The organism is Pseudomonas sp. GW458-11-26-14-LB4, assembly GCF_059423925.1.
The window spans coordinates 1-55,798 of the sequence record NZ_JBWKYU010000028.1 but is presented as its reverse complement, the minus strand read 5'-3'; the positions used below and the strand labels follow the sequence as shown (position 1 = coordinate 55,798).

The following is a 55,798-nucleotide window of genomic DNA, read 5'->3' as shown; positions in this document are numbered from 1 at the left end:
CGTTGGAAAAGAATGCGTGATCCAGTACTCACAACTGTCAACTCATACGGGACAGTATTTCAATTTTCATCTACTTATTGCATCGCGGGGTAACCAGTAACCTTCTCCTCACTCGGACGAATCAACGTCCTGAAAGGAGATTTCATCATGCTGACCCTTCGTAAAGCTTCCGACCGTGGTCTGGCCAATCATGGCTGGTTGAAGTCGTTCCACACCTTTTCTTTCGCCAGCTACCGTGACCCGCGTGAACAGGGTTTCTCCGACCTGCTGGTAATCAACGATGACCGCGTTGCCGCCGGCAAGGGCTTCGGCCAGCACCCGCACCGTGACATGGAGATTTTCTCCTATGTGCTCGAAGGTGCGCTGGAACACAAGGACACCCTCGGCACCGGTTCGGTAATCCGCCCCGGCGATGTGCAACTGATGAGCGCCGGCAGCGGCGTGGCCCACAGTGAGTTCAACCATTCGGCGACCAAGCCTGTGCACTTCCTGCAGATCTGGATCGTACCGGACGTCAGCGGCGCGAAACCGCGTTACCAGCAAGAGCACTTCAGCGAACAGAAAAAACGCGGTCGCCTGCAACTGATCATTTCGCCCGAAGGCAGCCACGGCTCGCTGAAAGTGCGCCAGGATGCACGGGTGTATGCCGGGCTGTTCGATGGCGAGGAAAGCGCCACCCTCAAGCTGCCTGCCAACCGCTATGCCTATGTGCACGTCGCTCGCGGTAGTGTTGAACTGAACGGCGTGCAGTTGAAGGAAGGCGACGGCGTGCGGGTTCGTGAAGAACAGGCACTGACCCTGAGCAATGGCCAGGATGCCGAAGTCCTGGTGTTTGATCTGCGCCCGCAGGAATTGCCGGAAATGCCATAAGCCCGTGGTTTTCATCGCTCGAAAAAAACGGCCTTCGTTGAAGGCCGTTTTTCATTCTGCTGGCAAGCTCATCAGCACTGTCGGCGCAGGGTTTCCAGCCTCTTTCACCGATTGAATCATGGCCAGGGTGGTCTGCATCGTGACGAGCACGTTTGCCTGATTGGCGTAGTAAGAACCCGCGAGTATGGCAACCATTCCGAGAAAATGTACGGCCGTTGCCGCCCAGTAATTCGCCTTGATCGTCGAGACCTGCCTGACGGCTTCGTCAATTCGCTCCAGAGACCTGTCAATGCGAGCCGAGACGATCGCGTAACGCTGGTCGCGCTCCAGATGAGCCTTTTCTTGTTCCAGTCTGACCTTTTCGTAGACTTTCTCTCGCTCGACCCGGGCGGTCTCCCGCTCCTGTCGGGCCGTCTCCAAGACCTTTTCATGCCCCACCCGAGCCTTCAAACGCTCCTGCCGCAGGTTTTCGAGATTCTTCTCGTGCGCCAGCTGGATTCTTTCCTGAGCCTGCTCCCGCTCAAGGCGCACTTTCTCCTGGGCCTCTTCCCGCTCAAGGCGCGACTTTTCCTGAGACTTCTCCCACTCCCGCCGTGCTGCCTCCTGCTCTCGTTTCTGCTCCAGGCGCGCCGCGTCTTGGGACCGCTCACGCTCCACCCGAGCCGCCTCCTGAGATCGCTCCCACTCGAACCGTGCCTCCTCCATAGAGCGTTTTTGCTCCAGCCGGCCCTGCTCCTGACTTTTTTCGAGCTCCAACCGTGCCTGATCCCGCTCAGCCTGTTGGGTCAGAAAGCCATCGATCTTGGCGGACATGGACTCGATCCGTGCATCGATTCTAGTCTCGATGACTTCGATCCTGGCGCTGAATTCGTCTCGCGTTATGTAGTTCATACACTCACTACTATCCGTTTGCCCGGCCATGTCGCTTGCTTGAAATTGGCTGAATTCCCTTGCAATCAATTCCGCACCTCTGACGTTTATCAATACTTCCCTGGATTGATCACCGCGGAGCGTTGCACCTGCTCACTCCGGGTGTGAGAAACGATAGGGCCCGGCCAAAAAACTCACAAGCCAGCGGATTCTGGCGCTGTTGTAGGCAAGATCGTCAGCTGATGTAGCCGTCCTACACGGCATCAAGGACTACTCATTCTCCAGCGCAAACGCTTCGACAATCTGCTCGATCACCGCCCTGACCCGCGCGGTATGGCGCAGATCCGCGTGGGTCACCAGCCACACTTCATAAGGCAACGGCCGCGTACGCTCCGGCCACAGCCTGACCAGACCGTCGCGCTCGCCCATGTAGACCGGGATTTCTCCTACACCCAGCCCGGCGGCAATCGAGCGGCGTACCAGCAGGCTGGAGCTCAGACCGGCGACGATCCGCCCGCGAGTCACGGGTTCAGTCACCAGGGTCAGGTCCTTGTTGCCTTGCAGATACGGCTGGTACACCACCAGATCATGGCCCTCGAACGTACTGCCCGGCGTCGGCACGCCATGGCTGTCGACGTAGGCCTGCGAGGCAAACAGCCCCACCGGCCAACGCGCGATGCGCCGGGCGATCAGGTCCGGATTGTCCGGGCGGGTGTTGCGCACGGCGATGTCCGCTTCACGCTTGGCCAGGCTGAGGATCTGCGTGGAGGCGTCCAGTTGCACGCGCACGTCCGGATGCCGTTCGTGCAACTGCGCAATGGCCGGGATCAGGAAATCGATGGCCAGCGAATCGGTGGTGCTGACCCGCACACTGCCGGTCAGGCGATCGTCCAGGCCTTGGATACGCCGTTCCAGCTCCAGCGCCGAATGCTCCATTTTTTCTACCGACTTGAGCGCCGCTTCGCCGACGGCCGTCAGTGCATAGCCCTCGGAGGTGCGCAGAAACAAGGTCGCGCCCAGCGACTTTTCCAGCGCCGTGATGCGTCGCCCTACTGTCGCCTGATCCACGCCCAGCACGCGCGCGGCACCGCGCAATGTCGACTCGCGACAGACCGCAAGAAACACCCGTGCATCATCCCAGTTCATATCGTTCTCCATTGATGCATAAACGCATCACTATCACGCAAACTCGCTGCATTAACGCAGCAACGATAGCCGATATGCTGGGCGCCATAAACCTTTCAAAGGATTGCCGTCATGCACACTTCAACTGCTTCGCCCGAACGTCCGGACACAAGTGTCTGGCTGGCGATCTTCGCCGGACTTTGCGCCAGCCTGGTCAGCATCGGTCTGGCGCGTTTCGCCTACACGCCGCTGATCCCTTCGCTGATTCAGGCGCAATGGTTTTCCGCCCATGATGTGGTCTATCTGGGTGCGGCCAACCTGGTCGGTTACCTGATCGGCGCCCTCCTTGGCCGACCGCTGGCACGCCGGCTCACCCAGAGAAATGCCTTGCGACTGATGATGCTGGCGGTGACCGTGGCGTTCTTTGCCTGTGCGTATCCCGTGTCGGTGAGCTGGTATTTCGGCTGGCGCCTGCTGTCCGGGATCGCGGGCGGCGCGATCATGGTGCTGGTGGCCGCGACCGTGCTGCCCCATGTACCGGCCGCGCGCAAGGGCCTGGCCAGCGGCGCGATTTTCCTCGGCATCGGTCTGGGCATCGCCGGATCGGGCACGATTGTTCCGCTGCTGTTGAGCCTTGGCCTGCAAGCGACGTGGCTGGGATTGGGCGTTTTGTCACTGGCACTGACGGCATTGAGCTGGTTCGGCTGGCCTTCGGAGCTGCCCCATGCAATCACCACCACCGCTGAAGTGGAACCGGTCGCTCCGACACCGCCTGCTGTTTATCTGTTGTTTGCCCAGTACGCATTCATGGCCGCCGGGCTGGTACCGGCCATGGTCTTCCTGGTGGATTACGTCGCCCGGGGGCTGGGCGCCGGGTCGCACGTCGGCGCTCTGATCTGGGTCATGTACGGTCTGGGCGCCATCGTCGGCCCGGTGAGTTATGGCTTCCTCGCCGATCATCTTGGCGCGCGCACCGGCATTCGTCTGGTGCTGGTGGTGCAGGCGATCACCCTGGGTTTGCTGGCGGTTTCGCATTCGTTCCTGGCGTTGGCGCTGCTGGCGGTGGTCCTTGGTTCATTTCCGCCGGGTATTGTGCCGCTGGCATTGGCCCGGGTGCATGAGCTGGTGCCGGATCATCATCGCCAACAGGTGGCGTGGAGCCGGGCCACGGTGTCGTTCGCCACGTTTCAGGCGCTGGCGGGCTTCGCCTATTCGGCGCTGTTCAACGCCACGGGCGGACAACATGCGCTGCTCTTCGTGATTGCCGGCGGTGCCATCGTGATCGCGCTGATACTTGAGCACGCCATGAAACTGCTGCCCTCCTCCGTCGAACAACGCTGCTGCGCCGAATGACGGGAATCATTGCGCCCTGACTGCGTTCCCATCTACTGATCACTTTTTCAAGAGGAATCGAAAATGACGTTGCCCAATGAAATGACCCGAATCGAAATCACCGAACCGGGCGGGCCCGAGGTTCTGCAATCCCGGCGCGTCCCGCTGCCGGTCGCCGCAGAAGGCGAAATACTGATCCGCGTGCGTGCCGCCGGCATCAATCGCCCGGACGCCCTGCAACGTGCCGGCAAATACCCGATGAAGCCCGGCATGAACCCGATTCCTGGCCTTGAAGTAGCCGGCGAAGTCGTGGCGATTGGCAACGGCGTCAGCACATTCGCGGTCGGTGACCGGGTCTGCGCGCTGACCAATGGCGGAGGTTACGCCGAATACTGCACGGTCCCGGCCGGCCAGGCCCTGCCGATTCCCGATGGGCTGGACTGGATTCAGGCAGCTGCAATTCCGGAAACCTTTTTCACGGTGTGGGCCAATCTGTTCGGCCTCGGCGGCGCCAGCCGTGGCCAGCGCGCCTTGATCCACGGCGGCACCAGCGGCATCGGCACCACCGCGTTGATGCTGTGCCGCGAGTTTGGCATCGAGGCCTTTGCCACCGCCGGAAGCGCCGATAAATGCGCAGCGATCCACAATCTGGGCGGCGAAGCGATCAACTACCGGGAACAGGATTTCGCCGCTGTCATCGCTGAAAAAACCGCCGGCCAGGGCGTGAACGTGATCCTCGACATCATGGGCGGCTCGTACCTCAACGGAAACATCAGCGCCTTGGGGATGGATGGGCGGTTGGTGATGCTCGGTTTCCTCGGTGGCGCGCGGGCCAATGACATCGATCTGCTGGCGATCCTCGGCAAACGTGCGGTGGTTACCGGCTCCCTGCTTCGCGCCCGTACCTCGGCGGAAAAAGCCGCCATCGCCGATCAACTGCGCGAACACGTCTGGCCGGTGCTCGCCGCCGGGCGCTGCCTGCCGATGATCGACAAAGTCTATCCGCTCACCGACGCAGCCAAGGCCCATGCCCACATGGAAGCGGGCGACCACATCGGCAAGATCGTGCTGAAGATCGACTGAGTCGTTGCAGCATTTTGTAATCGTTGCAGGCGTGCGGTGGTCGAAAATGTCACGCGCGGGTCAAGGCATCTGGTAAAAAGCGTTCTTTGCCCGCGCTCTGGTGAAACGTTTAATGTTCTTTGCCTTCATGACCCGACTTCGACGCCGCCGTCTGGCGTTCGCCTGCATGGCCGCCCTGATCATCGGCGTGCCGGCGAGTTGTGCCGTGCTGGAACACACCGAACGCAAGCTGTTGTTCCGCATCGAACCGGGCACCGCCGGCTGGTATCACGGATTGCCCGGCAGCGTGCAGGAACTCGATCTGCAACCGAAGAGCTTCAAGGCCGGGCAAAACATTCACGCCTGGTGGTGGCCGGCGGAGCGCGCCAATGCTCCGGCCATCCTTTATCTGCATGGCGTGCGCTGGAACCTCACCGGGCAACTGTTTCGTATCGAACAATTGCGCGCGGCAGGTTATTCGGTATTGGCCATCGACTATCGCGGTTTCGGCCAGAGCCGTGGCGATCTGCCGTCGGAAAGCACGGTGTACGAAGATGCCCGGGTAGCCTGGGAACGCTTCCAGCTGTTGCAACCCGATCCGAACAAACGCCTGATCTACGGGCATTCATTGGGTGGCGCGGTCGCCATCGATCTGGCTGCCGAACTCGGTCGCGACGCCACCAGAAACCACACCCCACTGCCGGTTCGCGGACTGGTTATCGAATCCACCTTCACTTCATTGGCGGATGTTGCGGCAGCCGTGGCCAACACCTCCCTTCCAGTCCGCTGGTTGCTGTCGCAGAAATTCGATTCCATCGACAAGATCGCCGAGATCCACATGCCGTTGCTGGTGGTACACGGCCTGGCCGACGCCTTCGTGCCGTCGCGCTTCAGCGAGCAACTGTTCGCCGCCGCCCGGCAACCGAAACGCCTGCTGCTGGTGCCCGGCGCAACGCACAACAACAGCATGGCGCTGGGCGGACAGAACTATCGCAAGGCGATCGATGCGCTGATGCAAACCCGACCTGCCGCCCGAGTGGCGGGCGCTGCGGTACAGAAGAACCCGCGCGATTCCTGACGCCTCTTCCCCGCAGACCATCGGTCACCCCGAAAGGAAACTCTTGCAGCATCGGTTGGCAATCCGGCGTTCTAACGTTTTGCTGGATAGAGTCAATCCATGACGCTGCTTCGGCACACCCGGCCGCGCTGCGTTCCACTGCCTATTCGGGAGCACCCCCATGAAAATCAACCCGTACCTGATCTTCAACGGCGACTGCCGCGAAGCCTTCACGTTTTACGAGCAATGCCTGCAAGGCAAGCTCGAAGCGATGATGACCTTCGGCGAAACGCCAGCCGCCGAACATGTCCCCAAAGAGCACCACAACCTGATCATCCACACCTGCCTGAAAGTCGGGGATCAGATGCTCATGGCTTCGGACACCACACCCGACCGCCCCACCCAAGGCATGAGCGGTTGCTCGATTTCCCTGAATGTCGACAGCATCGCCGAGGCCGAACGGGTGTTTAATGCCGTGGCCAAGGATGGTCGCGTCGACATGCCGCTGGAAGCCACCTTCTGGGCCGCGCGTTTCGGCATGCTGGTGGATCGTTTTGGCGTGTCGTGGATGGTCAATTGCGAAAGTGACAAGTGACGCTGTCATTGCACCGGACATGAACAAGCCCGACCTATTCAGGTCGGGCTTTTGCGTTCAACGCTGTGCAAGCTCATGCCGAACGCACTGTTCGTAGTACGTCTGCTTGACGGCCGCCGGCTTCAGCCGCGACGCGCTGTCGTAGGTCTGCTCAGTGATGCCCATGGCGGTCATGCGCATCCACGGTTGCTGGAACTTGCGCGCCTGCAGGCGCTTGCGCGCGCCATACAGGGAAATCCCTGACAGCTTCGACTGTTGCGCACCGGCGGCGATGTCCGAACCCCAGGTACACGCAAAACGATGGCTCTTGCTCAGTTCCCTGGCCTGGGCCTCCACCGCGAGCAGAGCGAGGGAAAGCGTTGCTACAGTGATGACAATCGTCCGCATATAGCCCACCTAACCTTTTGAAAAAAGGCGAGTTTGCCGGGACTTGAAACATTCGGGGGCCAGCAATTTGCCGCCTTTTTTCAGCCAAGCTCGGCCGAAGGATGGCCATAAAGATGCGCAGCTCCACCGCCACCCGTCTCCCACCTCTCCCGCCCGTCAGCCGCCCGGCACTTTGCTTCGCCTCTGATTTTCCAAGATACATCCACCCGACGCGGAAGCCCTACGATGAACAGAACCATTGCAGCCCTCATGCTTGGAAGTCTTTTATCCGCCACCGCACCGCTGGCGATGGCGGGAAGCAGCGTCCCCCCTACCGGCATTCCCGGAGTCAATCAGGGAGGCACCGAATCCAAAGAAGACAAGGCCGACAAAAAGGGTGAAGAAGCCTCGGGGTCGAACTCCGGTGCAGAGTCCCACGAGACAGAGAAGGATGCGCAAACATCCAGTGGCTCAAAGGATGGGATGGAAGAAAAGAAACCCTGAACCACTTAGCCAGTTTTCGCAGGCATAAAAAAGCCGATCTCTCCGATCGGCTTTTGTATATGACGCTGATCCCGCCTTGGCAGGCCAGGACGATTAATTTCAGCGCTTGAGCTTGCGCTTGTTGCGGTACTGGTCGATCACCACCGCGACCACGATGATTAGTCCTTTGATGATGTCCTGTATGTAAGCATCGACCCCGACAAACGTGAACCCGCTGGCCATCACCCCAAGGATCAAAGCGCCAATTACCGTGCCGGTGATGCGCCCCACTCCACCCGCCAGACTGGTACCACCGATAACTGCCGCGGCAATCGCGTCCAGCTCATAGGACATGCCCATCCCGGCCTGCCCGGTAGCGGCGCGGGCCGAAGCCACTACGCCGGCCAGCCCCGCCAGCAGTCCGGCGATGCTGTAGACGATGACCAGATGGCGTTTGACGTTGATGCCTGAGGTGCGCGCCGCCTGCATGTTGCCGCCGATGGCGTAGGTGTATTTGCCGTACTTGGTGTAGCGCAGCGCGATGTGGAAGATCACCGCCACCACCAGAAAAATGATCACCGGCATCGCGCCGTGGCCGATGGCCGTGTAGGAGTCCGAGAGCATGCTCACTGGCTGGCCTTCGGTGTAGTAACGCGCCAGGCCACGGGCCGAAACCATCATGCCCAGTGTGGCAATGAACGGCGGAATCCCGGTGATGGCGATGATGCTGCCGTTGATCGCCCCCGCCAGCAGCCCGACACCGAGCCCGGCAATCACCGGAATCCAGACCGGCAAATCGGTCAGTGACGGGAACACCGCCCGGGCGAAATCCGAGGTCTGCGCCAGACTGGCCGCGATCATCGCCGACAACGCGAGCACCGAGCCCGACGACAGGTCGATACCGGTGGTGATGATCACCTGGGTCACGCCAATCGCCAGCAGGCCGATGATCGACACTTGCAGGATCATCAACACCAGCCGCTGGGAGTTCATCAGGAAGCTCTGGTCGCGCACGATCCAGCCGAACAGTTCGAACACCAGGCCGATGCCGATCAGCACCAGGAAAATGCTCAGTTCCGTCGGAAAGCGCCGGCGACTCTTGACTGGTGCCGTGGCCGGTTTGTTTTCCAGTATCGCGTTCATAACCACTCACCTTTCTATCGCATCATCGACGGCGGCCTCGGCCACCAGCGGTATCCATTAATGAACCGAGGACAGGCCCGAGGCCAGTTGCATCACCCGCTCCTGAGTCGCCTCGCTGCGGTCGAGGGTGCCCATCAGGTCGCCCTCGTGCATGACCATCACCCGGTCACTCATGCCGAGCACTTCCGGCAGTTCCGAAGAAATCATGATCACCGCCATGCCTTCGCTGGCGAGGTAGGCGATGAGCCGGTAGATCTCGGCCTTGGCGCCTACATCGATGCCACGGGTCGGCTCGTCGAGAATCAGGATGCGCGGGTTGGTCATCAGCCAGCGGGCCAGCAAGGCCTTCTGCTGATTGCCACCCGACAGTGTGTCGATGCATTGCTCCAGCGACGGGGTTTTCACCCGCAGCTTCTTGCACATGTCTTCGCACAAGGCGCGCAAGGCTTTTTGCTGGATGAACCCGTGGCCGGCGTAGTGCGGCAGGACGGCCATTTCCATGTTTTCCAGCACCGAGAGGCACGGGAACAGACCGCTGAGTTTGCGATCCTCGGTCAACAGCGCGAAGCCCTTCTCGATCGCCATGTGCGGATCGCTGATGCGCACCACTTCGCCATCGAGACGGATCTCGCCACCGTCGCTGGGCGTGATGCCGAAGATCGCTTCGGCCACGTTGGTCCGGCCGGAGCCCATCAAACCGGCGATGCCGAGGATTTCCCCGGCATGCAGGTCGAAGGAGACGCCCTTGAAAATGCCATCGAGCTTGAGGTCGCGCACCGACAGCAACAGATCGCCGATCGGCTTTTCGCGCACCGGAAACAACTGGCTCAATTCGCGACCGACCATCATCGAGATCAGGCTGTCGCTGTCCATGGAATCGGCCCGCTGCAGGCCGATGTAGGCGCCGTCGCGGAACACCGCCACTTCATCGGCAATCGCGAACACTTCGTTCATTTTGTGGGTGATGTAGATGATGCCTTTGCCCTGGTTTTTCAGGTCGGCAATGATCGAGAACAGATGGGCGACTTCCTTGTCGGTGATGGCCGATGTCGGTTCGTCCATGATCAGGATGTCGGAGTCGTAAGACACGGCTTTGGCGATCTCGACCATCTGCCGCTCGGCGATACTCAGATTGCCGACCTGCTCTTCGGGATCAAGGTTGATCCGCAGGCGCTCCAGCAGTTTCGCCGTGCAGCGGTGCATTTCCCGATGGTCGATCATGTGAAAGCCGTTGAGCTGCTCGCGACCGATCCAGATGTTTTCGGCGATGCTCATGTGCGGCATCAGGTTGAGTTCCTGGTGGATCATCGCGATCCCGGCCTGAAGCGCTGCCAGTGGCGTTTCGAACACCACCGGTTTGCCCCGCAGGCGCAGCTCGCCGGCGTCTGGCTGGTAGATGCCGGCGATGATTTTCATCAGGGTGGATTTGCCCGCGCCATTCTCGCCCATGAGCGCCAGCACGGAACCGGGGCGTACCCGCAGTTGCACATCGGACAACGCCACCACACCGGGGAAACCCTTGCTGACGTTGAGGATCTCCAGCAGGTACGGCTCTTCGACAGGTATTGCAGTGGGCGGGCTCCCCGTCAAAGGGGTGCTCGAAGCAGTCGCTGAAGCGAACATGATCAGGTACTCCATCAGCAAGGTCGCGATCGCCACCTTGCGGGCTTATTGTTGTTATTGAACGGACGGACTATTTGAACTGGTCAACGTTTTGCGGCGTGATCAGGCGGAATGGCACCCAGACCGCCGGCTCGACCGGCTCATTCTTCGCCATTCTCACCGCGGTATCGATGGAGCCGTCGGCCTGACCCTTGGCGTCCTGGAACACGGAAGCGGCCAGCGAACCCTTCTTCACGGCGTTCAAGCCGTCCGGCGTACCGTCGACTCCCGCAATCAGCACGCTGCCTTTGGCGACGCCGGCCTGTTGCAGGGCCATGGCGGCACCGATGGCCATTTCGTCATTGTTGGAGACCACCGCGTCGAACTTGCGGCCCTGGGTCAGCCAGTCGTTGACCAGGGTCATGCCCTTGTCCCGTAGCCATACGCCGCTCTGCTCCTGCTCGACCTTGATGTCCGGGTATTTGGCCAGCACCTCTTTAACGCCCTTGGTGCGGTTGGTGGTGGAGTTGTTCGCCAGGTCCCCCAGCAGAATCACGATATCGCCCTTGCCGCCCATCTTGTCGGCCAGGTACTGCATCTGCATCTCGCCGGCCTCCAGGTCGTTGGAAGCAACGGTTACCACGCCTTTGGGCAGGTTCAGGTCATCGGGGCGGCGGTTGACGTAGACCAGCGGAATGCCGGCCTTCACTGCCGCTTCAGTAATCTTTTTGGTGGCGGCGGTATCCACCGGATTGACCACGATGGCGTCGACTTTCTGGCTGATGAAGCTCTCGACCTGGCTCAGTTGCTTGACCACATCGCTGCGGGCGTCTTCGAACTGCAGCTTGACGCCGTCGGGATAGGACTTGGCTTTCTTGTCCATGGATTCGCGCAGGTAGGTCAGCCAGGTGTCATCGAACTGGGACATGCTGACGCCGATCTTCATATCGGCCAGCGCAGCGCCGCTGGCGAACATCAGGGACAAGGCCAGTGAGGCAAAACGGGTCTTGGTCTTCATGAAAAGTCTTTCTCCACATTCTTGTTGGTTTTATGGATGAGGCATGACGATTTCAGTAAGCGGACAAGCAGTCGAAGCGTTGGAACGTATCCCGAGACAGTGAATCTGGAATCGACTTTATTGGAAAATATTTTCCATATCAACCTGTTTTAGAATTTTATTATGATTTTATTCCATGGCTTGCAAACTCACTCAGTTCCACTACCTGACGACGTTTGAAACTCAGGCGCGCAGCGTCTAGCACGCGGGTTGTCGCCAGTGCATCACGGGCGTCCACGGGCAGTGGGCCACCGTTTTGCAACGCGATTTGTAGCTGCAAATAGAACTGACTCCAGCAGCCGCGCTCAGACGGAACCCGCTCACGCTCGTCTCCGTGTTCGAACCAGCCCCAACGGCGGTGCTCTTCGACGCCCCAGCGCTCGCCTTCGGTTTTCGGCGAGAGCCCGGCCAGTGCCTGGGCCTCTTGCCCGTCCAGACCCTCGACGCTGTAACAGCCCAGCGTGCCGCTCACCCGAAAGCGCGGGCCAGGGCTGTTTTGCAGGCAACTGCCACCCAGATGCGAGGTCACGCCGTCGACGTGGGTCAGGGACATGAAGAAGCCGTGATCGAAGGCCTGGTCTTTTTCCAGGTAGTCCAGTTCCGCGTAGACCCGTGTCACCGGACCGAACAGCAACAGCGCCTGATCGACCAGATGACTGCCAAGGTCGCGCAGGAAACCACCGCCGCTGCCGTTGTGAACCGACGACGGCGAGTAACGCTCGATACGCGACTCGAACCGGCTGACCTGGCCCAACGCGCCGGATTCGATGAGTTTGCGCACGGTTAAAAAGTCCGAATCCCAGCGCCGGTTCTGATAGACGCTGAGCGGTACATTCTGGCGCTCGGCCATGGTGATCAGGGTTTGCGCCTGCTGCCAGTCGGCGGCGAACGGCTTGTCGCTGACCACCGCCACGCCGTGTTCGATGCCGTCGAGCACCAGTGCCGGCCGGCCCTTGAGGGGCGTCGATACCACCAGCACATCAATCCCGGCTTCCACCAACTGGCCGATGCTGTCGAAGGCCGGCACACCCGGATGCTCCGCCGCCAGCAACTGTCGGCGCTCCGCTGAACGGGTGACCACGCCGACGAACGTCGCCGCCGGCAGACTGCTGATCAGCGGAGCATGAAAAAACCGGCCGCCATGGCCGTAACCGACAAGTCCGATGCGCATACAAGTATTTCCCTGAATAAAACGCGGACCCTGTGGGAGCGGGCTTGCCCGCGATGGCGGCGGCACATTCCACATTGATGTGCCCTGATAGACCGCAATCGCGAGCAAGCTCGGTCCCACAGAGATTTGCGTCAGCTGTAGAAATGGGGACGGTCCGGCAGTGCAACGTTGACGATCGCCCCGCTGTTCTGCGCTTCGATGCACGCATCGGCGGCAACCGCGGCGGCGAAGCCATCCCACGCCGACGGTCCACCCACCTGCCCCGCCCGCACGCCATCGATGAACGCCTGCAACTCGACGTCATAGGCCGCGATGAAGCGATCCTTCCAGTCCATCAGAATCGCGTTGGACAGCTTGGCCCCGCTGCGCAATTGAACCTGGGACGGCTCCGGCAATTTGGCGATGCCGGTCTCCCCCACCACTTCGCACTGGATGTCGTAGCCGTACTGGCAATTGACGAAGACTTCCACGTCGATGCGCGTGCCCTTGGCGGTTTCCAGCAGCACGATCTGCGGATCTTTCAAATGCGCGAGGGCTTTGCTGCTCTTGCGCGGGAACACCACCTGCACCGAGACGTAATCGTCATCGAGCAACCAGCGCAGTACGTCCAGCTCATGGATCAACGTGTCGGTGATCGCCATGTCGGTCTTGTAGTTTTCACCCACGCTCGGGTTGCGGTGCGCGCAATGCAGCATCAACGGTTCGCCGATCTGGCCGCTGTCGATCACCGACTTCAACGCGCGATAACCTTCATCGTACGGACGCATGAAACCGACCTGCACCAGCCGTTTGCCGTGGGCGACTTCGGCCTCGACGATCTTGCGGCAGCCTTCGGCGGTGACCGCCAGTGGTTTCTCGCAGAACACCGGTTTGCCCGCCGCAATCGCGGCCAGCACGAACTCTTCGTGGCTCGGGCCCCAGGAGGTGACGAGGATCGCCTCGACGTCCGGCGCCTGGATCAGCGCATGGCCGTCGGGATAAACCTCGGCGGTCAGCTTCAGGTCAGCGACGACCTTGGCCGCCTGCTGCAGATTGATGTCGGTGACCGCCACGACCTGGCTGTTGAGCAAGGTCTGGCTGCAACGACGGATGTGGTCCTGGCCGATGGCCCCGGTGCCGATGACGCCTAGCCGCAACGCTTGGGAAAGCAATGACATGAAAGGATTCCTTGTGGTTGTTCGATTCAGGGCAATCAGTACTGACGGGCCTTGGCCAGTCGTTCGTTCAGGGTTTTGGCTACCGCGTCGGTGCGGGCGCTGGTGGAGACTTGCGCCACGCCGACCCGCCACCACGACAGATAACCGTGAATCATGGTCTTGGGCAGAACCTTGATGTCGATCAGGGTCGAGACCGTCTGCAAGCGCGCATCGGCCAGCGCCGCCTGCAGTTCTCCAACGGTGTTCACCTTGTAGGTCTTGCAGCCGTAGGCCGCCGCGCTCATGGCGAAATCCACCGGCACGAAAGCACCGTCGAGCTTGCCGCTCTGCGGGTTGCGGAAGCGGAACTCGGTGGCAAAGCTGTCCATGCCGTTGCCCATCTGCAGGTTGTTGATGCAACCGAAGGTCATGTTGTCGAACAGCACCACGTTGATCTTGCGTCGCTCCTGGATCGAGGTGGCGAGCTCCGAGTGCAGCATCATGTAAGAGCCGTCGCCCACCAGCGCATAAACCTCGCGCTCAGGCTCGGCGAGCTTCACGCCCAGCGCCGCGTTCACCTCATAGCCCATGCACGAATATCCGTATTCGACGTGATAGGTGTTCACCCCTTTGCTGCGCCAGCTGCGCTGCAAGTCGCCGGGCAGGCTGCCGGCGGCGGCGACGATGACCGCGTCATCGGCGAGGGTTTCATTGAGCACGCCTAGCACGCGGCTCTGGGTCAGGCAGGAACCGGTCAGCTCGATGAATTCGCGCAACACCGCCGGATCGAGGTGGTCGTTGATTTCCGGGATGAAATCCCGCGCCTGATAGTCAATCTGATGCAGGCGATCCACTTCCTCATCCAGTTGCGCCCGGGCCTGACGGGGTTGATCGCCCCAAGCGGAACGGTAGTCGCCCAGCGCTTCGGCCAGCGTCGACAAACCCGTCCGTGCATCCGCCAACAGTTGCACACCGTCGAGTTTCAGCGCGTCGCACGGGCTGATATTGAGGTTGAGAAATTGCACGTCAGGGTGCTGGAACAAGGATTTCGACGCGGTGGTGAAATCGCTGTAGCGGGTGCCGACCCCGATGATCAGATCCGCTTCCCTGGCCAGCAGGTTTGCCGCCAGGCAACCGGTTTCGCCAATGCCGCCGACGTTCAGCGGATGGCTGGACACCAGCGCGCTTTTGCCGGCCTGGGTTTCGGCGAAGGGAATATCGAAGCGCTCGGCAAACGCCTGCAACGCCGCATTGGCGCCCGAGTATTTGACGCCGCCACCACAGATGATCAGCGGTTTGCGCTTGCCTTTGAACAGTGCCACGGCATCGCCGAGCATCGCTTCAGTGGCCGGACGACGCTCGATGCGATGCACGCGTTTTTGCAGGAAATAATCGGGATAGTCGTAGGCCTCGGCCTGCACGTCCTGCGGCAGGGCCAGGGTCACGGCGCCGGTTTCGGCGGGATCCGTGAGCACACGCATGGCGTGGATTGCTGCGGTCATCAATTGTTCGGGACGGTTGATGCGATCCCAGTATTTGCTCACGGCCTTGAACGCATCGTTGGTGCTGATGCTCAGGTCGTGGAACTGCTCGATCTGTTGCAACACCGGGTCCGGTTGACGGCAGGCATAGACATCACCCGGCAACAGCAGCAAGGGAATCCGGTTGGCAGTCGCGGTCGCGGCAGCGGTCAGCATGTTCGCCGCGCCCGGCCCCACGGACGAGGTACAGGCGTAGATCTTGCGCCGCAGATGCTGCTTGGCGAAACCGATCGCCGCATGGGCCATGCCTTGTTCGTTGCGGCCCTGATGGACGATCAGGTCACCGCTGTCCTGCTCCAGCGCCTGCCCCAGACCCAGCACGTTGCCGTGGCCGAAAATGGTAAAGATCCCGGCGACGAACTTGCTCTGAACGCCATCGACCTCGATGTACTGGTTGTCGAGGAATTTCACCAGGGCCTGGGCCATGGTCAGTTTTGTTGTGGTCATAACCGCACCTTTCAAATTCAGATCCGATCCCTGCGAGGGGCACTGTCAACCCAGGGATTTGCTCAGGTGTTCCATGCTCGCGCCGATCGCCGTCTGGATATCCGCCAGGCCATGGACGCTGTCTGCAAACGGTTCAAACGACAGGTAGCCGCTGTAGCCGCCAGCAAGCAGGCTGTTGATTTGTGCCGCGTTACCGAGAATGTCGTCCGCGCCCACCAGCACCCGGTGACCATCGCCAAGGGTCGCCAGCGGCGCCTCGGTTTCCTCGACACCGGAGATGTGCACCAGCCCGGTCAGCTCAGGGAAAAACTCCTGCTCACCGGCCAAATGGTGATGAAAGGTGTCGTGAACCAGACGGAACACATCCAGCCCGCCGACTGCCTTGATCGCCTCCACCGCCGTGCGTTTGCGGCGCAGCGAGCAGGCTTTGAAACCCAGCGGCTCGATGTATCCCAGCAGGCCGTGATCGCGCAGGATCGGCGCCAGCTCACTCAACGCGGTGCGCAGGCCCGACGCTCGTTCGGCGACGCTGCGCGGATCGGCGCGGTCGTTCAACGGGCACATCACCAGCCCCCGCGCACCGCAATCGCGGGCATAGGCCGCCAGTTTCAAGGCCTGCGCGCGGCGCTCGTCATTCCACACGTCAAACGGATACAACGCGTTGATCGACAGCACGCTGATGCCATGTGCCGTGCACAACTCACGCACGTGTCCGGGCGCGGTGCCGTCCTCGATCTCGATGCCTTTGAGGTCGTTGCGGATCTCGATGGCGTCGGCCTTGAGGGTCACCGCCAATTCGATGAACGCCGGCAGGGACAAGCGAGGAGCGACCATTCGGTTCAGGGCAAAACGCAGTGGAGTACTCATTCTTGTTGTTCTCCGCGCAGATGATTTATTTGGCCGTCGGCATGCTGAATTCAGGGCCCTTGGCAATGCTGTCGGGCCAGCGCTGCATCACGCTTTTGTAGCGACTGTAGAAACGAATGCCTTCTTCTCCGTAGGCGTGGTGATCGCCGAACAGCGAGCGCTTCCAGCCACCGAACGAATGCCAGGCCATGGGCACCGGAATCGGCACGTTGATGCCGACCATCCCGACCTTGATGCTGCGGGCGAAGGCGCGGGCGATCCCGCCATCGCTGGTGAAACACGACACGCCATTGCCGAATTCGTGGGCGTTGATCAGCGCCACGGCACTGGCGAAATCCGGCACGCGCACGACGCCCAGCACCGGGCCGAAGATTTCCTGCTGATAAATGCTCATGTCGGTGGTGACGTGATCGAACAGCGTCGCGCCGACGAAAAAGCCCGCCTCGGCGCCCGGCACCTTGAAGTGGCGGCCGTCGACAATCAGCTGCGCACCCTGAGCCACGCCCTGATCGATAAAACCCTCCACCCTGGCCTTGTGTTCGGCGGTGACCAGCGGGCCCATGTCGTTGTCGCCTTGCAGACCGTTGCCGACTTTCAACTGATCGATCCGCGGCAGCAGTTTGGCGATCAGTTGATCGCCGACTTCGCCGACCGCGACCGCAATCGAAATCGCCATGCAGCGCTCACCGGCCGATCCGTAAGCGGCGCCGATCAAGGCATCCGCGGCTTGATCCAGATCCGCGTCGGGCATGACGATCATGTGATTCTTCGCGCCGCCCAGCGCCTGCACCCGCTTGCCGCGCGCGGTGGCCTGCTGGTGGATGTACTCGGCAATCGGCGTCGATCCGACAAACGAAATCGCCTCGATGTCCGGGTGCTGCAGCAAGGCGTCGACCGCCGTCTTGTCGCCCTGAACCACATTGAACACGCCGTCCGGCAGACCGGCTTCGGTCAACAGGCGAGCCATCAGCAAACTGGCGGACGGATCGCGCTCGGACGGTTTGAGGATGAAGCAGTTGCCGGTGACCAGCGCCAGCGGAATCATCCACAGCGGCACCATCACCGGGAAGTTGAACGGCGTGACCCCGGCGCAGACGCCGAGTGGCTGACGCAGGTTCCAGTTGTCGATGCCGCCGCCGATGTTGTCGCTGAACTCGGTCTTCAACAGACTCGGCGCACCGCAGGCGTACTCGACGATTTCAATGCCTCGGGTGACTTCGCCCCTGGCGTCGGAAAACACCTTGCCGTGTTCGCGGCTGATGATTTCGGCCAGTTCGTCGTGATGACGATCGAGCAACTCCTTGAACTTGAACATCACCCGCGAACGGCGCAGGGACGATTGCTCGGACCAGGCCGGGAATGCCTTGAGCGCCGAAGCGACAGCAGCGTCCACGGTCTTCTGACTGGCCAGCCCGACTCGCGCCTGAACGGCACCGGTGGCCGGATTGAAGACATCGCTGAATCGTTCGCTACCGCTGTCCTGCACCTGACCATCGATGTAGTGGCCTATGACCGGGGCGTCGCTCATTGTTCTTGTTCTCCGTGCGAAAGTTGGAATTCAGAGATCCAGCAGCCAGCTGTGCTGCGGGTCGTTATGGAACTGCCAGACGCGTTTCGGCCCGGCCATCACGTTCAAGTAATAGGACTCGTAGCCATACGGCACGCTGACCGGGTGATAGCCCTTGGGCACGACCACGAGGTCGCTGTTCTCCACGGCCATGGCCTGATCGATGCTGCGGTCGTCGGTGTAGACCCGCTGGAACACGAAGCCCTGGGGCGGGTTAATCTGGTGGTAGTAGGTTTCTTCGAGAAAGCTCTGGTGCGGCAGGTCGTCGGTGTCGTGCTTGTGCGGCGGGTAGCTCGAGGAATGCCCCGACGGCGTACGCACTTCCACCACCAGCAGCGAATGGGCCGGCTCGCTGTCCGGCAGGATGTCGCAGACATAGCGAGTATTGGCACCCTTGCCGCGCACGCTGCGCTTCATGGTTTCAGGCCTGATCAGGCGCGGGCCGAGGCCCGTGGTGGTCGAACCGGGAGCGGCGCAAACCGCCACTTGCGCATCACTCAATGCCACCACCTGCGCCTGACTGCCGGGTGGCAGGTACGCGGCGAACGGGGATTTGTCTTCGAACACCGACTGGCGATCACCGAGGTTGTCCCAGTTGAAGGCGCCCCGCCCCGGCGCTTCGCCGTGGATGCCGACCCGACCGCTGAGCAGCACCAGGCATAGCTCCTTGTCGCCTGCTGCGACAGGCAAGGTTTCACCCAGGCTCAAGCGATAGGCGGCGAATCCCACGTATTGCAGTTCACCTTCAGCCAGCTCGACCATGGTCCGGCCACGGGCATTGCTTTTGACCAGCAGGCTCATCGCGCAGTCCTCTCGCCGAGCAATGCACGCAAGGTGTCGAAGCCTTTTTTCGCGTAGACATAACTCGGCGCCACCGCCGGGTCCTGCTCGGCCTCGACCACCAGCCAACCGTGGTAATCGGCCGCCAGCAGCACGTCCAGCAACTCGGCGAAGTCGATGTCACCATCCCCTGGCACGGTGAAGGTGCCGTTGATGATGCAGTCGGGGAAGCTCCACAGGTTGTTGCGCGCCAGTTGTACCACCGGTTTGCGCACGTCCTTGAAATGCACGTGGCAGATGCGCGACAGGTGTTTGCGCAGCACCTGCAAGGGTTCGCCGCCGCCCATGTAGCAATGGCCCGAATCGAACAGCAGCCCGACTTCATTACCGGTCAACGCCATCAGGGTGTCGATGTCCGACGGCGATTCGACGTAGGCACCCATATGGTGGTGATACGCCAGACGCACGCCCTGGGACAGGGTGAAGCGCGCCAGCTCGGTCAGCTTGTCGGCGTATTGTTGCCACGCCTGTTCGGTATGAAAACGCGGGCGCTCGACCAGCGGAATTCGTTGGCCCTGAATGGAGTCGGCCACTTCACCGTAAACCAGCACGTTCGCGCCGTTCTTCGCCAGCAACTCGACATGGCTGGCAATCGCGTCGATTTCCTCGGCCACCGAACGCCGCGCCAGACGACTGGAATACCAGCCGGACACCAGCGCCAGGTCATACGGACGCAGCACGTCGCCAACACCTTTGGCGTCCTTGGGAAACCTGCCGTTGAGTTCGAAGCCTTCATAACCGATGGCCTTGCCTTCGCTGAGGGCGGTGCTCAGCGGGGTTTCACCGCCGAGGGACGGCAGGTCGTCGTTGCTCCAGGAAATCGGGTTGATGCCAATTCGGATAGCGGGCATGGCTGCACCTTTTATTGTTATTTCTAGAATGTTCAACCGCGGCTCAGGCCCGGGCCGTACGCCAGGCATCGATCAGCTCGACGAAGGTGCCCTGCACCTGACGGATCAGCGTCTCGTCGTCGATTTCGCCGGCCAGCCAGGCGCGGCTCGGTTCCTGGAAAATCGTCCGGCCCACGGCGAACCCGCGGCAGGTCTGGCTCTGACTGGCCTGCTGGAAGCCTTCGGCCAATGCGGATGCCGGGGCATTCAGGCCCAGCAGCACCACGCCTCGGCAATAGGGATCGCGCGCCTGGATCAGTTCGTCGAGCTGTTGCCATTCCTTGGCGCTTTGCGCTTCGATCTTCCACCACGCCGGGTAGATGCCCAGGTTGTAGAGGCGTTTGAGCGCGCGATACAACACGTCGGGATGCGGTGAGGGGTGATCCTTGGGCGGGATGATTTCCAGCAGCAGTTCATGACCGCTGACTTGCGATGCCTGATACAACGCCTTGATTTGCGCTTCCTGCTCCAGCCGCAGCATCGGTTCGTCATCCGGGTGGAATTGCACCAGGCATTTGATGATTTGTTCTTGCGGCCAGGCGATCAGGTTGCTGCCGATCGAGCGCCCGTGCTCGAAGGCCAGCGGCCGCGAGCCCTGCACCTCGACCGGCCGCGCCACCCACCAGCCTCGACCGGTGGCGGCGTTCAGCGAGTCCTGGCCGAAACGCTGATCCGCCAGCAGCCCGACATCGGCTTCGATGCCCTGCTCGCGCAAATCGCTTTCGACCCGCTCCACGGCCTTGATGAACAGTTGCTTGAGTTCGCCGATGGCGCCGAGATCGCGTCCACCCTTCTGGGCCAGTTCCACCAGTTGTCCGCGATGGTCGAAGGCAAAGATGAACAGTTGCTTCCACTGCTTGCGCGGCACACTGACCTGATGCAGGCGTTGCAGGGTGACGTCCTGATCCGGCCGGGTAATCGGTACCGGGCTGCTGAACAGGTAATCGAGTTCGGCACGGGTCGGCATCGCCGGCGCGCAGGCATGGCGCGACACCACCAGACCACCGCAGGCATTGGCCAACTGGCAGCAACGCTCGTCGCTGGCATCCTCCAGCCAACCGCTGAGGAAGCCCGACATGAACGCATCGCCGGCGCCCAGTACGTTCAGCACCTCGACCCGCACGCCGGGATAAATCGCGTCGTCTTCAAGACGTTGTGGAATCTCCCCGTGGATCACCGTGCAACCTTGCGGACCGAGCTTGACCACCAAGGTCGCTGCGCTCAAGCGCCGGACATTGCGCAGGGCGGTGAGCAAATCCTCGGAACCGCCGGCCAGCAGAAACTCTTCTTCCGTCCCGACCACAAGGTCGAAGCGCGGGAGGATTTGTTGCACATGTTGAGTGACGTTCTGATCGGCAACGAAACGGGTTTCGCCGTCCGCCTTGCCGGCGAGTCCCCACAGGACCGGGCGGTAGTCGATGTCCAGCACCCGTTTGACGTTGTGCTTTTCGGCGTAGTCCAGCGCCTGGATGCTCGCCTTGTAGACGCCATCGGTGGAGAAATGAGTGCCGGTGATCAGCAAGGCTTTGCTGGAGGCGATAAAGGCTTCGCTGATGTCTTCGGCCCGCAGCGCCATGTCGGCGCAATTCTCACGGTAGAAGACCAGGGGAAAGGTTTCCCGATCCTTGAGACCCAGCAGCACCATGGCGGTCAGACGCTGCGGATCGACCTTTATGCCGCTGACATCGCAGCCTTCACGGGCCAGCGACTCGATCAGGAAACGCCCCATATGATCGTCGCCGGTCCGGCTCAGCATCGCCGATCTGAGCCCCAGCCGGGCGGTGCCGAACGCGATGTTGGCGGACGAGCCGCCGAGGTATTTGGCGAAGCTGCTCACATCCTCCAGCCGTGCCCCGACTTGCTGCGCATAGAGGTCGACGCCGAGGCGTCCGAGGCAAATCAGATCCAATTGACGTCCACTGGCAAAACGAGTCTGGCCCATGCTGGCTCCTGTTATTTTTATCAGCCTGTGCCCAACGCGGTGACCGCGCCGGACACTCTTGGTGGATGCAGACTAAAACGAGCCGGATCTAACAATCAATAAATATTCCAATTATTTTTCACGTGGAATATTTTTTCCAATAAGCTTCAGTGCGGGCGCTCCAGACGCAGTGCATCGTTTCAGCAGGCATCCCGCTGGCGCAAGCCCAAGATTTTGTCCGGGCCGAGCCTGTAGACTGCGCACAGCCAAACTATTGTCAGGGGACGAGACGTAATCGTCCCTATAAGAACAAGCCAAAAGGATTATTTATGTCCAGCACCGATCAGCCGGCTACCGCCGAGAGCACGCCCGAGAGCGATCTTGCCAGCCCCCCGATCAATGCCGAGCGTCTGCTGCAGCTCATCACCACTGAATACGAAAGCCTTCCGCGCCAGCTCAAACGCATCGCCAGTTACATGAGCCAGCAAAGCGACCGGATCATGGTCGACCGTATCAGCGACATCGCCCGCGAGTGCGAAGTGCACCCGTCGGCCATCGTGCGGTTTTCCCAGCGTTTCGGTTTCAGCGGATTCAGTGAAATGCAGGCGCTGTTCCGCGAGGCGTATACCCACAAAGCCACGCCGGTACAGAACTACCAGCAGCGCATTCGCAGCATGATCGCCAACAAGTCGCAGAAAGCCAGCGGCGGCGACCTGGCCCGAGAGTGCATCGACGCCACCCTTTCGGGCATCGAACGCCTGGGCCAGGAACTGGATGACCAGGCCTTTGAAAAGGCCGTGGATCTTGTGGTCAATGCCGACAATATCTACGTGGTCGGCGTGCGTCGCTCGTTCGCCGTGGCCGACTATCTGGTCTACAACCTGCAACACACCAACAAGCGCATTCACCTGGTCTCGGGCCTCGGCGGCAGCTATCGCGAGCAGATGCGCAGCGTGCGCGCCAATGACCTGGTGATCGCCATCAGCTTTACGCCGTATGGTAAGGAAACCCAGCACTGCCTGCGCATCGCCCAGCACCATCAGGCGAAAACCCTGATCATCACTGACAGCAATCTCTCGCCCCTGGCCAAGCGCGCCAACACCCTGCTGCTGGTCAATGAAGGTAGCTCGTTTGCGTTCCGATCCTTGAGTGCGACTTTGTGCCTTTGCCAGGCGCTGTTTATCGCCGTGGCCTATCGACTGGAGTTGAAGGTGGACGAGATTCACGAGCAGGTCGGGTTCGAGGACTGATCGGAGCACCGTCATCTCAACGAATGTGGTAATTCAAAATATTTATTCCATTATTTGAACACAAGGAATATTTATTCTATAAACAGGATCTCTGAAAACAAAAACTCAAAGGATCCTGTCATGCGTGAACTCGGAATCGGCCTGATCGGCACGGGCTTCATGGGGCGCGCCCACGCCCTGGCCTTTCGCAACGTCAGCGGGGCATTCGAACTGCCCTTCACCCTTCGCCTGGCCGGCCTGGCTGACGCCGATCCCGCACGCGCACAAGCCTGCGCCACCGCCTGGGGCTTCGATCAGGCCCATGGCGACTGGCAGCGATTGATCCACGACCCCAAGGTCAACCTGATCGCCATCACCACTCCCAATCACCTGCACTACCCGATGGCCATGGCCGCTCTCGCCGCCGGTAAGCCGGTTTACTGCGAAAAGCCGCTGGCGGTGAATCTTGAGCAAGCTCATGCCATGCACGTGGCGGCGAAGCATGCCGGCGTCGTCACCCGGGTCGGCTACAACTATCAGCACAACCCGATCATCGGCCTGGCACGCGAGCTGATCCTGAGTGGCGAACTCGGCGAGATCATCAGCTTTCAAGGTGAGTTCAGCGAAGATTTCATGGCCGATCCGGCCTCCCCCTGGTCGTGGCGCTGCGAACCGGAACATGCCGGTGGAGCATTGGCGGATCTGGGCAGCCACCTGCTCGCCATGGCGCGCTACCTGCTGGGCGATGTCGAAGCGGTGTGCGCCGACTCCCAGACAGTCCATGGCCAACGCCCGACCACAACCGGCAGCCAGGAACGACGTCGCATTGCGGTCGACGATCAAGCCCATGCCTTGCTGCGTTTCGCCAGTGGCGCGCGGGGTACCTTCAGCAGCAGCTGGCTCAAGCATGGCTACAAGAATCATCTGAGCTTCGAAATCAGCGGCACCCGAGGCACCCTGGCGTTTGATCAGGAGCGCTTGAACGAGATACGCCTGTGTCGCGCCGGCGAAGGTGGCTTCCAGCGTTTACTCGCCGGACCGGACTCGCCCGGCTACGCCGCGTTCAGCCCGGCGCCGGGGCATCAGCTGGGCTACAACGAGCTGAAGACACTGGAAGTGCATGAGCTGATCATGGCGTTGGCCGGGAGCGGGCAAACCGGGACTGATTTTGAAGAAGCATTTGAAGTTGAGAGGCTGGCGACGGCGATTCGGGTCGCGGCTGAGGAACGACGCTGGGTGTCTGTCAGTGAAATCACTGGGTAGTTTTGTGCGGGCACAAAAAAGCCGATCTAGGTGATCGGCTTGAGTGTCGGACTTTGATGAGGAAGTAAACTGGATCCCCTGTAAAAGTCCCTGCGCATGAAAAAGCCCAACTCGCTAAAGTTGGGCTAAGTCATTGAATTATATGGTCGGGACGGAGTGATTCGAACACTCGACCCCTAGCACCCCATGCTAGTGCGCTACCGGACTGCGCTACGCCCCGACTAGGTTTGAAACTCGTTCTCCATCTCGAAGAACGCTCAAGAATATATCGCAAGCTTTTGAAAACTGGAAGTATTTAAAAGCACGAAATTATTTCTTGAGAACCACCAGAACATCTTCGAGCTCGGCGATCATCTGGCGGATCATTTGCTTGTATTGGGTGGTGTCGTCTTTGGCTTCATCGCCGGAAAGACGCAGTCGTGCGCCGCCGATGGTAAACCCCTGATCGTAAAGGAGCGCGCGGATCTGCCGGATCATCAGCACGTCCTGGCGCTGATAATACCGGCGGTTTCCGCGGCGTTTGACGGGGTTGAGCTGAGGAAACTCCTGCTCCCAGTAGCGCAGCACGTGCGGTTTTACCGCACACAGCTCGCTGACTTCACCGATGGTGAAGTAGCGTTTGCCCGGGATGACGGGGAGTTCGTCGTTATGACTTGGTTCCAGCATAAGCCTCAACTCGGGCCTTCAACTTCTGCCCTGGACGAAAGGTGACCACACGGCGAGCCGTGATCGGGATTTCTTCCCCCGTTTTCGGGTTGCGGCCAGGCCGCTGGCGTTTGTCCCGAAGGTCGAAATTGCCGAAACCCGACAATTTGACCTGCTCGTTGTCTTCAAGAGCGTGCCTGATTTCCTCGAAAAACAGTTCAACCAATTCCTTGGCTTCCCGCTTGTTCAGGCCCAGCTCTTCATACAGACGTTCCGCCATCTCAGCTTTCGTCAAAGCCCCCATACGTCACTTCCTTAACGTGGCGTTCAACCTTTGTTCGAGCGAGGTGAGGATATTTTGCGTCGTCGAATTCACCTCATCGTCATTAAGAGTGCGCGATGGATGCTGCCAGGTCAAGCCGACTGCGAGGCTTTTTCTATCAGGATCAATGCCTTTACCCTGATATACGTCAAATAGCCTGAGGTCTGTCAGCCATTCGCCTGCATTTTCACGAATTACGTCCAGTACAGCCGAGGCTGCAACGTCTTTGTGCGCAATCAGTGCCAGGTCACGACGCACTTCAGGAAAGCGCGACAACTCGTGGAATTTCGGCATTTTACCCAGAGCGACTTCAGCCAGAACCAGCTCGAAGACGAAGACCGGACGGTCGAGACCCAGGGACTTCGACAGTTCAGGGTGAATCGCGCCGATAAAGCCGACTTCACGCCCTTCCCGCTCGATGCGTGCGGTCTGGCCCGGATGCAGCGCAGGGTGTTTGCCCGGTGCAAAAGTGAACTGATCCAGCGCACCGGCAAAGCCCAGCACTGCTTCTACGTCAGCCTTGACGTCGAAGAAGTCCACGGTATCGCGACCTTGCGCCCAGCCTTCCGGCAGACGGCTGCCGCATACCACACCGGCGATCATCGGCTCTTGCTTCAGACCTTCCAGCTGACCGACAAAGCGCAGACCGCTCTCGAACAGACGAACACGATCCTGCTGACGGTTGAGGTTGTGCTGCAACGCCTTGACCAGACCCGGCCACAGCGACGAACGCATGGCGGCCATGTCATTGGAGATCGGGTTCGCCAACAGCAGCGGCTCCACGCCCGGGTTGAACAGCTCGAACTGCTTCGGATCGATGAAGCTGTAGGTGATCGCTTCCTGGTAGCCACGGGCAACCAGCAGACGACGCAGCTCCGGCAGATCGCTGCGCGCTTCGGCCTTGGCTTGCGGCGCCAGGCGAGCTTGCGGGTAACGAACCGGCAGGCGGTTGTAACCGTACAGACGAGCCAGCTCTTCGATCAGATCGACTTCCAGGCTGATGTCGAAGCGATGGCTTGGCACTTCTACGCGCCACTGCCCTGCTCCGTCGGCGGAAACCTTCAGACCCAAAGCATTGAGCAGACGCTCGACTTCGGCCGAATCCATTTCCATGCCCAGCATCTGGGTGATGCGCTGAGCGCGCAGGGTGATCGGCGCGATCGACGGCAAGTGCTGCTCGCTGACGGTCTCGATGATCGGGCCGGCTTCACCACCGGTGATTTCCAGCAGCAGGCCGGTGGCGCGCTCCATGGCTTCACGGGCCAGTTGCCAGTCCACACCGCGCTCATAGCGGTGCGAAGCGTCAGTGTGCAGACCATACGAACGAGCCTTGCCCGCGACAGCGATCTGGTCGAAGAACGCACTTTCAAGGAACACGTCGCGAGTGGTCGCGGAAACGCCACTGTGCTCGCCACCCATCACGCCGGCAATCGCCAGAGCGCGAGTGTGGTCGGCGATCACCAGCGTATCGCTGCGCAGGCTGACTTCCTGACCGTCGAGCAGAACGAGCTTCTCGCCCTCTTCCGCCATGCGCACACGGATGCCGCCATTGATTTCGGCGAGATCGAAGGCGTGCAGAGGCTGGCCCAGCTCGAGCATCACGTAGTTAGTGATGTCGACGGCGGCGTCGATGCTGCGGACTTCGGCGCGACGCAGACGCTCAACCATCCACAGCGGCGTCGGCCTGGACAGGTCAACGTTACGGATGACACGGCCCAGGTAACGCGGGCAGGCAGCAGGTGCCAGGACTTCTACCGAGCGCACTTCATCGTGCACAGCCGGAACGGTCATCACCACCGGGCGAGTGACCGGAGCGTCGTACAGCGCGCCGACTTCACGGGCCAGACCGGCCAGGGACAGGCAGTCGCCACGGTTCGGAGTCAGATCGACTTCGATGCTGGCGTCTTCCAGGTCCAGATAAACACGGAAATCTTCGCCCACCGGCGCATCGGCCGGCAGCTCCATCAGACCGTCATTGCCTTCACCGACCTGCAGCTCGGATTGCGAGCACAGCATGCCGTTGGACTCGACACCGCGCAGCTTGGCCTTCTTGATCTTGAAGTCGCCCGGCAGCTCGGCACCGATCATCGCGAACGGAATCTTCAGGCCTGGACGCACGTTTGGCGCACCGCACACGACCTGGAAAGTTTCCGCGCCATTGCTGACCTGGCACACGCGCAATTTGTCGGCATCGGGGTGCTGCTCGGTGCTCAGCACCTCACCCACCACCACGCCACTGAAAACACCGGCGGCCGGCGTAACGCTATCGACCTCAAGACCGGCCATCGACAGACGGGCAACCAGCGCGTCGCGATCTACCTGCGGGCTGACCCAGCCACGCAGCCATTGTTCACTGAATTTCATCCTGCTCTCCTAAGAATTCGTTACGACTAGCGAAATTGCGCGAGGAACCGCAAGTCGTTGTCGAAGAACAGACGCAAGTCGTTCACGCCGTAACGCAGCATGGCCAGACGCTCAACGCCCATGCCGAAGGCAAAGCCCGAGAACTCTTCCGGATCGATCCCGGACATGCGCAACACGTTCGGGTGAACCATGCCGCAGCCCATCACTTCCAGCCAGCCAGTCTGTTTGCAAACGCGGCAGCCTTTACCGCTGCACATCACGCATTCCATGTCGACTTCGGCGGAAGGCTCGGTGAACGGGAAGTACGAAGGACGGAAACGCACCGCCAGCTCTTTCTCGAAGAACACCCGCAGGAACTCTTCGATCGTGCCTTTGAGGTCGGCGAAGTTGATATCGCGATCGACCAGCAGGCCTTCGACCTGGTGGAACATCGGCGAATGGGTGATATCGGAGTCGCTGCGGTACACACGGCCTGGGCAGACAATGCGGATCGGCGGCTTTTTCGATTCCATGGTGCGGACCTGTACCGGCGAGGTATGGGTGCGCAGCAACATGTTGGCGTTGAAATAGAAGGTGTCATGCATCGACCGGGCCGGGTGGTGACCTGGGATGTTGAGCGCCTCGAAGTTGTGATAGTCGTCTTCAACCTCAGGGCCTTCGGCAATGCCGTAGCCGATATGGGTGAAGAACTGTTCGATACGTTCCAGAGTCCGGGTTACCGGATGCAGACCACCGGAGGTCTGACCGCGGCCCGGCAGGGTCACGTCAATCGATTCGGCAGACAGTTTGGCAGCCAGTTCGGCTTCTTCAAACAGAGCCATGCGCGCATTGAGAACGCCTGTAACACGTTCCTTGGCAACGTTGATCAGGGCGCCGACCTGCGGACGCTCTTCTGCCGGCAAATTCCCCAGGGTCTTCATCACCTGAGTCAATTCACCCTTTTTGCCAAGGTATTGAACCCGGATTTGCTCCAGGGCATTGATATCTTCAGCGCTTTGCACAGCCTCTAGTGCTTGAGAGACCAGCGCATCCAGGTTTTCCATGTACAGACTCCAGATACAAAATAGGGGAAGAGCTTGAAGGCTCTTCCCCTATTTATGACGTTTAACACCTGGCCCCACAGAGGTGGGGCCAGGTGACTGTCGGGGGTACTTAAGCCAAGGTGGCTTTAGCTTTCTCGACAATCGCAGCAAACGCCGCTTTTTCGTTCACTGCCAGATCAGCCAGAACCTTACGGTCGATCTCGATGGACGCTTTTTTCAGGCCAGCGATGAAACGGCTGTAGGACAGACCGTTAACACGAGCACCAGCGTTGATACGAGCGATCCACAGAGCGCGGAACTGACGTTTTTTCTGACGACGGTCACGGTAGGCGTATTGGCCTGCCTTGATTACCGCTTGCTTGGCAACACGGAATACGCGGGAGCGTGCGCCGTAGTAGCCTTTAGCAAGTTTCAGAATTTTTTTGTGACGTTTACGGGCAATGACGCCACGCTTTACACGAGCCATGAGTTACTTCCTCTATTCTTGATCCAAAAATTAACGAAGGCGCAGCATGCGCTCGACTTTTGCCACGTCAGACGGATGCAGCAAGCTGCTACCGCGCAGTTGACGCTTACGCTTGGTCGACATTTTGGTCAGGATGTGGCTCTTGAAAGCGTGCTTGTGCTTGATACCGTTAGCAGTTTTCAGAAACCGCTTAGCAGCACCACTTTTGGTTTTCATCTTTGGCATGTTCGGATACTCCGCATTCAGTTGATAAACATAATCAGAAGGCCTGCCGTGCCCTGTTGATTACTTCTTCTTTTTCGGGGCGATGACCATGATCAGCTGGCGTCCTTCCATCTTAGGATGCTGTTCGACCGAACCGTACTCGAGCAGGTCTTGTTCAACCCGCTTGAGGAGTTCCATCCCCAGCTCCTGGTGGGCCATCTCACGGCCGCGGAATCGCAAGGATACCTTGGCCCTGTCCCCGTCACTCAGGAAACGTACCAGGTTGCGCAGTTTTACCTGGTAATCCCCTTCCTCCGTCCCTGGACGAAACTTGATTTCTTTTACCTGAATCTGCTTCTGGTTCTTCTTCGCCGCAGCAATCTGCTTCTTCTTTTCGAAGATCGATTTGCCGTAGTCCATCACCCGGCAAACCGGCGGGACTGCGTCGGCAGAGATTTCTACCAGATCAAGCTTTGCTTCTTCAGCAATACGAAGCGCTTCATCAATCGAGACGATGCCAATCTGCTCGCCATCAGCGCCAATTAACCGAACCTCGCGTGCCGAGATATTCTCGTTGATCGGGGCTTTCGGTGCAGCTCGTTTATCTTGTCTCATTTCACGCTTAATAATAATTACTCCGAATCTGGGCGACCACGCCGGGAAACCGCTTGCGCGAGAAACTCAGCGAACTGGGCGACGGGCATCGAGCCCAGGTCAGCACCTTCACGAGTACGCACAGCGACAGTCTGCATCTCGACTTCCTTATCCCCAATAACCAAGAGATATGGAACCTTGAGCAAAGTATGCTCGCGGATTTTAAAGCCGATCTTTTCATTTCTCAAGTCGGACTTGGCACGAAACCCGCTTTCGTTGAGAGTTTTTTCGACCTGAGCGACGAAATCTGCCTGTTTATCAGTGATATTCATGATCACTGCCTGGGTTGGCGCCAGCCACGCAGGGAATGCACCTTCGTAGTGCTCGATCAGAATCCCGACGAAACGCTCGAACGAACCGAGGATCGCACGGTGCAACATCACCGGATGCTTGCGGCTGTTGTCTTCGGAGACGTATTCGGCTCCCAGACGCACCGGCAGGTTGAAATCGAGCTGCAAGGTACCACACTGCCACACGCGACCGAGGCAATCTTTCAGCGAGAATTCAATCTTCGGACCGTAGAAAGCGCCCTCACCCGGCTGCAGATCGTACGGCAGACCAGCGCTATCAAGCGCTGCAGCCAGGGCCGCTTCGGCGCGATCCCACAGCTCGTCGGAACCGACGCGTTTTTCCGGACGAGTGGACAGCTTCATCTCGATGTCTTTAAAGCCGAAGTCGGCATAAACATCCATGGTCAGCTTGATGAACGCTGCCGATTCAGCCTGCATCTGTTCTTCGGTGCAGAAGATGTGGGCATCGTCCTGAGTGAACGCGCGCACACGCATGATGCCGTGCAGCGCACCCGACGGCTCGTTGCGATGGCAGGCACCGAACTCGGCCAAGCGCATCGGCAGCTCGCGGTAGCTCTTCAGACCCTGGTTGAACACCTGCACGTGGCAAGGGCAGTTCATCGGCTTGATGGCGTAGTCGCGGCTTTCCGACTCGGTGGTGAACATGTTGTCGGCGTAGTTGGCCCAGTGCCCGGATTTCTCCCACAGGCTGCGGTCAACGACTTGCGGCGTCTTGATCTCGAGATAGCCGTTGTCGCGCTGCACTTTGCGCATGTACTGCTCGAGAACCTGGTAAAGCGTCCAGCCATTCGGGTGCCAGAACACCATGCCCGGCGCTTCTTCCTGGGTATGAAACAGGCCTAGGCGCTTGCCGATCTTGCGGTGATCGCGCTTTTCAGCTTCTTCGATACGCTGGATGTAAGCAGCCAGTTGCTTCTTGTCAGCCCACGCGGTGCCGTAAACGCGCTGCAATTGCTCGTTCTTGGCATCACCGCGCCAGTAGGCGCCGGACAGCTTGGTCAGCTTGAAGGATTTCAGGAAGCGAGTGTTCGGCACGTGCGGACCGCGGCACATGTCGACGTATTCTTCGTGATAGTACAGGCCCATGGCCTGCTCGTTCGGCATGTCCTCGACCAGACGCAGCTTGTAATCTTCGCCACGAGCCTTGAACACTTCGATCACTTCGGCACGCGGGGTGACTTTCTTGATGACGTCGTATTCGGTGTCGATCAGCTGTTGCATGCGCTGTTCGATGGCCGCCATGTCGTCCGGCGTAAAAGGACGCTCGAAGGCGATGTCGTAATAGAAGCCTTCATCAATGACCGGACCGATGACCATTTTGGCCGTCGGGTACAACTGCTTGACCGCGTGGCCAACCAGGTGGGCGCAAGAGTGGCGAATGATCTCCAGCCCCTCTTCATCCTTTGGCGTGATGATTTGCAGCGTTGCGTCGCTGTCGATGATGTCGCTGGCGTCAACCAGCTTGCCGTTCACCTTGCCGGCCAGGGTGGCCTTGGCCAGGCCTGCACCGATGGATGCGGCGACCTCGGCTACGGAAACCGGGTGATCGAATGAACGTTGACTGCCATCGGGAAGAGTAATAGTTGGCATGGCGCCTCCTCTCCTAGTGGTGACCCCTACGAAAGGTCACGTGGGTTGGGATGAGCCAGTACAAGATCCGATCCAGGCCATTCAATGACGAACGCCTGCCTTACAGCGGCAGGAGCCTTGCGGCCAACCGGAAAACCGAACCAGAGTGACTGGGATTCAAATCAGAAAATTCGTACGCTGCCGCTGCCAGGACTGAAGGTCATCCGGAGCTTGCGAACGCCCGAGCCAGGCATGCTAGCACAGATGAACGGTCACCGATGCACTCTGGTTTTACCGGGAGGCAAATCGTCCGTTTTATGCCAGAGTGCTGAACTTGATCGGCCTTAGGCCCCTCAGATAACAAGACATTGACCCACAAGGAGCATCCTCGCATGCGTCTTAACACCCTGCTTGCTGCAGTCGCCCCCCTCGTTTTGCTGCTGCCGTTGAGCGCCCACGCCGACTGGCCGAAGGGCGAGCGTGAGAAATACATGGCTCAGTGCACCCAGGCGGCCACTCCGCAAATCGGTGCCGCTGCCGCAAAGTCCCACTGCGCGTGCGGTGCCGATGCGATCAAGTCCTACCCGGCCAGCGACATTCAGGCACTGATGGACAACAAGGCCAGCCAGGAACTGCAGCAGAAAGCCCTGGGGCAAATTGCCAAATGCAAGGCCAATACCCCGGCGAAAAAATGATGGAACAGGCCTTTTCACTGCCCCCAGCACCGCTGAAAAGCATCTGATTCAGGCCTTTTCGTACGATTTATGCAGGTTTTACAGGTTTTTTTATTGTCTTTATTTTTCGCCAGAAGCCTTTTAAACCGGGGCCTCCAGCCGAAAAAGGCAGTAAAGAAAACACGACTGATTGGCAAACAGCACGTCCGGGGGGCTACCAAAGCGAACATTTCGACTATGATACCCCAGTGTGCCCAGTTGGCCTGAGCAGCACAGTACTACTGAAAATATATGTTTCTTGGAGATACACCATGTCTAATCGCCAAACCGGCACCGTTAAATGGTTCAACGATGAAAAAGGCTTCGGCTTCATCACTCCTCAAGGTGGCGGTGACGACCTGTTCGTACACTTCAAAGCTATCGAATCCGACGGTTTCAAAAGCCTGAAAGAAGGCCAGACCGTTTCCTTCGTGGCTGAGAAAGGCCAAAAGGGTATGCAAGCTGCACAAGTTCGCCCAGAGTAATTTCCCGGCGCACTAAAAAAACCCCGTCCATGTGACGGGGTTTTTTATGGGTGAAACAACCGCCCGAAAGGCTCAGCCGCAGTTGACGCGGGTGACTACCAGGTTCTGATCGGTATTCAGGTTGAGGCGATCGGAGCGGTACTCCAAAGTAATCATGTCATTCGGCTTGAGGAATCGGGCGTTCTGCGCACCGGCTTTCTTGCGCGCTTGCTCCAATAGTTCCGGCGAAGCTTTCTTGCCGAGAGCGAACTCCGCAGCCGATGCTTCACAACGACCATGTCCGGCCTCAGTCGCCACGGGATCCTTCTGCGACTCGCTGGAGGTCGTAGAGCAACCAGCCAACAGAGCAACGGCCATCAGTGCACCCAGTGACGCGAACTTCCAAGGCATTGAAGCCTCCTTATTTCAATTTTGAGCAGAGATCGTGCGACCGCCAATACGGCGTTTGGTTTCACGGTGAGTGCTATCACCCTGCCCCACAATCGGAAAAACACTGAGTGTGCCTGAGCAACGTCTGAAGCTTCACCCCGTAAAGCGTCACTGAATATTAATGACGCTCAGTAGACATCTATGTAATCGAAGGGAGGATTTGGCCAGTTGTCCTTGAGCGCGTTGAAGATCTGCATGACCCAGACTTCGTCGTTGGCCGCGACATTTCCCACGTATCCCGAGCCTTTTGCCCAAGTCTCCAGACGAAACAGCAGGCCATCGATGTCCTGGCCGCCAGTGACACCCGAAGAGATATAGGCAATGCCACCCTTGGTCACGCGCAGTTGAGTGTGTTCGTCATCACTGGCTGACGCCAGCATCCGGCGGACAGCATCAAGGGTCAGGCCGTCGGGGCTATTCAAATCGATCTGCACAGCGCAATCCTTGTTTTTTTGCGGAAACGACCAAGTGTCGCATAGCCCTGCGCTCATGCCTAAGTCGCAGTGCCAAACGCTCGGCAAAGTGGTTAACTCAAAACTCCGATCCCGCGACCGAGCCTTGCCATGACCACCGTAAGCATTACCGCCGACATCAAGGCCGCCTGGCCGCAAGGGCACAGCTCTTACAGTCCGGGCAGTCCGGAGGAATTGGCATTGATCAGCATTGACTTGCTGGTGAAGGCGCTGGGAACGCAAGGCGCGCAGTCGTTCATCGCCCAGTTGTTCGAAAAGTATCCCGATGACTTCAAAGGCACATCGGACACCGAGAGGGAGTAAAAGCCCGCAAGCTGGCACCTGCGGGCGTATCGCTTACTTCAGACGTTTCAGACGCTCGGTCAGCAGATCGAAAAAGCCTTGGGCGTCACCGTTCTCCACCCAGAAGGCGTTCTTCGGCGCCTTGAGGCCGTCATACCAGTCGACAATAGTCTGGCCGAAGGTCGGGCCTTCACGGCTGTCGACCACCACATTCACCGACCGGCCAGTGAACAGCTCAGGCTTGAGCAGATAAGCCACGACGGTGGCGTCATGCACAGGACCACCCGGAATGCCGTAGTGCTCCATATCGCCTTTGATGTACTCGTTGAGGATGTCGCCGACAATCTTGCTCGCATTGTTGTTCAGCGCCGCGATCTGCTTCAGGCGCGCATCGCTGGTCAGGATCTTGTGGGTCACATCCAGTGGCAGGTAAGTCAGTTTCACCCCGCTTTTAAGCACCACTTCCGCTGCTTGCGGGTCGGCGTACAGGTTGAACTCGGCCACCGGCGTGATGTTGCCGCCATTGAAGTGGGCGCCACCCATGATCACCACTTCCTTGATCCCCTGAACAATCTCCGGCTCCTGGATCAGCGCCAGGGCCAGGTTGGTCTGCGGGCCGAGCATCGCGATGGTGATGCTGTGCGGCTTGGCTTTTTTCAGGGTGTCGATCAGGTAGTTGACCGCATTGCCTTCGGCCAGGCCTTTTTTCGGTTCGTGCACGGTGACACCCGACAGGCCTTCCTTGCCATGGATGTTTTCGGCGTAGATCGGCGTGCGCATCAACGGTTTTGGCGCGCCGGCGTACACCGGAATCTCTTCCCGCTCTGCCCACTCACGGGCCAACCGCGCATTGCGCGAAGTCTTGTCCAGACGCACGTTGCCGGCCACGGTGGTGAACGCGCGAATGTTCAGCTCCTCCGGTGAGGCCATGGCTAACAACAGGGCGACCACGTCGTCGGCGCCCGGATCGGTGTCGATGATCAGGTCGATCTTTTCCGCCGCTTGGGCGCCGGTCGCGGTTATCACGGACAAAAGCAGCAGACTCCGAATCAATTGATGCATTTTTTGAGCATAGCGGTGCATGGCGCATTCCTTGTGCAGATGAAATCAAAAGGGGCGAACCCTGTTTAGAACGTAACTCCAGACACCAGCACGATGTTGCAGTACGGCTGGCATTCGCCCGTACGAACGATCGCTCGTGCCTGTCGGCTGAGTACTTTGAATTGCTCGTGACTGAGCAGGTCACGCCGCCCCAGCGAGCCTTCGTCATTCAGCTCGTCCAGCGTGGACAGCGCAGTCGGTTGCTTGTCGAAAATCTCCTTGGCCAGCGCGTGGCTTTCCACCTGCATCTCGCTGAGCACGACTTTCAGGGTGCTGACGAAATCCGGCACGCCATGCGTCAACGCCAGGTCGATCAGTTCGACACCCGGCGGCACCGGCAGGCCGGCATCGCCGATCACGACCATGTCGCCGTGGCCGAGGGAAGCAATCAGCCGCGACAGGGCGACATTGAGCAAAGGAGTCTTTTTCATGCGGGTTTGAATGCCTGTACGTCGGAGGTGGTGGGAATGGACGGCTGGGCACCTGCCCGGGTAACCGACAGGGCCGCAGCGACCTGCCCGAAACGAATGGCCTCGTCCTCGGTTCTGCCGGCCGCCAGTGCCGCCGAAAATCCGCCGACAAACGTATCCCCGGCGGCGGTGGTATCGACCGCCTTCACTTTGGGTGCAGGAAAATGCTGGTAACCCGTGCCGTTGACGAACAACGAGCCTTGAGCCCCCAGCGTGATGATGACCTTGCCGGCGCCCAGTGACATCAGGTGCGCAGCGGCTTTTTCAGCGGTCGCCAGCGAGTCCACCGGCAAACCGCTGAGGGCGGCGGCCTCGCTCTCGTTGGGAATCAGGTAATCGATGGCGGCAAACCAGTCTGCCGGCAGCGGGCGACTGGCCGGCGCAGGGTTGAGGATGACCGTCTTGCCCAGTTCACGTCCACGTTTCAGCGCATGGCCTACCGTGGCGTCGGGGATTTCCAATTGGCAGATGATCACGTCGGCCGCTTGCAGCACGGCGTCGAACCGGTCGATGACCGCCGGGGTCATCGAACCATTGGCGCCGGCCACGATGACAATCGCGTTCTGACTGTTGTCATCGACCACGATCAGCGCCACGCCACTGGAATCCTCCACTACGCTGACCGCCTGACAATCGATCTGCTCGGCCAGCAACGCGTGGCGCAATTGCACGCCATAGTCATCGTTGCCGACACAGCCGACCATCGACACCTGCGCACCCAGCCGTGCAGCGGCTACCGCCTGATTGGCGCCCTTGCCGCCGGACACAGTCGCGAAAGAATGGCCGATCAGCGTCTCACCGCCCCGGGGCAAGCGCGGCGCCCGAGTGACCAGGTCCATGTTCAGGCTGCCTATTACCACTACATTTGCGGACATACATCATTACTCATCAATTCGGTTTCAGCGGTATTCGGTGAACACCCCGGACAGCGGTGCAGTCGATTCGCGCAGGACAATACTCGGGGTCACGATCCGCTGATCCGTCGCCAGATCCGGGGTGGCAATTCTTCGCAACAACACTTCCGCGGCCATCTCGCCCAGTTGCAGGATCGACTGGCCCACGGTCGTCAGCGCTGGATACACGTAACGACTCATCTGGATATCGTCGAAGCCGATCACCGACAGCTCGGCGGGCACGCGCACGTTACGTTCCGCCGCCGCTCGCAACACGCCAATGCCGATCATGTCGTTACCGGCAAAGATCGCGCTCGGCGGGTTGTGCTCAAGCAGAACCGAAGCCGCGTTGTAACCGCCGGTGCTGGTGAAGTCGCTTTCCAGCATGCGCGACGGGGCCACTTCAACACCCGCCTCTTTCAGCGCTCGAGCAAAACCGGCCTGACGCATTTGCGCGACGCTGGTACTCGTCGGACCACCGATCGTGGCGATATCGCGATGACCGAGCTCAAGCAAATGCCGCGTCGCGAGGTACGCGCCATATTCGTGATCGATGCGCACCAGGTCGGCGTCCACGCCTTCGAGTCCACGGTCGACGATCACCATCGGCGTCTTTACGCCCGCCAGTCCTTGCGCCAGACCACTGTCGCCACCCGCAGAGGCGACGATCAAGCCGTCGATGCGCTTTTCCAACAGGACCCGCAGGTAGCTGCGCTGCTTGTCCGGGTTGTCGTCGGAGTTGCAGAGAATCACGCAGTAGCCGTTACGCTCGCAATAATCCTCGATCCCGCGCGCCAGTTCGGCGAAGTACGGGTTGAGGCTGTTGGGCACCAGCAAACCAATGGTGGCGGTGGTTTTCGCTTTCAGCGAACGGGCCACCGCGCTCGGCACATAGTCGAGACTCTTGATGGCCGCCTCGACCTTGAGCCGCACTTCTTCGCTCACCGGTCGGGTCTTGTTTACTACGTGGGACACGGTCGTGTAGGAAATTCCTGCAAGTGCCGCCACATCCTTGATCGTTGCCATTTATCAGCCCCGTCGGCTTGCGCGTTGACTGCGATAGGTGTCGAGCACCACGGCGATCACGATCACCGCACCGGTGATGATGCGCTTGGTCGGCTCGGTCGCGCCAATCTGCGCCAGACCGGCCGCCAGGACGGAGATGATCAACACACCGAAAAAGGTGCTGATCACCGAACCACGTCCGCCCATCAGGCTGGTGCCGCCGATCACCACGGCAGCGATGACTTGCAGCTCAAGGCCGGAACCAGCGTTCGGGTCGGCCGCTTCCAGCCGGGAAATCTGGAACAGCGCCGCAATGCCGGCGAGCAGCCCCATCAGGCTGAACACCAGAATTTTGTAGGGCTTGGGATTGATCCCCGCCAGACGCACCGCTTCTTCGTTGGTGCCAATGCCGATCAGATAGCGGCCGAACACGGTACGGGTCAGAACGGCCTGGGCAACGAAAATGACCAGCAAGGCGATGATGAACGACGGCGAAATGCCGAAGGCGATCGGGTTCGACAGCCAGGCGAAGGAATCACCGATATAGGCCGTGCGCGAACCGGTCATCTGATAAGCCAGGCCACGGGCCATTTCCAGAACACCGAGCGACACAATGAATGACGGAATTCGCCACGCCACGGTAATCGAGCCGGTCACCGTGCCGGCCAACGCCGCGACGGCCATCCCCAACAAGGCAGCCGGCAATACGCTCCAGCCCCAGCCAAGAATCGCCACGCTGACGGTAGATGCCGCGAGCGCCAGTACCGAGCCTACCGACAGGTCGATCCCGCCGATGATCAGGACGAACGTCATGCCCACCGCCAGAACCATCAGGTCGGGAATCTGGTTGGCCAGGGTGCTGAAGGTGTTGTACGACAGGAAATGGCTGCTCATGACCGAGAACAGCGCAATCATTGCCAGCAACGCGCCGGCCAGGCCCAGGTAAGTGCCGAGGCCGTAGAAGTTGCCACTGGATTTGCCGGCGGAAGATGCAGTTTTCATGGGAGATCCCTAGGCGCTGCTTCGTTGAGCAACGCATCACGTTTCTGGTAGCCGGCGAACGCGGCGGCAAGCAAGTCATCCTGGGTCCAGCTGTCGCGCTCGAACGTGTCGATCAGGCGCCCCGCCGACAACACTCCGATGCGGTCGCAGATCAGCATCAGCTCGCGCAAATCGCTGGACACCACGACCAGCGCCTTGCCCTGCCGAGTCAGTTCGCCGAGCAGGGCATAAATATCGAACTTGGCGCCGACATCGATACCGCGAGTCGGCTCGTCGAACAGCAGCACCGAACAGTCGCGCTCGAGCCAGCGACCGATCACCACCTTTTGCTGATTACCGCCGGACAGCTCGGACACCAGTTGCGTCGGGCTGGAACTGCGGATGCGCATGGCGTCGATCTGCCGCTGCGCGAGCTTCGTTTCATCGCCGTTGTTGACGAACCCGCCGCTGGAAATCTCCGGCATGTTGCCCAAAGCGATGTTGGCGCTGATCGACTGGCTCAGCAGCAGGCCTTCGCCCTTGCGATCCTCGGTGATCAAGGCGATGCCGTTGCGCACTGCATCGACTGGCGAGCGAATGCTCACCACCTGGGCCGGAGATCCGAGCGCCACCGTGCCGCTGTCCGCGACATCGGCGCCGAAGATCAGCCGCAAAAGCTCGGTGCGCCCTGCTCCGATCAGCCCCGAAATGCCGAAAATCTCACCGGCGCGAACCTCAAAGGACACGTCACGCACCTTGTCGGAGCGGGTCAGACCTTTGACCGTCAGGGCCGGCGCGCCGATGTTGCGAGCCCCCAGATCGATATGCTCGCCCAGCTCGCGACCGACCATCAGGGTGACCAGTTGCTCGCTGTTGTAATTTGCCATCGGCTCGACACAGACCAGGTTTCCGTCGCGCAACACGGCAATGCGCTGTGCTACCCGGGCCAGCTCTTCGAGGCGATGCGAGATGTAGATGATCGAGACGCCGCGCGCCTGCAGCCGAGTGATCTGCTCAAAGAGCATCTCGACTTCGCGTGCGGTCAGCATCGCGGTGGGTTCGTCGAGGATCAGCACGTGACAATCGCCGATCAGGTTACGGGCGATCTCGACCATTTGCTGGTGACCGATGCCCAGCTCGCCGACCAGTGTGTCCGGGTCGATGGCATCGAGGCCGACTTGAGCCATGGCTTCGATGGCGGCCTTGCGCAGCTGCTTGCGACTGATCCAGCCACCGTTACTTGGCAGGTTGTCGAGGAACAGGTTCTCCGCCACCGAAAGCGTCGGCAGCAGATTGAGCTCTTGCATGACCATGCGCACACCCAGCTCTTCAGCCTGCGTGCGACTGCCGGGGCGATAGTCCTTGCCCTGGAACTGCATCTGGCCGGTGGTAGGTGTGACCAGCCCGCCGATGATCTTCGACAGGGTGCTTTTGCCGGCACCGTTCTCACCGGTCAGCGCCAGCACTTCACCGCGCATCAACGTCAGGTCGATGCCGGTCAGAACCGGTTGCGCATAGGTCTTGCCGATACCGCTGACCGAGAGGACAGCGTTCGGAGCGGAAACTGACATAAAAATCTCCATGCGCTCGCCCGGACGGACGAGCGCCGTTGTGTCGCCAGAGGACTTATTTGGTGACCAGCTCGACTGGTGTCTCAATCACACCATTCGCACCACTGTCGACTTTCTCGCCCTTGATGATTTTCAGCGCAGTCTCGATGCCAAATACCGCTTGCTTCGCAGCGTACTGGTCGGCAGTCGCCAGAACGCGGCCGTCCTTCAGCATGGGCTTGATGGCATTGATGTTGTCGTAACCGACAACCTGCACCTGACCGGCCTTGCCGGCAGCGCGCACGGCGGAAACGGCACCCACGGCCATGCTGTCGTTACCGGCCAGCAGCGCCTTGACGTCCGGGTACTCGCTGAGAATCGAAGCGGCCACCTTGTTGCCCTTGTCGATTTCCCAATCGCCGGACTGCAGGGAAACAACCTTGATCTGCGCAGCCTCCATCGCATCCTTGAAGCCAGCGGTACGCTGCTGGGCGTTGGTCGTCGTGGAGACGCCTTCAATGATGCCGACTTCGTCACCGGCCTTCAGTTGCTTGGCCAGGTACTCGCCCACCAGACGCGCGCCCTTGCGGTTGTCCGGGCCTACGAACGGAACGCTGATGTTCTTGCTTTTGATCACAGCCGGATCGAGCTGGTTGTCGATGTTGATCACAGTGATACCGGCATCGACGGCTTTCTTGATCACCGGCACCATCGCCTTGGAATCAGACGGTGCGATGACCAGCGCGTTGACCTTTGCCAGAATCATCTGCTCGACGATGCGCGTCTGCCCCGCCGTGTCGGTTTCGTCCTTGATGCCGTTGGAGATCAGGTCGAAATCGGCGGAGTGTTCTTTCTGGTAGGCCTTGGCGCCGTCTTCCATGGTCAGGAAGAATTCGTTGGCCAGGGATTTCATGACCAGGGCGACTTTGGGTTTTTCAGGGGATTCGGCGAAAGCCGAAGAGACAGGCAGTGCGGCGGATGCGGCAGCCAGCATGGCGACAGCAAGAAGACGTCCAGCGAATGGCAGCTTCATGGGTTCACTCCGATCTTATGATTATTGTGAGCAACGCTTGCGCTGGCGTAAGCTCGCTGCACCCCACGACAATTCAATCCATCGCGAAGGCCGCGCAAACGTTTGCGTAGACCGAACTATGCGAATCACGCCGACATTTGTCAACAATCAGAAATCGGTATCTCATCGCAGGGCGAATCCACGGATTCGCCCTTGAGTGTTCAAGCCGTAGTGTTGACCACATTACCGGCAGAAGAACCCTTCGACATTTCCTTGACCAGTGCAGCCGAGACTTCCAGCAGGGCACCGCTGGTTTGAGCGATCTGCCCCTGGATGGACATCACCGCTTGCGACTTGGCTTCGGGGGTTGGATAACTCGCAGCCTGCGCGGCGGCCAGTTGTTGCTGCTGCTCCTGAAGCTGCTTCTGCAGTTCCTGCATCCGTTTGAGCAGCGTCTTGATAGTGATGCTCAGATTGTCACCGCCTTGAGCCTCGCTCGCGCTTGCTTCCTGGGCAGGACCACCGGTTCTGACCTGATTGGTTTCAACCTTCTCGGTACCCAGTGCCTCGGCTGACGCATCGGCTTCAGCTTCACTCATTGCATTGATCGTCGCAGCAGTTTTACCGCCGATCGTGACCGAACCGGGATTTGAAAAACCGATAGTCAATGACATTTGAACTCCTGAAAAATTGAATCCCTGTCAAGGCGCATCGGCCAGCGCGCCGTTTTCTTTAGCAGAGATCTGGAAAGCAGCCAGTTCAGTCTGAGGACGAGGCTCGTAGTCCTTTTCGGTGAGCCGAACGAGAAAACATCCCGCGTTCGGAAACCCGGATGAGCTAGGCAAGCTCACAACCACTCTTCAAATAAATCTTGATTCAAATCATAAGGTTAAACATTTCTCTCAAGCACAGTACGACTGGTACAGATCCTGCTCCCTCCCTGCACCCCTGGCATTCAGATCGGCCCGGGGCGCATCTAGATGAACCTGCATCAGCACCGTCTCACTACTAGAGAGAAAAATAATGACATCTGCTTTGAAGAGTTTCGTTCCGGGCGCTTTGGCCCTCCTCCTGCTCCTGCCAACTGCCCTCCAGGCAAAAGAAGCTGAAACCCAGGCCAAGCTGGCCAATGTAGTGGTCTTGGCCACCGGCGGCACCATTGCCGGCGCGGGCGCCAGCGCTGCCAACAGCGCGACTTATCAGGCCGCGAAAGTGGGCATCGAACAATTGATCGCCGGCATTCCCGAACTGAGCACGCTGGCCAATGTGCGTGGCGAACAGGTCATGCAAATCGCCTCGGAAAGCATCACCAACGAAAACCTCCTGCAACTGGGACGTCGCGTTTCCGAACTGGCCGACAGCAAAGACGTCGATGGCATCGTCATCACCCACGGCACCGATACCCTGGAAGAGACCGCGTACTTCCTGAACCTGGTGGAAAAAACCGACAAGCCGATCATCGTCGTCGGCTCCATGCGCCCGGGCACCGCCATGTCGGCGGACGGCATGCTAAACCTGTACAACGCCGTGGCCGTCGCCAGCAGCAAAGAAGCGCGCGGCAAAGGCGTACTGGTGACCCTGAACGATGAAATCCAGTCAGGTCGCGATGTCAGTAAGATGATCAACATCAAAACCGAAGCGTTCAAAAGCGCCTGGGGTCCGCTCGGCATGGTGGTAGAAGGCAAATCCTACTGGTTCCGCCTGCCAGCCAAGCGCCACACCATGGATTCGGAATTCGACATCAAAAACATCAAGAGCCTTCCTGATGTAGAAATCGCCTATTCCTACGGCAATGTCAGCGACACAGCCTACAAGGCCCTCGCCCAGTCCGGCGCCAAGGCGATCATCCATGCCGGTACCGGCAACGGCTCGGTTTCCTCGCGCGTGGTTCCGACCCTGCAGGCGCTGCGCAAGGACGGCGTGCAGATCATTCGCTCGTCTCACGTCAATGCCGGTGGTTTCGTCCTGCGCAACGCCGAACAGCCTGACGACAAATACGACTGGGTGGTTGCTCACGACCTGAACCCACAGAAAGCCCGCATCCTGGCCATGGTCGCGCTGACCAAGACCAACGACAGCAAAGAGCTGCAACGGATGTTCTGGGAATACTGATTCATCCTCGCCTGATCCTTTCCTGATCGGGCACTGACTTCACCCTTCGTCAACTTGACGGAGGGTGAAGCTTGCGCCTCCTCCAAAGATAAATTTCACCTGAGTGACATCAAACCCGGAAAACCGCTGTCAGAGGATTTTCTTGAATTTTAAGCAGTTGCGAAAATGCCTACAGTTAAATACTGTATGCACGTACAGCTTAATAAGGATAACCTCGTGGCCACTTCCCCTGATGCTCCTGACGCTTACGAACGCATGGGCATGCGCGTTCAAAAAATCATCAATTCCCCCACCGCACAAAAAGCCAAAGCCGCACTGATCTTCCGCCTTCCGGACGAGCCGGTGGATGACTGGGAGCGCTTGCTGGAAGAGATCGACGAGAACGACAACGTCACCCTCGCCTACCGCGACGATGGCGGTGTACAGATTTTCTGGGTTGTGCCGAAGGAAGATTGATTCAATGATTCTGCGTTTTGCTGCTGTGCTGTTGCTGTTCATTTCCCTGGGTGCGCAAGCTGGCGCGCCGCGTACGTTCACCGAAGCCAAGAAGGTCGCCTGGAAGCTGTACGCACCACAATCCACCGAGTTCTATTGCGGGTGCAAATACACCGGCAACAAGGTCGATCTTGCCGCCTGCGGCTACGTCCCGCGCAAGAACGCCAAGCGAGCGTCCCGCATCGAATGGGAGCACATTGTTCCGGCCTGGCAGTTCGGCCATCAGCGTCAATGCTGGCAGGAAGGCGGCCGCAAGAATTGCACCCGCTACGACCCGAGCTATCAGAAAGCCGAAGCCGACCTGCACAACCTGGTGCCGAGCATCGGCGAGGTGAATGGCGACCGCAGCAATTTCAGCTACGGCTGGCTGCCGGTCGAAAAAGGTCAGTACGGCTCCTGCCTGACTCAGGTCGACTTCAAGGCGAAGAAGGTCATGCCCCGCCCTTCGATCCGCGGCATGATCGCCCGCACCTACTTTTACATGAGCAAACAATACGGCTTGCGCTTGTCGAAGCAGGATCGACAACTGTACGAAGCCTGGGACAAGACTTACCCGGTGCAAGACTGGGAGCGCCAGCGTAATCAGAGCGTGGCGTGTGTGATGGGGCGCGGCAACGAATTTGTCGGCCCGGTGAACCTGAAAGCCTGCGGTTGATTGTCTGATCAAAAGAAAAGGCCTTGAGCGATAAACTCAAGGCCTTTTTTGTGCTCAACCGCCGGATTTGTTGTGACGCCAGTAGCCCATCAGATTGAGTGACTCGCGCGGAATGCCGCGCTCCTTGATGAGGTATTTGCGCAGGCTCATGACCGCAACGGATTCTCCGGCGATCCAACCATAGAAACACTCGCTGGCCGTATCGGCGATCTCCCACAGAATCTCTTCTTCGATGTCGACATCCGCCAGCTCGACCGCTTGCCCAACCGGCGATGCATCGACAGGCAACGTCGCCTGCTGCACGGCTTCCACCATCAACGTGCCGGCAGTTGCGTGATCGCGGATCAGCCATTGCACCGAAAGTCCGGGCCAGTCAGGAACCGCCAACATATCCTCACGACTGTCGACTTCAAAAAACGCCTGGGCCTGCGGCGGTTCAGTAAGTGTCGCCAGTTCTTCCAGGATCCCCATGGCGGCCGGCAACGCTGTGGCGTCGGCGACCAACAGAAGTTGCTTGAGCGTTTGCGGTGGCTTCCATTCAAATCCCCCCGCCTCTTGTGCCGAGAATCGGCTGTCGGGCGCCAGAATCTGCATCGACTCGCCAGGTTGCGCTCGCAACGCCCAACGGGAGGCCGGGCCGGTTTCGCCGTGCAGGACGAAATCGATATCGACTTCACCCGACTCGGCACGCAAATGACGGATGGTGTAAGTGCGCATCGCCGGGCGACGATCAACCAGCATCGAGCGGAAACGGGCGTACCACCCTTCGCCCTGAGAAAGCTTGGCGGGTGAACCGTCGGCTGCCGGGAAAAACAGCTTCACTCGCTGATCCGGCGCCCAGGTCGCCATCTCGGTGACCGTGGGGCTTGCGAGCGTGATCCGCATGAGATGCGGGCTCAATTGCTGCTTGTGACGCAAAACGACGTCGAACAACTTGTAAGGATTGGCGGAGGCCATGCGGAGCTCCTTCTGGGTATCTTCAGTGACTCCTTGAAAAACGAATCACGGGGGACACCCTTTAGTCAGCTCCGTCGAAAGGCCCCTTATTGCGTCGCCGTGCGCTCGATCACCAGCGTTTCGATGTTCTGCTTCTTCGCCTTGATCAATGCGGCGTTCACATCTGCCTGGCGCGCCTCGGCGTCAGCCTTCGAATTGAAAGGGCCGAGCAGGATCCGGGTCTTGCCGCTGGCGTCCTTGATGACACTGGCCACAAAGCCATGCTCTATCAGCCAGCCGCTGAGGTCGCTGACGGCCTGAGGGGTTTCACCGCGCACTTCGAGATCCCACTGCGGGCCCACCGCAGCAGGCGCCGCTACCACCGCCGGTTTCGGCTTTTGCGCATCCACACTCTTGCCTTCGCCACATCCTGCCAATGCCAGTGCCGCGACTACCCAGACCAATTTGCGCACAACGCTTCCCTCTGAATTCTCAAAGCGGCGATCTTAACATTCGAGAATACTTTCCGAGCCCCGCAAATTGCGGCATAAAACTACGAGATTGATGCCGACGGCCCCTGTATAGTTACGCGCTGGGAATTAATGCCGCTGCTGCGCGTCAGAAAGAGGCACCCAAACTGTAAGACTTCGCACTAATCTATACGTACCACCGACCTCTGCACTGTCTGAATCAGGTGCCCTACAAAGCAATCAAGGAGAAGACCATGCTGATACTCACCCGCAAAGTCGGTGAAAGCATAAACATTGGTGATGACATCACGATCACCATTCTCGGCGTCAGCGGCCAGCAAGTTCGAATCGGCATCAATGCTCCGAAGAACGTTGCAGTGCACCGGGAAGAGATCTACCAGCGCATCCAGGCTGGCCTGACCGCACCGGACAAGCCACAAACGCCCTGAGCCCTAAGCAGTCAGTAGCCAGTTCGTTTGCCTGCGCGCAATGACTGGCTAAAGATTCAAGCGCCGTATTGCCATCCCCCACCTCCCTGGTGACGGCGCGTGCCACGCCACTTCCTGCCTCAACCCTTCTCGCAACCGATACTAACCGTCATTCAACGAGCTGGCTGTCGGACATTTCCGAATAGCGGCTGGGAATCTCGCCCGACTAGCCGAATGTAACGCCACGCGCCATTCCGGTGGCCGCCACGACCATCAATACCAACAGAAGCGCTTCGGCATGACTGATCCGCGCGAACATCTTTGCACGCCCCGTGTCAGGGACAGCGCCGCGCGCCTTGGACACGCGCCATTTGATCAGGGTGATCATCGGCATGAGTTCCAGAAGCAGAATCAGCACGAACAGCGTCATCTTCAGATGAAACAGTGGCTGATGCAGGTAATAGTCGGTTCCCTTCTCATAACCTGCGAAGGCGCGCATGCCGCCGGTGACGAGCAACACCAACGCCGAAAGCCCCCAAAGATTGTCGGCTAGCAACACTCGCCCGACATCACCGGAGCCGGACGCCAAACGACTGAAGGCCGTCCCACGCGTCAACACCGCCCAGAAGCCCATGGCAAAAGCCAGTAAATGAATCGCTGCAAGAAACCAATGAACCAGCATCGATGAACTCCTGTCCGGCAGAGCTGAAATCAGCCTGACAGTAGTAGTCGAAAAAATATGGACTTGCCTGTCACCGCTCCCGGAAAACAGGAACGGGCGAGACGAGAGGCTGGGCAGAGGTGCGGGAAAGGCAAATCGCGGGCAAAAAAAATCCCAAGCAGCTGATGGAAGCTTGGGATTTAAAAATGCATAAACCGTGGTGGTGAACGCGGGGCGGATATTACTGATTTTTCCAGTATGTAACAACGTATTTTTGATAACCGGATGGTTAATAAAATCCGTAACCCCTTAAATATCCACACTATTTAAAAGGTCGCTCGCGACGGTCGGCGACGAATGGATCAAAATCAATCACGATCAATACGCGCTTGGCTCAAGAATTTTACAAAAATGAGCTCGGGATCCCCCGGATCCAGATTCTCTACCATTCCGCTGTGCTGATATCCAAGATTTGTAAGCAGCTGTCGCATCGGCGAGTTGGACGTATTGGTCGACGTGAAGATCTTTTCTGCACAAGCATGCTGCTCCAGACCGCTCACGATCTGCCGCCCCACGCCGGAACGCCTGTTCGCACTGGAGACGATCACGAGAGGTATGAACCACTCTCCAAGAAAGCTTCGATCCAGACATCCGTAGCCGACGGGAGCGCCAGGATCGTCCGCCTCGCAGACAACCCAGCACTCCTGCGCCCGTACAGCCCTCGCGATGTACTCGCGACGGCAGCTATCTTTTTCAGCGACAGGATCAATCTTCAACAGGCTTTCGATATCGCCTGGACCGGCGCGCCTGAATTGGCGACTCATGAATACACCTCTGCAAATGTGCCGGAGTGTAGCTGCGGTCGACCAAACCGAAATTTTGCAAAGGCTCTGAAATCGCAGACAACAAAAAAGGGCTCACCTTTCGGTGAGCCCTTCCAGACCGCCCAGCAGAGCGGATTTTGTTTGGTAGGCGCGATTGGACTCGAACCAACGACCCCCACCATGTCAAGGTGGTGCTCTAACCAACTGAGCTACGTGCCTGCTGTGAGGCGGCATTCTACGGAATTCCGAAGGGGTGTCAACACCTTTTTTTCACCTAACCCTATGAATATGCAAAATATTTAATTTCGACCCGCCGCAAGAAGATTTCCCGGTGGCTGGCGGAGGTTTTTCAACTGGGGTAGGATCGCTGCACTCGTAAAATATATTAAACAGAGGCTGCAGGATGGCGAACACCCCTTACCCAGAGTCTTATTACGCTGCGTCGGCCAACGCCGTGCCACCACGCCCTGCCCTGCAGGATGACGTGGAGACGGATGTCTGTGTGATCGGCGCTGGTTATACGGGACTTTCCTCGGCCCTGTTCCTGCTCGAGAACGGTTTTCGCGTGACCGTGCTGGAAGCCGCCAAGGTCGGCTTCGGCGCTTCGGGGCGCAATGGCGGACAAATCGTCAACAGCTACAGCCGTGACATCGATGTGATCGAACGCAGCGTCGGCCCGAAACAGGCACAACTGCTCGGGCAGATGGCGTTCGAGGGCGGCCGGATCATTCGTGAACGCGTCAGCAAGTACAACATCCAGTGCGACCTGAAAGACGGTGGCGTATTCGCCGCCCTCACCGCCAAGCAAATGGGCCACCTCGAATCGCAGAAGCGCCTGTGGGAACGCTTCGGCCATACCCGACTGGAACTGCTCGATCAGCGGCGCATCCGCGAAGTGGTGGCTTGCGATCAATACGTCGGCGGCATGCTCGACATGAGCGGTGGCCATATCCACCCGCTTAACCTGGCATTGGGCGAAGCTGCTGCCGTGGAATCCCTGGGTGGCACCATCTATGAACAGTCGCCGGCCGTGCGCATCGAACGCGGCGCCAATCCGGTTGTGCACACGCCGCAGGGCAAGGTCAGATCCAAATTCATCATCGTTGCCGGCAACGCCTACCTCGGCAATCTGGTGCCGGAACTGGCGGCCAAATCGATGCCGTGCGGCACTCAGGTCATCACCACCGAGCCATTGGGCGATGAGCTGGCGAAATCCCTTCTGCCGCAGGACTACTGCGTCGAAGACTGCAACTACCTGCTCGACTACTACCGCCTCACGGGCGACAAACGCCTGATCTTCGGCGGCGGCGTGGTGTATGGCGCGCGGGATCCGGCGAACATCGAGGCGATCATCCGCCCGAAAATGCTCAAGGCCTTCCCGCAACTCAAGGACGTGAAGATCGACTACGCCTGGACCGGAAACTTCCTGCTGACCCTGTCGCGTCTGCCTCAGGTTGGGCGCCTGGGCGATAACATCTATTACTCCCAGGGCTGCAGCGGCCACGGCGTGACCTACACGCATCTGGCCGGCAAGGTATTGGCCGAGGCGCTGCGCGGGCAAGCCGAGCGCTTCGATGCGTTTGCCGACTTGCCGCACTACCCGTTCCCCGGCGGGCAACTGCTGCGCACACCGTTTGCCGCGCTGGGCGCGTGGTACTACGGACTGCGCGACAAGCTCGGTTTCTGACGAGCCAAAAAAAGGGCCGCTGAATAGCGGCCCTTTTTACATTCAGCTCAAATCACAACTGATCCCGCGCAATCCCGCTGCGAATCCGCAGGATATCCGCGAGCACCGCCAAAGCGATTTCCGACGGCGTCTTGCTGCCGAGGTTAAGACCGATCGGCGCATGAATCCGCGCCAGTTCGCTTTCCCCCAGACCGCCAATCCGGCGCAATCGCTCGAAGCGCTTCTGCGACGTCTGCTGCGAACCCATTACGCCAATGTAGAACGCTTCGGTACGCACCGCTTCCATCATCGCCAGATCGTCGATACGCGGATCGTGGGTCAACGCCACCACCGCCGTATCCCGGTGACAACCACCATCGGCGATAAACACCGACGGCAATTGCCGGCGGATCTCCACGCCATTGAGCACCGCGCCTTCCAGCACCTCATGACGTGGGTCGCAGAGAATCACTTCGAAGCCGAGACCCACCGCGAACTCCGCACACGCCTGCGCCACGCTGGAATACCCCGCCAGCAGCAAGCGCTGAGCGGCGCCGATGCGGATCCGTACCCGGTCGATTTCACGCTCGATCCGCGCACCCTGTTCGCGATCGGCAAACAGGCTACGCGCGCCCGTGGTCAGATCGACCTCGCGAATCAACCGGCGCCGCCCCAGCAACGCCGATTCGAGTTCACGCAGGTGCGCCTGCACATCGCAGCCGGCGTCAAATTTCTCTACCAGCACGTCGAGAATGCCGCCGCACGGCAGGCTGACCCGCGAGCGCGGATCGTCACCTTCGCCATAACGCACGACATTGATCGCATCGAGAAACGCACCTTCGGCGACGCGTTCGAGAAAGTCTTCCTCGACGCAACCACCGGACAGCGACCCGATCCACTGTCCGCCGTCGTTCACCGCCAGCAGTGAACCCGGCGCGCGCGGCGCCGAGCCGTAGGTGGTCAGCACGGTGCAAAGCCAGATGCGCTGCCCCGCCGTCGACCACTCCAGCGCCCGACGCACAACCTGCAGATCGAGATGCTGCATGATCAGTGCGCCTTGTGCTCGATGGACGGGGCGTCAGCCTGAAGCTTCTGCACATCGCTGACCGCCAGCTCGGCCGACTGACCACCCCAACCCTGACGCAGGTAGTTCAGCAGATCGGTCAGTTGATCAGCACTCAGCTTGTCGGCGAAACCCGGCATCGGCTGCATGTGTTCGAATCCGGCGAATTTCTGTTCGCCGATACCATCCTCGATCACTCGCAACAGGTTGCGCGGGTCTTCCAGACGCAGCGTGGTGTTGCCGCGCATGGCCACCGCGATGTGCGGCTTACCCTCGCCACCGGCCGCGTGACAGCCGGCGCAGACGTTCAAGTATTCCTGACGACCGCGTTGAGCGCTGGCACTGAGTTTTTCCACCGGCACGTCGGTCAGCTCTTTCGCCGCCGGAGGCTTGTCGCCCAGCAGGAACATCGCCATCGCCGCCAGATCCGGATCATTCAGGCCCTGAGTGCTGTTGTGGAACACCGGGAACATCTCGTTGAACATCGTGCCCTGGGCGCTCATGCCGTGCTTGAGGAACGTGCTCAGGTCCTGATGGTTCCAGCCGCGGGCCGCCAGATCAGTGGCCAGCAGGCTCGGTGCCAGATAGCCGTTGAGGATGCCGCCGGTCAGGCGCTTGTCCAGTTGCATCGCGCCCGGCAGGCCGCGTGGCGTATGGCATTCGCCGCAATGGCCGAGCACTTCGACCATGTACTGGCCGCGTTTCCAGGCGTCGCTTTTGCCTTCGGCAGATTCGAGCTTCAAGGCTTTGCCGTACATCATGTTCCAGCCGATCAGGCCCGGACGCACGTTGAACGGAAAGCTAAGGCTGGTCACCGGTGCGGCACGCTCGATTGGCTCGATGGTTTTCAGATACGCGTGAATCGCATCCGAATCCGCACGCGGCATCAAGTGATACGAGGTGTACGGCATCGCCGGATAGAGGTTCGCGCCGTCACGGCGCTTGCCTTCAGTCAGCGCAGCGAAAAACTCGTCGTCGTTGTACAAACCGATGCCGTGCTCTTTGCTTGGAGTGATGTTGGTGCCGTAGATCGTGCCGAACGGCGACACGATCGGCAGGCCGCCAGCAAATGGCGCGCCGCCGGGCGCCGTGTGGCACGCCATGCAGTCGGCCGCGCGGGCGAGGTATTCGCCGCGCTTGACCTGATCATCCGCGTGCACCGCCAACACAGGCACAGCCAGCCCGACCGCCAGGGTCAGGCGGGTCAGTAATTGCTTCATGCTTAACCCTCCTTGACCAGGCCGAGATCGGTCAGCACGTTGCGGGTGGCGTTGTAGTAACGCACGTACCCGGTGCAACGGCAGACGTGATGGCCGAGGCTGTCCTCGATGACTTGTTCCAGTTTGCTTTTGACGATTGGCTGGCGTTGCAGCTTTTCCACCAGCACGGTCGCGGCGTTGACGAAGCCCGGCGCGCAATAGCTGCACTGGAAGGCGAATTCGTCGACGAAACGCTGCTGGATCGGGTTCAGTTCGGTGACTTGGCCCTGCTCGTCGCGCTTGGCGTGACCTTCGATGGTGCGGACTTTCTTGCCCTCAAAGTAATGCGCGCCAGTGATGCAGGTGCGCACTTCTTCGCTGGTGCCGTCCGGGTTGTCGACGATCACCACGCAGGCGTGGCAGATGCCCTGGCCGCAGCCCAGGCGCGAACCGGTGAGGTTCTTGTATTCGTGCAGGTAATCGATCATCGGTAGGTCATCAGGGATGTCCACCGGGCCGACGGATTGACCGTTGAGGGTCAGTTGAAGCGGACGGTTAGCCATTGAGGGCCTCCTTGATGCGCGCAGCAGTGATTGGCAGATCGCGAACACGTTTACCGATGGCGTGGGCCACGGCGTTACCGATGGCACCGACCACCGGGATCATCACCACTTCGGCGATGCCTTTGGACGGGTCACTTGGGGACAGCGGCGGCAGGATTTCCGACGTCTGTTTCCAAACAGCCACGTGGCGCGCCATCGGCAGGCGATAACGGTTGAAGTTCCAGTCACCCTCCCCCGGCCCGCCTTCGTACAGCGGCATCTCTTCCATCAAGGCGTGACCGATGCCCATGGCGATTCCGCCTTCGAGCTGGCCACGAACCAGTTCTTCGACCAGCACCCGGCCGCATTCCAGCCACGAGTGATGGTTGAGCACTTCGACTTCTGCCGAACCTTTGTTGACCTTCAACTCGACCAGCGTTGCGACTGGGCTGTAGTAGGTCACGGCGGCGTTGTTCAACTGAACCACCGGGTAGGCGATGTTCTGCCGATCCAGCAGGTGGAAACCGGCACTGGTCATCTGCGCCTTCTTCGCCTTAGGGGCGCCGTCACCGTACTTCACCGCCAGACCGTCAAGCGGCAGACGCTCGCGCACGCCGTCGATGCTGTATTCGGCTTCGGCCCAGCTCCAGCGGTTAAAACCGTGAACCGTGGCGCCGGTGACCAGACCGCGCTCGTGAGCACGCTTGGCCAGCTCTTCGAAGGTCAGCGGCTGCATGCCGTTGGCGGTCAGTTTGCCGTCGACCCAGTGCGCATCTTCGCGACGCACCACGTAAGGGTTGGCCTGGCCGCCGTACGGGCCCTGACGCCAGATCTCCAGCGCCGCCGGCCACAGACCGTGGTTGAACAGCACGCGCGCCGCTTCACGGGTGGCGTGGCTGAAGTAGTAGGCGGAGTTGGTCGCGGACGAGGCCGATGCCAGCTTGCCGACCCAGCGCGGATTGCGCAGGAAGTTGTCCTGCTCGGCCTGACTCATGATGTAAGGGTTGCCGGCGGTGACCAACTGCATTTCATCCCACTCGGTTTCACCGGTCTTCACATCGTGAGCCGCGCTGCCGAGGAAATCAGCCACCACCAACGCTTGCGAGGTGGACATGCCGGTGCCGATCTCGATGCCGATGTGACGCAGGGAAATGCGCCCGTCAGCGGTGAACTCGATGCTGGCCATCGGCGCTTCGGAACCGGTGCCGAAGTCTTTCTGGCAAATGGCGAAACCTACGCCGTACCAGTTGTCCGGGTCTGCCGCTTCGCGCTGCTTTTTGATCGCGTCGCGGTTTTTCCAGACTTCGTGCAGCGAAGCCTTGTCGAGAATCTCGTGCAGGCGCAACGCACCGGCCGGGATCGCGCCCTGAGTGTTTTTCATTCCCGAGCGCAGCGCGTTCTTGCGGCGCAGATCAATGGCGTCGACACCAAGGCGATCGGCGATTTCGTCGACCATCATTTCGGTGGAGGCCATGCTCTGCAGCGTGCCGTAGCCGCGCATCGAACCCGCTTCAACGGCGCGGGAATGGTAAGCGGTGACCTGCAGGTCGTTCTGCGGCATGTAGTAGATCGACTGTGCCGCAGTAGCGCCAACGGCGGCCACCGACGGGCTGTAGTTGATCCGGCCACCACCGTCGACACTCATCTCGGCACGGAAAATCTTGAAGCTGTGATCGGTCTTGTCCACTGCCAATTGGTAGCGGATGTCGAACGGGTGACGCTTGATGCCGCTCTGGAACTGCTCGTAGCGGTCGTTGGCCAGGCGAATCGGCACACCTGCGCCGTACAACGCCGCCAGGGCCGCGTAGTAGACGAAAATATTGTGGTCTTTGGAGCCGTAACCGACGGTGTAGCCCGGGTGCATGTTCAGGTTCGCCAGGCCGAAACGCGACGGCCCGATCATCTTCGCGGTCTCGGTGGCGGTTTCCAGCGGACATTGGGTAGCGACGACGAAATGCAGGGTCTTGGTCGCCGAGTCGTACCAGCCGTTGCCGTTGTCCGGCTCCATCGCGGCCGGTTCGATCGACGGGGTTTTGTAGCGTTCGTCGAACACCAGCCAGTTGTCCGGCGGGGTGTCGATCTCTTTTTTCATGCGATCGGCGTAGAACAGGCCGCGCTCGGTCAGGTTGCCGTGCAGGTTCGGCTGGGAATTCCACACCGGACGACGGTTTTTCAGCATCGGGAACAGGATCGAGTCCTTGAGGCTGGCGAACTCGTCTTCGTCCGCCGACGTCGGGCCACCGACGCGCACGTAGCGAAAACTGCCATAGGGATCGCCTTCGTAGAACGGTACTTGCGCACCGTAACGAATCGCTTTGTCATTGAATTTGAGTTTGTTCTTGGCTTGGCGGAAACGCTCGAAGTCGTTCCAGATCAGGATCGCAACCGGGTGGCCGATGAACATCGGCACTTTGCCTTCCGGCAGCAGCGGATCCGGTGCGTGCTCTTCAGGGAACACGATGCCGTCCTTGTCCAGGTCGGCGGCGGTAACGATACGATCAGGCTGCAGATCGGCGCCGAGCCACGACAGGTCGTAACCGTCGTAGATGCGGTCGGCCTTGATGGTTTTCAGCAACATGGCGTGGCCTTGCTGCTGGGGCCAGCCCGGCATGTCCTTGGAACGGATGTCGCGGGCAAACACTTTGCTGCCGCAGACCTTGGACAAGGCATCGTTACGCTGGCGCGCCTTGCCGTTATTACCGAGCCACTGCTCGGACGGCACGGTCACGCTGTTTTCCATCAAGGCAGCCAGCGCCTGACTGCTGAGCGGTGTGAACGTAACGCTCACACCCGCCACCAGCCCGCCCTGAAGGAACGAGCGCCGGGATATTTCACGGTTGGACATGGATCATCCTCTGGGCGGTTATGGATCCGCCCTTCTGGTTATCTACTGGGAATCTCGAGTCTTGCAGAAGCCCTTTTTGGCTAAACAAAGGGCGTGATGACAGTGCAAAGCTGACCGAAAGGTTAACTTTAAAGGTTTCTGCGCTCGCAGCAAACAACCAGTTACAAAAATTTGACCAAAGAATCAAAAATCAATGCGGCATCGCATCGCAGCGACCCATGGACGCAGGCGCAGATTGCGCGACAGCATCGAACGAGCCACGGCTTGCGTTCGTCGCCGGCTACAAAGGAGGAATTGGGGAAAGGTCAAATTTCAGACACAAAAAACCCCGGTCTTTCGACCAGGGTCTTTGCTATCGATGCCGAATCAACCCGAGGTTGCTTTCGGTGTTTCAAGGCGTTCAGTGGTCCTTGAAACAGATATGGCGCAGCGGACGGGACTCGAACCCGCGACCCCCGGCGTGACAGGCCGGTATTCTAACCGACTGAACTACCGC

General features: G+C 59.7%; 56 protein-coding genes and 2 tRNA genes. 16 read left to right on the top strand and 42 right to left on the bottom strand.

From position 1 onward, the window contains the following. Positions 1-147 precede the first annotated feature (147 nt). The gene (locus tag AC07XZ_RS27215; RefSeq protein WP_085689135.1) at positions 148-870 is read left to right on the top strand and encodes a pirin family protein; all 723 of its coding nucleotides are present in this window, start codon (positions 148-150) and stop codon (positions 868-870) included. A gap of 51 nt (positions 871-921) precedes the next feature. On the opposite strand, the gene AC07XZ_RS27210 is transcribed toward AC07XZ_RS27215, so the two are convergent. Beyond that, positions 922-1,683, bottom strand: a complete 762-nt coding sequence (locus AC07XZ_RS27210) for a hypothetical protein (protein WP_146023261.1) — start codon at positions 1,681-1,683, stop codon at positions 922-924. Between the two features lie 327 nt (positions 1,684-2,010). Then, positions 2,011-2,886 (bottom strand): LysR family transcriptional regulator, encoded by an 876-nt coding sequence (locus tag AC07XZ_RS27205; protein ID WP_102688406.1) that lies wholly within the window; start codon positions 2,884-2,886, stop codon positions 2,011-2,013. Between the two features lie 111 nt (positions 2,887-2,997). On the opposite strand from AC07XZ_RS27205, the gene AC07XZ_RS27200 reads away from it, so the two are divergent. From AC07XZ_RS27200 to AC07XZ_RS27185, 4 genes are all read left to right on the top strand, one after another. After that, positions 2,998-4,218: a YbfB/YjiJ family MFS transporter gene (locus AC07XZ_RS27200; RefSeq protein ID WP_085747781.1), complete on the top strand. Its 1,221-nt coding sequence runs from the start codon at positions 2,998-3,000 to the stop codon at positions 4,216-4,218. A 63-nt stretch (positions 4,219-4,281) separates the two neighbouring features. After that, positions 4,282-5,280 carry an NAD(P)H-quinone oxidoreductase gene (locus AC07XZ_RS27195; RefSeq protein ID WP_102688405.1) on the top strand — a complete coding sequence of 333 codons (999 nt, stop codon included), beginning with the start codon at positions 4,282-4,284 and terminating at the stop codon, positions 5,278-5,280. Between the two features lie 112 nt (positions 5,281-5,392). Then, positions 5,393-6,337, top strand: a complete 945-nt coding sequence (locus tag AC07XZ_RS27190) for an alpha/beta hydrolase (protein ID WP_102688404.1) — start codon at positions 5,393-5,395, stop codon at positions 6,335-6,337. Positions 6,338-6,497: 160 nt separating this feature from the next. Next, positions 6,498-6,911, top strand: coding sequence for a VOC family protein (locus tag AC07XZ_RS27185; protein WP_102688403.1), 414 nt, complete (start codon positions 6,498-6,500; stop codon positions 6,909-6,911). A gap of 57 nt (positions 6,912-6,968) precedes the next feature. Here AC07XZ_RS27185 and AC07XZ_RS27180 read toward each other — a convergent pair whose 3' ends face one another. Continuing rightward, on the bottom strand, positions 6,969-7,298 hold the full coding sequence (locus AC07XZ_RS27180; RefSeq protein ID WP_085747785.1) for a hypothetical protein: 330 nt from the start codon (positions 7,296-7,298) through the stop codon (positions 6,969-6,971). A gap of 225 nt (positions 7,299-7,523) precedes the next feature. Between AC07XZ_RS27180 and AC07XZ_RS27175 the strand changes: the two genes are divergently transcribed. Continuing rightward, positions 7,524-7,781 (top strand): hypothetical protein, encoded by a 258-nt coding sequence (locus tag AC07XZ_RS27175; RefSeq protein WP_007956057.1) that lies wholly within the window; start codon positions 7,524-7,526, stop codon positions 7,779-7,781. 99 nt (positions 7,782-7,880) lie between these two features. Here AC07XZ_RS27175 and AC07XZ_RS27170 read toward each other — a convergent pair whose 3' ends face one another. The 11 genes from AC07XZ_RS27170 to AC07XZ_RS27120 form a co-directional block, all read right to left on the bottom strand. Continuing rightward, on the bottom strand, positions 7,881-8,903 hold the full coding sequence (locus AC07XZ_RS27170) for an ABC transporter permease (RefSeq protein ID WP_007956055.1): 1,023 nt from the start codon (positions 8,901-8,903) through the stop codon (positions 7,881-7,883). A 57-nt stretch (positions 8,904-8,960) separates the two neighbouring features. Continuing rightward, positions 8,961-10,526 carry a sugar ABC transporter ATP-binding protein gene (locus AC07XZ_RS27165; RefSeq protein ID WP_102688418.1) on the bottom strand — a complete coding sequence of 522 codons (1,566 nt, stop codon included), beginning with the start codon at positions 10,524-10,526 and terminating at the stop codon, positions 8,961-8,963. Positions 10,527-10,596: 70 nt separating this feature from the next. Continuing rightward, the gene (locus AC07XZ_RS27160) at positions 10,597-11,523 is read right to left on the bottom strand and encodes a sugar ABC transporter substrate-binding protein (RefSeq protein WP_007956051.1); all 927 of its coding nucleotides are present in this window, start codon (positions 11,521-11,523) and stop codon (positions 10,597-10,599) included. Between the two features lie 160 nt (positions 11,524-11,683). Beyond that, positions 11,684-12,733, bottom strand: coding sequence for a Gfo/Idh/MocA family protein (locus tag AC07XZ_RS27155; protein WP_102688402.1), 1,050 nt, complete (start codon positions 12,731-12,733; stop codon positions 11,684-11,686). 131 nt (positions 12,734-12,864) lie between these two features. Continuing rightward, positions 12,865-13,890, bottom strand: coding sequence for a bifunctional inositol 2-dehydrogenase/D-chiro-inositol 1-dehydrogenase (gene iolG, locus AC07XZ_RS27150; RefSeq protein WP_085747788.1), 1,026 nt, complete (start codon positions 13,888-13,890; stop codon positions 12,865-12,867). A gap of 35 nt (positions 13,891-13,925) precedes the next feature. Beyond that, the gene (gene iolD, locus AC07XZ_RS27145; RefSeq protein ID WP_102688401.1) at positions 13,926-15,857 is read right to left on the bottom strand and encodes a 3D-(3,5/4)-trihydroxycyclohexane-1,2-dione acylhydrolase (decyclizing); all 1,932 of its coding nucleotides are present in this window, start codon (positions 15,855-15,857) and stop codon (positions 13,926-13,928) included. Between the two features lie 45 nt (positions 15,858-15,902). Further along, positions 15,903-16,724 carry a TIM barrel protein gene (locus tag AC07XZ_RS27140; RefSeq protein WP_102688400.1) on the bottom strand — a complete coding sequence of 274 codons (822 nt, stop codon included), beginning with the start codon at positions 16,722-16,724 and terminating at the stop codon, positions 15,903-15,905. 25 nt (positions 16,725-16,749) lie between these two features. After that, positions 16,750-18,252, bottom strand: coding sequence for a CoA-acylating methylmalonate-semialdehyde dehydrogenase (locus tag AC07XZ_RS27135; protein WP_102688399.1), 1,503 nt, complete (start codon positions 18,250-18,252; stop codon positions 16,750-16,752). A 30-nt stretch (positions 18,253-18,282) separates the two neighbouring features. Further along, positions 18,283-19,092: a 5-deoxy-glucuronate isomerase gene (gene iolB, locus AC07XZ_RS27130; protein ID WP_102688398.1), complete on the bottom strand. Its 810-nt coding sequence runs from the start codon at positions 19,090-19,092 to the stop codon at positions 18,283-18,285. Further along, entirely contained in the window at positions 19,089-19,982 is an 894-nt protein-coding gene (iolE, locus tag AC07XZ_RS27125; RefSeq protein ID WP_102688397.1) for a myo-inosose-2 dehydratase, read from the bottom strand. The genes iolB and iolE overlap by 4 nt, the downstream gene beginning before the upstream one ends. Before the next feature lie 43 nt (positions 19,983-20,025). Next, positions 20,026-21,963, bottom strand: coding sequence for a bifunctional 5-dehydro-2-deoxygluconokinase/5-dehydro-2-deoxyphosphogluconate aldolase (locus AC07XZ_RS27120; protein ID WP_102688396.1), 1,938 nt, complete (start codon positions 21,961-21,963; stop codon positions 20,026-20,028). Between the two features lie 308 nt (positions 21,964-22,271). On the opposite strand from AC07XZ_RS27120, the gene AC07XZ_RS27115 reads away from it, so the two are divergent. Together AC07XZ_RS27115 and AC07XZ_RS27110 are read left to right on the top strand one after the other, a co-directional pair. Next, positions 22,272-23,192, top strand: coding sequence for a MurR/RpiR family transcriptional regulator (locus AC07XZ_RS27115; RefSeq protein WP_085747795.1), 921 nt, complete (start codon positions 22,272-22,274; stop codon positions 23,190-23,192). A gap of 120 nt (positions 23,193-23,312) precedes the next feature. Next, positions 23,313-24,434 (top strand): Gfo/Idh/MocA family protein, encoded by a 1,122-nt coding sequence (locus AC07XZ_RS27110; protein ID WP_102688395.1) that lies wholly within the window; start codon positions 23,313-23,315, stop codon positions 24,432-24,434. Between the two features lie 143 nt (positions 24,435-24,577). On the opposite strand, the gene AC07XZ_RS27105 is transcribed toward AC07XZ_RS27110, so the two are convergent. The 9 genes from AC07XZ_RS27105 to thrS form a co-directional block, all read right to left on the bottom strand. Beyond that, positions 24,578-24,654: transfer RNA gene (locus AC07XZ_RS27105), tRNA-Pro, on the bottom strand. Positions 24,655-24,743: 89 nt separating this feature from the next. After that, positions 24,744-25,100, bottom strand: coding sequence for a MerR family transcriptional regulator (locus AC07XZ_RS27100; RefSeq protein WP_003179985.1), 357 nt, complete (start codon positions 25,098-25,100; stop codon positions 24,744-24,746). Further along, positions 25,081-25,383, bottom strand: coding sequence for an integration host factor subunit alpha (gene ihfA, locus AC07XZ_RS27095; RefSeq protein ID WP_002553164.1), 303 nt, complete (start codon positions 25,381-25,383; stop codon positions 25,081-25,083). The genes AC07XZ_RS27100 and ihfA overlap by 20 nt, the downstream gene beginning before the upstream one ends. Before the next feature lie 3 nt (positions 25,384-25,386). Then, positions 25,387-27,765 (bottom strand): phenylalanine--tRNA ligase subunit beta, encoded by a 2,379-nt coding sequence (gene pheT, locus AC07XZ_RS27090; RefSeq protein WP_085607825.1) that lies wholly within the window; start codon positions 27,763-27,765, stop codon positions 25,387-25,389. Positions 27,766-27,791: 26 nt separating this feature from the next. Next, positions 27,792-28,808: a phenylalanine--tRNA ligase subunit alpha gene (pheS, locus tag AC07XZ_RS27085; protein WP_011333387.1), complete on the bottom strand. Its 1,017-nt coding sequence runs from the start codon at positions 28,806-28,808 to the stop codon at positions 27,792-27,794. A 109-nt stretch (positions 28,809-28,917) separates the two neighbouring features. Further along, a complete protein-coding gene (rplT, locus tag AC07XZ_RS27080; RefSeq protein ID WP_002553161.1) occupies positions 28,918-29,274 on the bottom strand; it encodes a 50S ribosomal protein L20 in 357 nt (118 codons plus the stop codon). A gap of 30 nt (positions 29,275-29,304) precedes the next feature. Next, positions 29,305-29,499, bottom strand: a complete 195-nt coding sequence (rpmI, locus tag AC07XZ_RS27075; protein ID WP_002553160.1) for a 50S ribosomal protein L35 — start codon at positions 29,497-29,499, stop codon at positions 29,305-29,307. A 60-nt stretch (positions 29,500-29,559) separates the two neighbouring features. After that, positions 29,560-30,111 carry a translation initiation factor IF-3 gene (gene infC / locus AC07XZ_RS27070; RefSeq protein ID WP_169432615.1) on the bottom strand — a complete coding sequence of 184 codons (552 nt, stop codon included), beginning with the start codon at positions 30,109-30,111 and terminating at the stop codon, positions 29,560-29,562. Continuing rightward, positions 30,111-32,033, bottom strand: coding sequence for a threonine--tRNA ligase (gene thrS, locus AC07XZ_RS27065; protein WP_085747798.1), 1,923 nt, complete (start codon positions 32,031-32,033; stop codon positions 30,111-30,113). Before thrS ends, infC begins: the two co-directional genes overlap by 1 nt. Before the next feature lie 371 nt (positions 32,034-32,404). Between thrS and AC07XZ_RS27060 the strand changes: the two genes are divergently transcribed. Next, positions 32,405-32,707 carry a hypothetical protein gene (locus AC07XZ_RS27060; protein ID WP_085747799.1) on the top strand — a complete coding sequence of 101 codons (303 nt, stop codon included), beginning with the start codon at positions 32,405-32,407 and terminating at the stop codon, positions 32,705-32,707. A 290-nt stretch (positions 32,708-32,997) separates the two neighbouring features. After that, positions 32,998-33,210, top strand: coding sequence for a cold-shock protein (locus tag AC07XZ_RS27055; protein WP_003179963.1), 213 nt, complete (start codon positions 32,998-33,000; stop codon positions 33,208-33,210). A 72-nt stretch (positions 33,211-33,282) separates the two neighbouring features. Here AC07XZ_RS27055 and AC07XZ_RS27050 read toward each other — a convergent pair whose 3' ends face one another. Continuing rightward, on the bottom strand, positions 33,283-33,600 hold the full coding sequence (locus tag AC07XZ_RS27050; RefSeq protein WP_085747800.1) for an I78 family peptidase inhibitor: 318 nt from the start codon (positions 33,598-33,600) through the stop codon (positions 33,283-33,285). Between the two features lie 167 nt (positions 33,601-33,767). Beyond that, positions 33,768-34,073, bottom strand: a complete 306-nt coding sequence (locus tag AC07XZ_RS27045; RefSeq protein WP_102688394.1) for a hypothetical protein — start codon at positions 34,071-34,073, stop codon at positions 33,768-33,770. Positions 34,074-34,202: 129 nt separating this feature from the next. On the opposite strand from AC07XZ_RS27045, the gene AC07XZ_RS27040 reads away from it, so the two are divergent. Continuing rightward, the gene (locus AC07XZ_RS27040; protein ID WP_102688393.1) at positions 34,203-34,415 is read left to right on the top strand and encodes a hypothetical protein; all 213 of its coding nucleotides are present in this window, start codon (positions 34,203-34,205) and stop codon (positions 34,413-34,415) included. A gap of 33 nt (positions 34,416-34,448) precedes the next feature. On the opposite strand, the gene AC07XZ_RS27035 is transcribed toward AC07XZ_RS27040, so the two are convergent. The 8 genes from AC07XZ_RS27035 to AC07XZ_RS27000 all read right to left on the bottom strand — a co-directional run bounded on the left by AC07XZ_RS27035 (position 34,449) and on the right by AC07XZ_RS27000 (position 42,080). Next, positions 34,449-35,477: a nucleoside hydrolase gene (locus AC07XZ_RS27035; protein ID WP_102688392.1), complete on the bottom strand. Its 1,029-nt coding sequence runs from the start codon at positions 35,475-35,477 to the stop codon at positions 34,449-34,451. A gap of 44 nt (positions 35,478-35,521) precedes the next feature. Further along, positions 35,522-35,926, bottom strand: coding sequence for a D-ribose pyranase (gene rbsD / locus AC07XZ_RS27030; RefSeq protein ID WP_007956017.1), 405 nt, complete (start codon positions 35,924-35,926; stop codon positions 35,522-35,524). Then, on the bottom strand, positions 35,923-36,840 hold the full coding sequence (rbsK, locus tag AC07XZ_RS27025) for a ribokinase (protein ID WP_102688391.1): 918 nt from the start codon (positions 36,838-36,840) through the stop codon (positions 35,923-35,925). The genes rbsD and rbsK overlap by 4 nt, the downstream gene beginning before the upstream one ends. Positions 36,841-36,864: 24 nt before the next feature. Beyond that, a complete protein-coding gene (locus AC07XZ_RS27020; RefSeq protein WP_102688390.1) occupies positions 36,865-37,884 on the bottom strand; it encodes a LacI family DNA-binding transcriptional regulator in 1,020 nt (339 codons plus the stop codon). A gap of 3 nt (positions 37,885-37,887) precedes the next feature. Next, positions 37,888-38,865, bottom strand: coding sequence for an ABC transporter permease (locus tag AC07XZ_RS27015; protein WP_064594871.1), 978 nt, complete (start codon positions 38,863-38,865; stop codon positions 37,888-37,890). Then, on the bottom strand, positions 38,862-40,415 hold the full coding sequence (locus AC07XZ_RS27010) for a sugar ABC transporter ATP-binding protein (RefSeq protein WP_102688389.1): 1,554 nt from the start codon (positions 40,413-40,415) through the stop codon (positions 38,862-38,864). The genes AC07XZ_RS27015 and AC07XZ_RS27010 overlap by 4 nt, the downstream gene beginning before the upstream one ends. 55 nt (positions 40,416-40,470) lie before the next feature. Next, positions 40,471-41,427: a sugar ABC transporter substrate-binding protein gene (locus tag AC07XZ_RS27005; RefSeq protein ID WP_007956008.1), complete on the bottom strand. Its 957-nt coding sequence runs from the start codon at positions 41,425-41,427 to the stop codon at positions 40,471-40,473. Between the two features lie 200 nt (positions 41,428-41,627). Beyond that, entirely contained in the window at positions 41,628-42,080 is a 453-nt protein-coding gene (locus AC07XZ_RS27000; RefSeq protein ID WP_085747807.1) for a hypothetical protein, read from the bottom strand. A 349-nt stretch (positions 42,081-42,429) separates the two neighbouring features. Between AC07XZ_RS27000 and AC07XZ_RS26995 the strand changes: the two genes are divergently transcribed. From AC07XZ_RS26995 to AC07XZ_RS26985, 3 genes are all read left to right on the top strand, one after another. Beyond that, on the top strand, positions 42,430-43,518 hold the full coding sequence (locus AC07XZ_RS26995) for an asparaginase (protein WP_007956004.1): 1,089 nt from the start codon (positions 42,430-42,432) through the stop codon (positions 43,516-43,518). A 186-nt stretch (positions 43,519-43,704) separates the two neighbouring features. Continuing rightward, positions 43,705-43,974, top strand: a complete 270-nt coding sequence (locus tag AC07XZ_RS26990) for a DUF1654 domain-containing protein (protein ID WP_371857356.1) — start codon at positions 43,705-43,707, stop codon at positions 43,972-43,974. Between the two features lie 4 nt (positions 43,975-43,978). Continuing rightward, positions 43,979-44,668, top strand: coding sequence for an endonuclease (locus tag AC07XZ_RS26985; RefSeq protein WP_085612799.1), 690 nt, complete (start codon positions 43,979-43,981; stop codon positions 44,666-44,668). 54 nt (positions 44,669-44,722) lie between these two features. On the opposite strand, the gene AC07XZ_RS26980 is transcribed toward AC07XZ_RS26985, so the two are convergent. After that, a complete protein-coding gene (locus AC07XZ_RS26980; RefSeq protein ID WP_102688388.1) occupies positions 44,723-45,625 on the bottom strand; it encodes a siderophore-interacting protein in 903 nt (300 codons plus the stop codon). Positions 45,626-45,711: 86 nt separating this feature from the next. After that, positions 45,712-46,077: an SPOR domain-containing protein gene (locus tag AC07XZ_RS26975; RefSeq protein ID WP_102688387.1), complete on the bottom strand. Its 366-nt coding sequence runs from the start codon at positions 46,075-46,077 to the stop codon at positions 45,712-45,714. Between the two features lie 251 nt (positions 46,078-46,328). Between AC07XZ_RS26975 and csrA the strand changes: the two genes are divergently transcribed. Next, entirely contained in the window at positions 46,329-46,523 is a 195-nt protein-coding gene (gene csrA / locus AC07XZ_RS26970) for a carbon storage regulator CsrA (protein WP_003179932.1), read from the top strand. A 205-nt stretch (positions 46,524-46,728) separates the two neighbouring features. Here csrA and AC07XZ_RS26965 read toward each other — a convergent pair whose 3' ends face one another. From AC07XZ_RS26965 to AC07XZ_RS26955, 3 genes are all read right to left on the bottom strand, one after another. Next, positions 46,729-47,184, bottom strand: a complete 456-nt coding sequence (locus AC07XZ_RS26965) for a DUF2214 family protein (RefSeq protein ID WP_102688386.1) — start codon at positions 47,182-47,184, stop codon at positions 46,729-46,731. A gap of 347 nt (positions 47,185-47,531) precedes the next feature. Further along, positions 47,532-47,987, bottom strand: a complete 456-nt coding sequence (locus AC07XZ_RS26960) for a GNAT family N-acetyltransferase (protein WP_102688385.1) — start codon at positions 47,985-47,987, stop codon at positions 47,532-47,534. A 142-nt stretch (positions 47,988-48,129) separates the two neighbouring features. Continuing rightward, positions 48,130-48,206 (bottom strand) — tRNA-Val (locus AC07XZ_RS26955). A gap of 184 nt (positions 48,207-48,390) precedes the next feature. On the opposite strand from AC07XZ_RS26955, the gene AC07XZ_RS26950 reads away from it, so the two are divergent. Beyond that, positions 48,391-49,674 carry an NAD(P)/FAD-dependent oxidoreductase gene (locus AC07XZ_RS26950; RefSeq protein WP_102688384.1) on the top strand — a complete coding sequence of 428 codons (1,284 nt, stop codon included), beginning with the start codon at positions 48,391-48,393 and terminating at the stop codon, positions 49,672-49,674. Between the two features lie 52 nt (positions 49,675-49,726). Here the strand turns inward: AC07XZ_RS26950 and AC07XZ_RS26945 are convergent, their stop codons facing one another. Genes AC07XZ_RS26945 through AC07XZ_RS26930 form a run of 4 tightly spaced genes read right to left on the bottom strand, consistent with a single transcriptional unit; the run spans position 49,727 to position 55,302 of the window. Continuing rightward, a complete protein-coding gene (locus tag AC07XZ_RS26945) occupies positions 49,727-50,698 on the bottom strand; it encodes an XdhC family protein (RefSeq protein WP_102688383.1) in 972 nt (323 codons plus the stop codon). A gap of 2 nt (positions 50,699-50,700) precedes the next feature. Beyond that, on the bottom strand, positions 50,701-51,936 hold the full coding sequence (locus AC07XZ_RS26940; RefSeq protein ID WP_102688382.1) for a c-type cytochrome: 1,236 nt from the start codon (positions 51,934-51,936) through the stop codon (positions 50,701-50,703). 2 nt (positions 51,937-51,938) lie between these two features. Further along, positions 51,939-52,478, bottom strand: a complete 540-nt coding sequence (locus AC07XZ_RS26935; protein ID WP_007956473.1) for a (2Fe-2S)-binding protein — start codon at positions 52,476-52,478, stop codon at positions 51,939-51,941. Next, the gene (locus AC07XZ_RS26930; protein WP_085747825.1) at positions 52,471-55,302 is read right to left on the bottom strand and encodes a xanthine dehydrogenase family protein molybdopterin-binding subunit; all 2,832 of its coding nucleotides are present in this window, start codon (positions 55,300-55,302) and stop codon (positions 52,471-52,473) included. The genes AC07XZ_RS26935 and AC07XZ_RS26930 overlap by 8 nt, the downstream gene beginning before the upstream one ends. Positions 55,303-55,798: the final 496 nt, after the last annotated feature.

Coding starts and splice junctions, on each gene's coding strand:
- AC07XZ_RS27060 (WP_085747799.1), top strand. CDS start 32,405: ATGCGTCTTAACACCCTGCTTGCTGCAGTCGCCCCCCTCGTTTTGCTG.
- thrS (WP_085747798.1), bottom strand. CDS start 32,033: ATGCCAACTATTACTCTTCCCGATGGCAGTCAACGTTCATTCGATCAC.
- AC07XZ_RS26985 (WP_085612799.1), top strand. CDS start 43,979: ATGATTCTGCGTTTTGCTGCTGTGCTGTTGCTGTTCATTTCCCTGGGT.
- AC07XZ_RS27035 (WP_102688392.1), bottom strand. CDS start 35,477: ATGCACCGCTATGCTCAAAAAATGCATCAATTGATTCGGAGTCTGCTG.
- AC07XZ_RS27050 (WP_085747800.1), bottom strand. CDS start 33,600: ATGCCTTGGAAGTTCGCGTCACTGGGTGCACTGATGGCCGTTGCTCTG.
- rpmI (WP_002553160.1), bottom strand. CDS start 29,499: ATGCCAAAGATGAAAACCAAAAGTGGTGCTGCTAAGCGGTTTCTGAAA.
- csrA (WP_003179932.1), top strand. CDS start 46,329: ATGCTGATACTCACCCGCAAAGTCGGTGAAAGCATAAACATTGGTGAT.
- rbsD (WP_007956017.1), bottom strand. CDS start 35,926: ATGAAAAAGACTCCTTTGCTCAATGTCGCCCTGTCGCGGCTGATTGCT.
- AC07XZ_RS27020 (WP_102688390.1), bottom strand. CDS start 37,884: ATGGCAACGATCAAGGATGTGGCGGCACTTGCAGGAATTTCCTACACG.
- AC07XZ_RS27135 (WP_102688399.1), bottom strand. CDS start 18,252: ATGAGCGACGCCCCGGTCATAGGCCACTACATCGATGGTCAGGTGCAG.
- AC07XZ_RS27120 (WP_102688396.1), bottom strand. CDS start 21,963: ATGGGCCAGACTCGTTTTGCCAGTGGACGTCAATTGGATCTGATTTGC.
- AC07XZ_RS27010 (WP_102688389.1), bottom strand. CDS start 40,415: ATGTCAGTTTCCGCTCCGAACGCTGTCCTCTCGGTCAGCGGTATCGGC.
- iolD (WP_102688401.1), bottom strand. CDS start 15,857: ATGACCACAACAAAACTGACCATGGCCCAGGCCCTGGTGAAATTCCTC.
- AC07XZ_RS26980 (WP_102688388.1), bottom strand. CDS start 45,625: ATGGCCTCCGCCAATCCTTACAAGTTGTTCGACGTCGTTTTGCGTCAC.
- AC07XZ_RS27170 (WP_007956055.1), bottom strand. CDS start 8,903: ATGAACGCGATACTGGAAAACAAACCGGCCACGGCACCAGTCAAGAGT.
- AC07XZ_RS26930 (WP_085747825.1), bottom strand. CDS start 55,302: ATGTCCAACCGTGAAATATCCCGGCGCTCGTTCCTTCAGGGCGGGCTG.
- AC07XZ_RS27140 (WP_102688400.1), bottom strand. CDS start 16,724: ATGAGTACTCCACTGCGTTTTGCCCTGAACCGAATGGTCGCTCCTCGC.
- ihfA (WP_002553164.1), bottom strand. CDS start 25,383: ATGGGGGCTTTGACGAAAGCTGAGATGGCGGAACGTCTGTATGAAGAG.
- AC07XZ_RS27110 (WP_102688395.1), top strand. CDS start 23,313: ATGCGTGAACTCGGAATCGGCCTGATCGGCACGGGCTTCATGGGGCGC.
- AC07XZ_RS27185 (WP_102688403.1), top strand. CDS start 6,498: ATGAAAATCAACCCGTACCTGATCTTCAACGGCGACTGCCGCGAAGCC.
- iolB (WP_102688398.1), bottom strand. CDS start 19,092: ATGAGCCTGCTGGTCAAAAGCAATGCCCGTGGCCGGACCATGGTCGAG.
- AC07XZ_RS27165 (WP_102688418.1), bottom strand. CDS start 10,526: ATGTTCGCTTCAGCGACTGCTTCGAGCACCCCTTTGACGGGGAGCCCG.
- iolE (WP_102688397.1), bottom strand. CDS start 19,982: ATGCCCGCTATCCGAATTGGCATCAACCCGATTTCCTGGAGCAACGAC.
- AC07XZ_RS26990 (WP_371857356.1), top strand. CDS start 43,705: ATGCACGTACAGCTTAATAAGGATAACCTCGTGGCCACTTCCCCTGAT.
- AC07XZ_RS27180 (WP_085747785.1), bottom strand. CDS start 7,298: ATGCGGACGATTGTCATCACTGTAGCAACGCTTTCCCTCGCTCTGCTC.
- AC07XZ_RS26965 (WP_102688386.1), bottom strand. CDS start 47,184: ATGCTGGTTCATTGGTTTCTTGCAGCGATTCATTTACTGGCTTTTGCC.
- AC07XZ_RS27055 (WP_003179963.1), top strand. CDS start 32,998: ATGTCTAATCGCCAAACCGGCACCGTTAAATGGTTCAACGATGAAAAA.
- AC07XZ_RS26950 (WP_102688384.1), top strand. CDS start 48,391: ATGGCGAACACCCCTTACCCAGAGTCTTATTACGCTGCGTCGGCCAAC.
- AC07XZ_RS26960 (WP_102688385.1), bottom strand. CDS start 47,987: ATGAGTCGCCAATTCAGGCGCGCCGGTCCAGGCGATATCGAAAGCCTG.
- AC07XZ_RS27210 (WP_146023261.1), bottom strand. CDS start 1,683: ATGTCCGCCAAGATCGATGGCTTTCTGACCCAACAGGCTGAGCGGGAT.
- AC07XZ_RS27040 (WP_102688393.1), top strand. CDS start 34,203: ATGACCACCGTAAGCATTACCGCCGACATCAAGGCCGCCTGGCCGCAA.
- AC07XZ_RS27195 (WP_102688405.1), top strand. CDS start 4,282: ATGACGTTGCCCAATGAAATGACCCGAATCGAAATCACCGAACCGGGC.
- AC07XZ_RS27215 (WP_085689135.1), top strand. CDS start 148: ATGCTGACCCTTCGTAAAGCTTCCGACCGTGGTCTGGCCAATCATGGC.
- AC07XZ_RS27015 (WP_064594871.1), bottom strand. CDS start 38,865: ATGAAAACTGCATCTTCCGCCGGCAAATCCAGTGGCAACTTCTACGGC.
- AC07XZ_RS26940 (WP_102688382.1), bottom strand. CDS start 51,936: ATGAAGCAATTACTGACCCGCCTGACCCTGGCGGTCGGGCTGGCTGTG.
- AC07XZ_RS26935 (WP_007956473.1), bottom strand. CDS start 52,478: ATGGCTAACCGTCCGCTTCAACTGACCCTCAACGGTCAATCCGTCGGC.
- AC07XZ_RS27005 (WP_007956008.1), bottom strand. CDS start 41,427: ATGAAGCTGCCATTCGCTGGACGTCTTCTTGCTGTCGCCATGCTGGCT.
- AC07XZ_RS27115 (WP_085747795.1), top strand. CDS start 22,272: ATGTCCAGCACCGATCAGCCGGCTACCGCCGAGAGCACGCCCGAGAGC.
- AC07XZ_RS27100 (WP_003179985.1), bottom strand. CDS start 25,100: ATGCTGGAACCAAGTCATAACGACGAACTCCCCGTCATCCCGGGCAAA.
- pheS (WP_011333387.1), bottom strand. CDS start 28,808: ATGGAAAACCTGGATGCGCTGGTCTCTCAAGCACTAGAGGCTGTGCAA.
- AC07XZ_RS27200 (WP_085747781.1), top strand. CDS start 2,998: ATGCACACTTCAACTGCTTCGCCCGAACGTCCGGACACAAGTGTCTGG.
- rplT (WP_002553161.1), bottom strand. CDS start 29,274: ATGGCTCGTGTAAAGCGTGGCGTCATTGCCCGTAAACGTCACAAAAAA.
- AC07XZ_RS27205 (WP_102688406.1), bottom strand. CDS start 2,886: ATGAACTGGGATGATGCACGGGTGTTTCTTGCGGTCTGTCGCGAGTCG.
- AC07XZ_RS27175 (WP_007956057.1), top strand. CDS start 7,524: ATGAACAGAACCATTGCAGCCCTCATGCTTGGAAGTCTTTTATCCGCC.
- AC07XZ_RS27000 (WP_085747807.1), bottom strand. CDS start 42,080: ATGTCATTGACTATCGGTTTTTCAAATCCCGGTTCGGTCACGATCGGC.
- AC07XZ_RS27160 (WP_007956051.1), bottom strand. CDS start 11,523: ATGAAGACCAAGACCCGTTTTGCCTCACTGGCCTTGTCCCTGATGTTC.
- rbsK (WP_102688391.1), bottom strand. CDS start 36,840: ATGTCCGCAAATGTAGTGGTAATAGGCAGCCTGAACATGGACCTGGTC.
- AC07XZ_RS26995 (WP_007956004.1), top strand. CDS start 42,430: ATGACATCTGCTTTGAAGAGTTTCGTTCCGGGCGCTTTGGCCCTCCTC.
- pheT (WP_085607825.1), bottom strand. CDS start 27,765: ATGAAATTCAGTGAACAATGGCTGCGTGGCTGGGTCAGCCCGCAGGTA.
- iolG (WP_085747788.1), bottom strand. CDS start 13,890: ATGTCATTGCTTTCCCAAGCGTTGCGGCTAGGCGTCATCGGCACCGGG.
- AC07XZ_RS27155 (WP_102688402.1), bottom strand. CDS start 12,733: ATGCGCATCGGACTTGTCGGTTACGGCCATGGCGGCCGGTTTTTTCAT.
- AC07XZ_RS27190 (WP_102688404.1), top strand. CDS start 5,393: ATGTTCTTTGCCTTCATGACCCGACTTCGACGCCGCCGTCTGGCGTTC.
- AC07XZ_RS26945 (WP_102688383.1), bottom strand. CDS start 50,698: ATGCAGCATCTCGATCTGCAGGTTGTGCGTCGGGCGCTGGAGTGGTCG.